This is a genomic window from Pseudomonas fluorescens (assembly GCF_002022275.1).
GTDB classification, from domain to species: Bacteria; Pseudomonadota; Gammaproteobacteria; order Pseudomonadales; family Pseudomonadaceae; genus Aquipseudomonas; species Aquipseudomonas fluorescens_AJ.
The window spans coordinates 1-53,711 of the sequence record NZ_MSDF01000002.1 but is presented as its reverse complement, the minus strand read 5'-3'; the positions used below and the strand labels follow the sequence as shown (position 1 = coordinate 53,711).

General features: G+C 60.0%; 55 protein-coding genes. 38 read left to right on the top strand and 17 right to left on the bottom strand.

Going from position 1 to position 53,711, the window contains the following annotated elements; all coding sequences use genetic code 11:
• Nucleotides 1–136: 136 nt before the first annotated feature.
• The 8 genes from BFW87_RS01560 to BFW87_RS01525 all read left to right on the top strand — a co-directional run bounded on the left by BFW87_RS01560 (nt 137) and on the right by BFW87_RS01525 (nt 7,755).
• Entirely contained in the window at nt 137–1,339 is a 1,203-nt protein-coding gene (locus BFW87_RS01560; RefSeq protein WP_078738244.1) for a YeeE/YedE family protein, read from the top strand.
• A gap of 31 nt (nt 1,340–1,370) precedes the next feature.
• The gene (locus tag BFW87_RS01555) at nt 1,371–2,246 is read left to right on the top strand and encodes a LysR family transcriptional regulator (protein WP_078738243.1); all 876 of its coding nucleotides are present in this window, start codon (nt 1,371–1,373) and stop codon (nt 2,244–2,246) included.
• A 110-nt stretch (nt 2,247–2,356) separates the two neighbouring features.
• The gene (locus BFW87_RS01550) at nt 2,357–2,782 is read left to right on the top strand and encodes a VOC family protein (RefSeq protein ID WP_078738242.1); all 426 of its coding nucleotides are present in this window, start codon (nt 2,357–2,359) and stop codon (nt 2,780–2,782) included.
• A 101-nt stretch (nt 2,783–2,883) separates the two neighbouring features.
• Entirely contained in the window at nt 2,884–3,660 is a 777-nt protein-coding gene (locus BFW87_RS01545; RefSeq protein WP_078738241.1) for a 5-oxoprolinase subunit B family protein, read from the top strand.
• Nucleotides 3,657–4,595 carry a biotin-dependent carboxyltransferase family protein gene (locus BFW87_RS01540; protein ID WP_078738240.1) on the top strand — a complete coding sequence of 313 codons (939 nt, stop codon included), beginning with the start codon at nt 3,657–3,659 and terminating at the stop codon, nt 4,593–4,595. Before BFW87_RS01545 ends, BFW87_RS01540 begins: the two co-directional genes overlap by 4 nt.
• Before the next feature lie 174 nt (nt 4,596–4,769).
• Nucleotides 4,770–6,110 (top strand): MFS transporter, encoded by a 1,341-nt coding sequence (locus tag BFW87_RS01535; RefSeq protein ID WP_078738239.1) that lies wholly within the window; start codon nt 4,770–4,772, stop codon nt 6,108–6,110.
• Between the two features lie 114 nt (nt 6,111–6,224).
• A complete protein-coding gene (locus tag BFW87_RS01530; protein WP_078738238.1) occupies nt 6,225–6,767 on the top strand; it encodes a cysteine hydrolase family protein in 543 nt (180 codons plus the stop codon).
• Nucleotides 6,768–6,771: 4 nt separating this feature from the next.
• Nucleotides 6,772–7,755 (top strand): GlxA family transcriptional regulator, encoded by a 984-nt coding sequence (locus tag BFW87_RS01525; RefSeq protein ID WP_078738237.1) that lies wholly within the window; start codon nt 6,772–6,774, stop codon nt 7,753–7,755.
• On the opposite strand, the gene BFW87_RS01520 is transcribed toward BFW87_RS01525, so the two are convergent.
• Nucleotides 7,726–7,893, bottom strand: a complete 168-nt coding sequence (locus BFW87_RS01520) for a DUF2986 domain-containing protein (RefSeq protein ID WP_078738236.1) — start codon at nt 7,891–7,893, stop codon at nt 7,726–7,728. The two genes, BFW87_RS01525 and BFW87_RS01520, sit on opposite strands and share 30 nt — an antisense overlap.
• 303 nt (nt 7,894–8,196) lie before the next feature.
• Between BFW87_RS01520 and BFW87_RS01515 the strand changes: the two genes are divergently transcribed.
• Together BFW87_RS01515 and BFW87_RS01510 are read left to right on the top strand one after the other, a co-directional pair.
• Nucleotides 8,197–8,589 carry a YciI family protein gene (locus BFW87_RS01515; RefSeq protein WP_078738235.1) on the top strand — a complete coding sequence of 131 codons (393 nt, stop codon included), beginning with the start codon at nt 8,197–8,199 and terminating at the stop codon, nt 8,587–8,589.
• A 66-nt stretch (nt 8,590–8,655) separates the two neighbouring features.
• Nucleotides 8,656–9,312 (top strand): peroxiredoxin-like family protein, encoded by a 657-nt coding sequence (locus BFW87_RS01510; protein ID WP_078738234.1) that lies wholly within the window; start codon nt 8,656–8,658, stop codon nt 9,310–9,312.
• Nucleotides 9,313–9,537: 225 nt separating this feature from the next.
• On the opposite strand, the gene BFW87_RS01505 is transcribed toward BFW87_RS01510, so the two are convergent.
• Nucleotides 9,538–10,431, bottom strand: a complete 894-nt coding sequence (locus tag BFW87_RS01505; RefSeq protein WP_078738233.1) for a LysR family transcriptional regulator — start codon at nt 10,429–10,431, stop codon at nt 9,538–9,540.
• 118 nt (nt 10,432–10,549) lie between these two features.
• On the bottom strand, nt 10,550–11,458 hold the full coding sequence (locus tag BFW87_RS01500; protein WP_078738232.1) for a LysR family transcriptional regulator: 909 nt from the start codon (nt 11,456–11,458) through the stop codon (nt 10,550–10,552).
• A 101-nt stretch (nt 11,459–11,559) separates the two neighbouring features.
• Here BFW87_RS01500 and BFW87_RS01495 point away from each other — a divergent pair, with 101 nt between their 5' ends.
• Genes BFW87_RS01495 through BFW87_RS01475 form a run of 5 tightly spaced genes read left to right on the top strand, consistent with a single transcriptional unit; the run spans nt 11,560 to nt 18,009 of the window.
• Nucleotides 11,560–13,083, top strand: coding sequence for an MFS transporter (locus BFW87_RS01495; RefSeq protein ID WP_078738231.1), 1,524 nt, complete (start codon nt 11,560–11,562; stop codon nt 13,081–13,083).
• 41 nt (nt 13,084–13,124) lie between these two features.
• Entirely contained in the window at nt 13,125–13,814 is a 690-nt protein-coding gene (locus tag BFW87_RS01490; protein ID WP_078738230.1) for a DUF6875 domain-containing protein, read from the top strand.
• Between the two features lie 44 nt (nt 13,815–13,858).
• Nucleotides 13,859–15,256 (top strand): tryptophanase, encoded by a 1,398-nt coding sequence (locus BFW87_RS01485; protein ID WP_078738229.1) that lies wholly within the window; start codon nt 13,859–13,861, stop codon nt 15,254–15,256.
• Between the two features lie 27 nt (nt 15,257–15,283).
• Nucleotides 15,284–16,534 carry a hypothetical protein gene (locus BFW87_RS01480; protein WP_078738228.1) on the top strand — a complete coding sequence of 417 codons (1,251 nt, stop codon included), beginning with the start codon at nt 15,284–15,286 and terminating at the stop codon, nt 16,532–16,534.
• Nucleotides 16,531–18,009 carry a 4-hydroxyphenylacetate 3-hydroxylase family protein gene (locus BFW87_RS01475; protein ID WP_217699409.1) on the top strand — a complete coding sequence of 493 codons (1,479 nt, stop codon included), beginning with the start codon at nt 16,531–16,533 and terminating at the stop codon, nt 18,007–18,009. The genes BFW87_RS01480 and BFW87_RS01475 overlap by 4 nt, the downstream gene beginning before the upstream one ends.
• 825 nt (nt 18,010–18,834) lie before the next feature.
• Here BFW87_RS01475 and BFW87_RS01470 read toward each other — a convergent pair.
• Together BFW87_RS01470 and BFW87_RS01465 are read right to left on the bottom strand one after the other, a co-directional pair.
• On the bottom strand, nt 18,835–19,869 hold the full coding sequence (locus BFW87_RS01470) for an alpha/beta hydrolase family protein (RefSeq protein WP_078738226.1): 1,035 nt from the start codon (nt 19,867–19,869) through the stop codon (nt 18,835–18,837).
• Nucleotides 19,870–19,958: 89 nt separating this feature from the next.
• Nucleotides 19,959–20,618 carry a TetR/AcrR family transcriptional regulator gene (locus BFW87_RS01465; protein WP_078738225.1) on the bottom strand — a complete coding sequence of 220 codons (660 nt, stop codon included), beginning with the start codon at nt 20,616–20,618 and terminating at the stop codon, nt 19,959–19,961.
• A gap of 395 nt (nt 20,619–21,013) precedes the next feature.
• Between BFW87_RS01465 and lldD the strand changes: the two genes are divergently transcribed.
• The 4 genes from lldD to BFW87_RS01445 all read left to right on the top strand — a co-directional run bounded on the left by lldD (nt 21,014) and on the right by BFW87_RS01445 (nt 25,535).
• A complete protein-coding gene (gene lldD, locus BFW87_RS01460) occupies nt 21,014–22,156 on the top strand; it encodes an FMN-dependent L-lactate dehydrogenase LldD (protein WP_078738224.1) in 1,143 nt (380 codons plus the stop codon).
• Nucleotides 22,157–22,166: 10 nt separating this feature from the next.
• The gene (locus tag BFW87_RS01455) at nt 22,167–23,231 is read left to right on the top strand and encodes an FUSC family protein (RefSeq protein WP_078738223.1); all 1,065 of its coding nucleotides are present in this window, start codon (nt 22,167–22,169) and stop codon (nt 23,229–23,231) included.
• Nucleotides 23,232–23,302: 71 nt separating this feature from the next.
• Nucleotides 23,303–25,024, top strand: coding sequence for a ubiquinone-dependent pyruvate dehydrogenase (poxB, locus tag BFW87_RS01450; protein ID WP_078738222.1), 1,722 nt, complete (start codon nt 23,303–23,305; stop codon nt 25,022–25,024).
• 97 nt (nt 25,025–25,121) lie between these two features.
• The gene (locus BFW87_RS01445) at nt 25,122–25,535 is read left to right on the top strand and encodes a DoxX family protein (protein ID WP_078738221.1); all 414 of its coding nucleotides are present in this window, start codon (nt 25,122–25,124) and stop codon (nt 25,533–25,535) included.
• An 82-nt stretch (nt 25,536–25,617) separates the two neighbouring features.
• Here the strand turns inward: BFW87_RS01445 and BFW87_RS01440 are convergent, their stop codons facing one another.
• Nucleotides 25,618–26,001, bottom strand: a complete 384-nt coding sequence (locus BFW87_RS01440; RefSeq protein WP_078738220.1) for a RidA family protein — start codon at nt 25,999–26,001, stop codon at nt 25,618–25,620.
• A gap of 230 nt (nt 26,002–26,231) precedes the next feature.
• On the opposite strand from BFW87_RS01440, the gene BFW87_RS01435 reads away from it, so the two are divergent.
• Nucleotides 26,232–27,143: an AraC family transcriptional regulator gene (locus BFW87_RS01435; protein WP_217699408.1), complete on the top strand. Its 912-nt coding sequence runs from the start codon at nt 26,232–26,234 to the stop codon at nt 27,141–27,143.
• Nucleotides 27,144–27,158: 15 nt separating this feature from the next.
• Here the strand turns inward: BFW87_RS01435 and BFW87_RS01430 are convergent, their stop codons facing one another.
• Nucleotides 27,159–27,497, bottom strand: coding sequence for a hypothetical protein (locus BFW87_RS01430; protein ID WP_078738218.1), 339 nt, complete (start codon nt 27,495–27,497; stop codon nt 27,159–27,161).
• Nucleotides 27,498–27,638: 141 nt separating this feature from the next.
• Here BFW87_RS01430 and msrA point away from each other — a divergent pair, with 141 nt between their 5' ends.
• The 4 genes from msrA to BFW87_RS01410 all read left to right on the top strand — a co-directional run bounded on the left by msrA (nt 27,639) and on the right by BFW87_RS01410 (nt 31,327).
• Complete coding sequence (gene msrA, locus BFW87_RS01425) at nt 27,639–28,145, top strand: peptide-methionine (S)-S-oxide reductase MsrA (protein WP_078738217.1); 507 nt, start codon at nt 27,639–27,641, stop codon at nt 28,143–28,145.
• A gap of 230 nt (nt 28,146–28,375) precedes the next feature.
• Complete coding sequence (locus tag BFW87_RS01420; protein ID WP_078738216.1) at nt 28,376–28,909, top strand: GNAT family N-acetyltransferase; 534 nt, start codon at nt 28,376–28,378, stop codon at nt 28,907–28,909.
• Nucleotides 28,910–29,251: 342 nt separating this feature from the next.
• The gene (locus BFW87_RS01415; protein WP_078738215.1) at nt 29,252–30,145 is read left to right on the top strand and encodes a LysR family transcriptional regulator; all 894 of its coding nucleotides are present in this window, start codon (nt 29,252–29,254) and stop codon (nt 30,143–30,145) included.
• Between the two features lie 300 nt (nt 30,146–30,445).
• The gene (locus tag BFW87_RS01410) at nt 30,446–31,327 is read left to right on the top strand and encodes an alpha/beta fold hydrolase (RefSeq protein WP_439848371.1); all 882 of its coding nucleotides are present in this window, start codon (nt 30,446–30,448) and stop codon (nt 31,325–31,327) included.
• 89 nt (nt 31,328–31,416) lie between these two features.
• Here BFW87_RS01410 and BFW87_RS01405 read toward each other — a convergent pair whose 3' ends face one another.
• Both BFW87_RS01405 and BFW87_RS01400 read right to left on the bottom strand, forming a co-directional pair.
• Nucleotides 31,417–32,328, bottom strand: a complete 912-nt coding sequence (locus BFW87_RS01405; protein WP_078738213.1) for an enoyl-CoA hydratase-related protein — start codon at nt 32,326–32,328, stop codon at nt 31,417–31,419.
• A 307-nt stretch (nt 32,329–32,635) separates the two neighbouring features.
• Complete coding sequence (locus BFW87_RS01400; RefSeq protein ID WP_078738212.1) at nt 32,636–32,944, bottom strand: hypothetical protein; 309 nt, start codon at nt 32,942–32,944, stop codon at nt 32,636–32,638.
• A 202-nt stretch (nt 32,945–33,146) separates the two neighbouring features.
• Here BFW87_RS01400 and BFW87_RS01395 point away from each other — a divergent pair, with 202 nt between their 5' ends.
• On the top strand, nt 33,147–33,617 hold the full coding sequence (locus BFW87_RS01395; RefSeq protein WP_078738211.1) for a hypothetical protein: 471 nt from the start codon (nt 33,147–33,149) through the stop codon (nt 33,615–33,617).
• Nucleotides 33,618–33,700: 83 nt separating this feature from the next.
• Here BFW87_RS01395 and BFW87_RS01390 read toward each other — a convergent pair whose 3' ends face one another.
• From BFW87_RS01390 to BFW87_RS01375, 4 genes are all read right to left on the bottom strand, one after another.
• Entirely contained in the window at nt 33,701–33,952 is a 252-nt protein-coding gene (locus BFW87_RS01390) for a DUF6124 family protein (RefSeq protein WP_078738210.1), read from the bottom strand.
• A 321-nt stretch (nt 33,953–34,273) separates the two neighbouring features.
• Complete coding sequence (locus BFW87_RS01385) at nt 34,274–35,524, bottom strand: flavin-containing monooxygenase (RefSeq protein WP_078738209.1); 1,251 nt, start codon at nt 35,522–35,524, stop codon at nt 34,274–34,276.
• A 155-nt stretch (nt 35,525–35,679) separates the two neighbouring features.
• Nucleotides 35,680–36,120, bottom strand: a complete 441-nt coding sequence (locus BFW87_RS01380) for a type II 3-dehydroquinate dehydratase (protein ID WP_078738208.1) — start codon at nt 36,118–36,120, stop codon at nt 35,680–35,682.
• Between the two features lie 17 nt (nt 36,121–36,137).
• The gene (locus BFW87_RS01375; protein WP_078738207.1) at nt 36,138–36,560 is read right to left on the bottom strand and encodes a RidA family protein; all 423 of its coding nucleotides are present in this window, start codon (nt 36,558–36,560) and stop codon (nt 36,138–36,140) included.
• Between the two features lie 189 nt (nt 36,561–36,749).
• On the opposite strand from BFW87_RS01375, the gene BFW87_RS01370 reads away from it, so the two are divergent.
• The 7 genes from BFW87_RS01370 (at nt 36,750) to argE (ending at nt 43,918) form a co-directional block, all read left to right on the top strand.
• Complete coding sequence (locus tag BFW87_RS01370) at nt 36,750–37,724, top strand: LysR family transcriptional regulator (RefSeq protein WP_078738206.1); 975 nt, start codon at nt 36,750–36,752, stop codon at nt 37,722–37,724.
• Between the two features lie 299 nt (nt 37,725–38,023).
• The gene (locus tag BFW87_RS01365; protein ID WP_078738205.1) at nt 38,024–39,541 is read left to right on the top strand and encodes an amino acid ABC transporter permease/ATP-binding protein; all 1,518 of its coding nucleotides are present in this window, start codon (nt 38,024–38,026) and stop codon (nt 39,539–39,541) included.
• Between the two features lie 26 nt (nt 39,542–39,567).
• Nucleotides 39,568–40,440 carry a phytanoyl-CoA dioxygenase family protein gene (locus tag BFW87_RS01360; RefSeq protein WP_078738204.1) on the top strand — a complete coding sequence of 291 codons (873 nt, stop codon included), beginning with the start codon at nt 39,568–39,570 and terminating at the stop codon, nt 40,438–40,440.
• Between the two features lie 26 nt (nt 40,441–40,466).
• Complete coding sequence (locus BFW87_RS01355; RefSeq protein ID WP_078738203.1) at nt 40,467–41,297, top strand: ABC transporter substrate-binding protein; 831 nt, start codon at nt 40,467–40,469, stop codon at nt 41,295–41,297.
• A 54-nt stretch (nt 41,298–41,351) separates the two neighbouring features.
• Nucleotides 41,352–42,083, top strand: coding sequence for a class II aldolase and adducin N-terminal domain-containing protein (locus tag BFW87_RS01350; protein WP_078738202.1), 732 nt, complete (start codon nt 41,352–41,354; stop codon nt 42,081–42,083).
• 9 nt (nt 42,084–42,092) lie between these two features.
• A complete protein-coding gene (locus BFW87_RS01345; protein ID WP_078738201.1) occupies nt 42,093–42,770 on the top strand; it encodes a DUF1028 domain-containing protein in 678 nt (225 codons plus the stop codon).
• Nucleotides 42,767–43,918, top strand: coding sequence for an acetylornithine deacetylase (gene argE / locus BFW87_RS01340; protein ID WP_078738200.1), 1,152 nt, complete (start codon nt 42,767–42,769; stop codon nt 43,916–43,918). Before BFW87_RS01345 ends, argE begins: the two co-directional genes overlap by 4 nt.
• Before the next feature lie 176 nt (nt 43,919–44,094).
• Here the strand turns inward: argE and BFW87_RS01335 are convergent, their stop codons facing one another.
• Nucleotides 44,095–45,009, bottom strand: coding sequence for a LysR family transcriptional regulator (locus BFW87_RS01335; RefSeq protein ID WP_078738199.1), 915 nt, complete (start codon nt 45,007–45,009; stop codon nt 44,095–44,097).
• A gap of 145 nt (nt 45,010–45,154) precedes the next feature.
• On the opposite strand from BFW87_RS01335, the gene BFW87_RS01330 reads away from it, so the two are divergent.
• Nucleotides 45,155–46,165 (top strand): zinc-dependent alcohol dehydrogenase family protein, encoded by a 1,011-nt coding sequence (locus BFW87_RS01330; protein ID WP_078738198.1) that lies wholly within the window; start codon nt 45,155–45,157, stop codon nt 46,163–46,165.
• 22 nt (nt 46,166–46,187) lie between these two features.
• On the opposite strand, the gene BFW87_RS01325 is transcribed toward BFW87_RS01330, so the two are convergent.
• Complete coding sequence (locus tag BFW87_RS01325) at nt 46,188–47,426, bottom strand: acyl-CoA dehydrogenase family protein (RefSeq protein WP_078738197.1); 1,239 nt, start codon at nt 47,424–47,426, stop codon at nt 46,188–46,190.
• A gap of 300 nt (nt 47,427–47,726) precedes the next feature.
• On the opposite strand from BFW87_RS01325, the gene BFW87_RS01320 reads away from it, so the two are divergent.
• The 3 genes from BFW87_RS01320 (at nt 47,727) to BFW87_RS01310 (ending at nt 49,475) form a co-directional block, all read left to right on the top strand.
• Nucleotides 47,727–48,650, top strand: coding sequence for an ABC transporter substrate-binding protein (locus BFW87_RS01320; RefSeq protein WP_078738245.1), 924 nt, complete (start codon nt 47,727–47,729; stop codon nt 48,648–48,650).
• A 140-nt stretch (nt 48,651–48,790) separates the two neighbouring features.
• Entirely contained in the window at nt 48,791–49,093 is a 303-nt protein-coding gene (locus BFW87_RS01315; protein ID WP_078738196.1) for a type II toxin-antitoxin system RelE/ParE family toxin, read from the top strand.
• 1 nt (nt 49,094) lies between these two features.
• Nucleotides 49,095–49,475 carry an addiction module antidote protein gene (locus tag BFW87_RS01310; RefSeq protein WP_078738195.1) on the top strand — a complete coding sequence of 127 codons (381 nt, stop codon included), beginning with the start codon at nt 49,095–49,097 and terminating at the stop codon, nt 49,473–49,475.
• 213 nt (nt 49,476–49,688) lie between these two features.
• Here the strand turns inward: BFW87_RS01310 and gudD are convergent, their stop codons facing one another.
• Together gudD and BFW87_RS01300 are read right to left on the bottom strand one after the other, a co-directional pair.
• Nucleotides 49,689–51,014: a glucarate dehydratase gene (gene gudD / locus BFW87_RS01305; RefSeq protein ID WP_078738194.1), complete on the bottom strand. Its 1,326-nt coding sequence runs from the start codon at nt 51,012–51,014 to the stop codon at nt 49,689–49,691.
• A 19-nt stretch (nt 51,015–51,033) separates the two neighbouring features.
• A complete protein-coding gene (locus BFW87_RS01300; protein WP_078738193.1) occupies nt 51,034–52,395 on the bottom strand; it encodes an MFS transporter in 1,362 nt (453 codons plus the stop codon).
• A gap of 338 nt (nt 52,396–52,733) precedes the next feature.
• On the opposite strand from BFW87_RS01300, the gene BFW87_RS01295 reads away from it, so the two are divergent.
• Nucleotides 52,734–53,444, top strand: a complete 711-nt coding sequence (locus BFW87_RS01295; RefSeq protein ID WP_078738192.1) for a FadR/GntR family transcriptional regulator — start codon at nt 52,734–52,736, stop codon at nt 53,442–53,444.
• 24 nt (nt 53,445–53,468) lie between these two features.
• Nucleotides 53,469–53,711: tRNA (adenine(22)-N(1))-methyltransferase TrmK (locus tag BFW87_RS01290; RefSeq protein ID WP_139372379.1), on the top strand; the 243-nt coding region annotated here is incomplete at its 3' end.

The following is a 53,711-nucleotide window of genomic DNA, read 5'->3' as shown; positions in this document are numbered from 1 at the left end:
AGGGCGGAACCCATATCAGCCATGACCCAAATAACGGATATGTACTCAACAAAGACATGCATACACACCGATGGTTTACCGCACGCTTATACTCCCCCCCTGGCGATCAACCTATCCAAACCAACCGGAATCCCCCATGAGCACCACTCTCCCCATCCCCCCCACGCGCAAGCCCGTCGCGCCGTTGCTCGCTTTCATCATCCTGGTACTCGGCGCCCTGTTCCTGCAAAACACTGTCGACTCACGCCAGGTACTGTTGCTGGTAGTCGGCGCCGCGCTGGGCCTGACCCTCTACCACGCCGCGTTCGGCTTCACCTCCGCCTGGCGCGTATTCATCAACGACCGTCGTGGCGCCGGCCTGCGCGCGCAGATGGTGATGCTGGCAGTGGCGGTATTACTGTTCTTCCCGGCTCTGGGCGCCGGCACATTATTCGGCCAGCCAGTGGTCGGGCTCGTGGCGCCGGCCGGGATCTCAGTGGTATTCGGTGCATTCATCTTCGGCATCGGCATGCAATTGGGTGGAGGCTGTGCATCAGGCACCCTGTTCACCGTCGGCGGCGGCAATGCGCGGATGCTGGTGACGCTGTTGTTCTTTATCTGCGGTTCATTGATCGCCACCCACCATGTGGATTGGTGGTTCGCGCTGCCGGCGTTTCCGGCGGTGTCCATCGTCAAGAGCTTCGGCGTGATGCCGGCGCTGGGACTGAGCCTGGTGGTGTTCGCGCTGATTGCCTGGGTCACGGTTCGCCTGGAAAAGCGCCGTCATGGCCAACTGGAAGAGGGCGTGAGCAGCGAACACACCGGCCTGCGCCGTTTCCTGCGCGGGCCTTGGCCGCTGGTGTGGGGTGCCATCGGCTTGGCGCTGCTCAACTACGCGACGTTGGCCCTGGCCGGGCGGCCGTGGGGCATTACGTCGGCGTTCGCGCTGTGGGGCGCCAAAGTGGCGAGCGGTTTGGGGGTGGACGTGGCCAGCTGGGCGTTCTGGCAAATGCCTGGCAATGCCAAGGCCCTTGCCGCGCCGGTGTGGGAAGACATCACCAGCGTGATGGACGTGGGCATCATCCTCGGCGCCTTGTTGGCCGCAGGCCTAGCCGGGCGTTTTGCGCCGAGCCTGAAAATTCCGGCGCGCTCGCTGGCGGCGGCGGTGATCGGCGGCCTGCTGCTGGGCTATGGCTCGCGCCTGGCCTATGGTTGCAACAATTTCAGCGGCATTGCCTCGGGCAGCCTGCATGGCTGGGTATGGCTGGTGGCGGCGTTTATCGGCAACAGCGTGGGCGTGCGCTTGCGACCCTTCTTCTTTGCGGGCGAACGGCAGCAGGTGGCGTTGAGCGGTTGCTGAGCGGTTAAACCTCTAGCAGTAGGGTACCAGGATGATTCGAGAGTTAAGAACCTTTGTATCCGCCGCCCGGCGCGGCACCTTTGCCGCTGCCGGGCAGCAGGTCGGGCTGACGCAGTCGGCGGTGAGCGCGCAGATCAAGCACCTTGAGGACGCGCTGGGGGTCAAGCTGTTCGACCGCACCGGCCGCTCGGCCACGCTCAATGCCGCCGGGCAGCGAGCGGTGCCGCTGGCGGAGGAGATCCTCGATATTTTCTCGCGCATGGGCACCCCCGACAGCGCCAACAACTTTCACGGCTCATTGCGTATCGGCGCTATTGGCAGCGTGCAGACCGGCATCCTGCCAGAGGCGCTGGTGGCCCTCAAACAACGCGCGCCTTTTATCGAAGTCAGCCTGGTGCCCGGCGTGTCGCTGAACCTGCTTAGCCAGGTAGATGCCGGCGAGCTGGACCTGGCGATCATGATCCACCCGCCGTTCAGCCTGCCCAAAGACCTGAATATCGAAGTCATCGCGCGTGAGCCCTTTGTGCTGATCACCGCAAAGGACGTGGAGGGCGATGACCCCCTGCAGATCCTGCGTGAGCAACCCTTTGTGCGGTACGACCGCGGCTCCTTTGGCGGTCGCCAGGTCACGCAGTTTCTAAAGGAGCAAAAGATCCAGACCCGGCAAACCCTTGAACTCGACGAGCTGGACGCCATCGTCAAGATGGTGCGCAGCGGCCTCGGGGTTTCACTGGTGCCCCTGGCAGGTTTGTGGCTGGAACACGGCAGCGACGTGCGGGTTTTGCGATTGGATAAACTCACTTTCTATCGCGAAATCGTCTTGCTGACCAAGTACACCCAGCGCCAACTGCCGCTCTTCGCGTTGTTCAGGTCGTGCGTCATGGAAGTGCTGGGTGCGCCGAAATAGCGCGCGAGCATCGAAATTATTGAGGCTCAGGGCGAAAGATATGCGCTTTATCCGCAAGGGTTTCTGGTGAAGAATCGAGTTCTAACCAACAGAACTTGCAGGTAACCGCCGTGAGCCTTTCACCCTTTCATTTAGCGATCCCCGTGTACGACCTCGCCGCCGCTCGCCACTTTTACGGCGACGTGTTTGGCCTCTCGGAAGGCCGCTCCAGCGCGCAATGGGTGGACTTCGATTTTTACGGCCACCAACTGGTGATCCACGAACACCCCAAGACCGAATCCCAGGAGTCGGTGCACTCCAACCCCGTGGACGGGCACAACGTGCCGGTCCCGCATTTCGGCATCATCTTGCAGTGGGATCAGTGGGAAGCCCTGGCTGACCGGCTGCGTGCCCGCGAGACTCAATTCGTGATCGAACCCTACATCCGCTTCCAGGGCCAGGTCGGCGAGCAAGCCACCATGTTCCTGTTTGACCCCTGCGGCAACGCTCTGGAATTCAAGGCGTTCAAGGACATGAGCCTGCTGTTCGCCAAGTAACGGTTACCCGCGCGACCGTCGCCAACAGAGCGACGGCGTTAACAATACGTGAAGCCTGACCGGGCGGATCTTCATGCCTGCCGCCTGCGAGAAACGACGTTATGTCCGACGTTCACTGTGAAGTGCGTGAGCCGGTACGGCCGGTGCGTGCCGAGCCGTATTGGCGGTTTGAGCCGTGCGGTGACTGCTGCATCGTGGTGGTGTTTGCCACGGTGTTCAGTGCCCAGGCAAATCGCCGGGCGGTAGCGTTCAGTGCCACCCTGCATGACCGGTTGGCGCGTGGCTCTCTCGCGGGTATCACGGATATCATCCCGGCGATGGTGTCGGTGGGCATTCACTATTCCCCGACCCTCTTCGCCGCACGTTATCCCGAATTGATGCCGTATGACGCGGTTGTCGAGCTGCTCGACAGCGCCCTGACACGCCTGCAAAACACGCCGCCCACAACGCCCAAGCGCTTGGATATTCCGGTGTGTTATGAGGGCGACTGCGCGCCGGACCTGCTGGAAATTGCCAGCGCATGTGCCATGAGCCCGAGCGAAGTGATTGCCGCGCACAGCGCACAGTGGGTGGATGTGCTGATGGTGGGCTTTGCGCCGGGCCATCCGTATATCGGCATGCACGACCCCGCGCTGAAACTGTCGCGCCGGGCCGTGCCGCGTACGCGGGTGCTGCAGGGCAGTGTGGGCTTGGCCAACTGCCAGAGCGTGATTTACCCCGCGGACTTACCGGGCGGCTGGAACATTGTCGGGCGCACACCGTTAACGATGTTCAGCCCCGCCAACGAGCCGCCGTGCCTGCTGACGGGCGGCGATCAAGTGCGCTTTGTGCCGATCACCGCCCGTGAGTTTGAGCTTATGACGGGAGAGCAGTCATGAGCATCCACGTGATTCGGCCCGGGTTGTTCTCCGCCTTTCAAGACACCGGTCGCGTCGGCTTCCAGCATTGGGGCGTGCCGGTCAATGGCGCCATGGACCCTGACGCCCATGCGCTGGCGAACCTGCTGGTGGGCAACCCGACCACGGCGGCAACCCTGGAAATGACGATTCAAGGCCCGATGCTGTGCTTTCAAGCCAAGGCATTGATCGCCCTGGCCGGCGCCGATCTGGGTGCAAGCCTGGACGGTATTGCGCTGAAACCGGGGCATGCCGCCCATGTAAAGCCGGGTGCCACGTTGCGTTTTGAAAAGCGCGAATACGGCGCGCGCGCCTACCTGGCTGTCAGCGGTGGTTACGTGCTCGAACCTGTGATGAACAGCTGCAGCACCTATAGCCGGGGCGGCTTTGGCGGGCTGTGCGGGCGGGCGCTGAAAGCGGGGGATGTGCTCCCGATCAGTTCGTCATTTGCCAACCCGCCGCGTTTGACTGTTCCTGCCGCGCTGCGGTTTGCCGCAGCCACCCAGCCCGTGACCGTCCGGGTGCTTCAGGGGCGCGAATGGGCCGACTTCAGCGAAACGGCCCGGCATGACTTTCTGCATGAGCCCTACCAGATGACGGCCGCCTCGGACCGCATGGGTTACCGCTTGGACGGCGCTGCTCTGGACCTGACGCAGCCCAGGCAGTTGCTGTCGGAAAGTGTCACGTTCGGCACCGTGCAGGTGCCGGCTGGCGGCCAGCCCATCGTGCTGATGGCGGACCGGCAAACCACCGGCGGCTACCCCCGGATCGCCCAGGTGGCGAGTGTGGATTTGCCCAGGCTGGCGCAATTGATGCCCGGCGATGAAGTTCGATTTTCAATGATTGATATGCGCACGGCGCAGGCGCTGTTCATTGCGCGTGCACGCCTGCTGAAACGGCTGGAGGCCGCCCACTAGCCACACACATCGCTACCCAATAATAAAAACAGGAGCGCTTCAACATGAGTCAGACCCCTTTCAGAATTCCTACTGTCGAGCATTAAAACCTTTCGGTTACCGATGGGTTTACTTCTGGGTGGAGCAATCCACCTCAACAACTCAAATGACCAACGGTCAGAGTGGAAGGTGTTTATGTCTCGCGTGTTCACTACTTCAGCCCCGTCAGTGCGTGTCGAACCAGCCGCTACAACGGTTGAAAGCAGCTCCGCCAAAATTGCCAGACGTGCAGCCATTGCTGCCGCTACAGGCACGGCGGTGGAGTATTACGAGTTCGGTGTGTACGGCTTCATGGCGACGATCATCGCGCCGTTATTCTTTCCCAGTGACAACGCCGCCGCGGCCTTGCTGGCGACGCTGGCGGTGTTTGGCAGCGCGTTTTTGATCCGGCCTCTGGGCGGGATTTTGCTCGGTCGCCTGGCGGACCGTATTGGCCGACGCAAAGTCTTGTTAAGCACGGTGATCGGAATGGGCACTGCGACGGCAGCGATCGGGCTGTTACCGACGTCGGCCCAGGTGGGCATTGTTGCACCGATTCTGCTGGTGCTCATCCGCCTGGCCCAGGGCTTTTTTGCAGGCGGTGAAGTGATCGGTGCGGCGGCGTTTCTGGCCGAGTCATCGCCCAAAGGTCGGCGCGGTTTTTACGGCGCGTTCACCCCGGTCGGCGTGGCGATTGGCGGGTCGATGGCCGCGATTATCTGCGGCATCACCACCGGCCTGGTCGATGCAGAGCAACTGCAAGCCTGGGCGTGGCGCATTCCGTTTTTCCTCGCCATCCCCTTGGTGATCTTCTCTTGCATCATGCGTCACAACGTTGAAGAAACGCCTGAGTTCAAAGCCTTTCTTGCCGTGGAGAAACCGCCCACGGCGCCGGTCAGGGAAGTACTCACGCAGAACCTTCCGGCGGTGCTGCGCGTGGTGGTGTTCGCCTTCGCGCAGAATGCCGGGTACTACATCGGCCTGGTGTTCATGAACATCTACCTGACCACCTACCTGCACTTTGAAAAGGCAAAAATCTATTGGGTTATCGCCGGCATCAGCCTGTGCATGGCAGCAATGATGCCGTTCTGGGGCGGTTTGTCCGATCGCATCGGGCGCAAGAAGGCATTGACCATCGGCTTTGTCGGCTACGCCGTGCTGGTGATCCCGATGATGGTGCTGATGAACAACAGCAGCCTGTTGATTGCGGTCATCGCGTTTTTTGTGGCGACGCTGCCGATGCCGGTTATCCAGTCCGTGGGCTATCCCACCTATGCCGAACAGTTCCCGACCCGCGTTCGTTACACGGGCATGGCGATCAGCATCAACCTGGGCGCGATCCTGGGCGGCGGCATTACGCCTTACATCGTCACCTCGTTGATCGGCTCGACCGGCAATCTGCTGGTGCCGGGGTTCTTCATGGCAGGGGCGGCAGTGTGTGCACTGCTGGCGTTGACCACATTGCGGGAAACCTCGCAGGGCGAACTTAGACGTTGATACCGAATGTCCGAATCGGTCCTGAAGTGGTCCGGCTTGCGTGTGTCAGCCGGCAGGTAACGTCCCTACCATGGCGTGCATCAGCCTTTCAAATGCACGCCAAGAGGACTCACCATGAGCCGCAAAGCCCTGATCGTTATCGATGCCCAGCATTCCTTTCGTCATTCCACCTACTGGTCCGAAAACGACCTGCCGGGTTACCTGGAAAAACAACAGGCCCTGATCGATGGTTGTGTTCAACAAGGCATCCCGGTGGTACAAGTTTTCCATGTTGAAGAACGGGGGCATTTTTCCATGGCATCGGGCAACGTCAGGACCTTGAGCGAGTTGTCGATCAACCCTGAGCTGATCATTCACAAGCATTTCCATAGCGCCTTTGCCGGCACGCCCCTGGCCGCTCGCCTGACGGAGATGGGCGTCACGTCGCTGATCATCAGCGGCATTCGTACAGAGCAATGTTGCGAAACCACCACGCGCCAGGCTTCGGACAGCGGTTTCAGCGTGGATTTTGTCAGCGAAGCCACGCTGACGTTCCCCATGACCCACGCACGCACTGGCCGGGTGTATACGCCAGCGGAGATCCGCGAGCGCACGGAGTTGGTCCTGGAACAGCGTTTTGCGCGTATCGTCACCGTCGCCCAGGCCCTGGAGAGTTGACCCCGTGAGCGTGCCGGTGCTGTTCGTATTGTTGCCGAACGTGCTGATGCTGGACCTTGCCGGCCCGGCCGAAGTGCTGCGCCTGGCCGCGCAAATTGAAGACCCGGCGGCTGTCGATTTCGACTTGCAATACGTCAGCCCGGTGGAGGCGCTGCACACCTCCATTGGCTTGCCGCTGGGCGGTCTGGCGCCACTGCCGCAACGCCTCGCGCCCGGTACGCTGGTGGTGCTGGTCGGCTCCACCTCGAAGGTGACGAAAGCCCGTCAGCGCGCGTTTGAATCGGCCAGCAATCAGCTGGTGCAGTGGCTGCAAAACGTCTTCGCGCCCTCGGGGGAGCGGCTGGTGTGCGTGTGCGCGGCGGCGTTGACTGCCGCCCGCGCCGGTTTGCTTGACGGTCGCCAGTGCACCACGCACCACGCGTTGTGCGAAACATTGCAGGCCATGGCGCCCGCCGCGCGGGTGCTGGAAAACCGGCTGTATGTGACTGACGGCCCCGTCAGTTGCAGCGCCGGGGTCACGGCGGGGATCGATCTGATGCTGCACCTGGTCGCCGAACTCGCCGGGCCTAGGCTGGCCAGCGCGGTGGCGCGGGACATGGTGGTGTACATGCGTCGCAGCGGTGCTGATCCACAGTTGTCGCCGTGGACCTGGGGGCGCAATCACCTGCACCCGGCGGTGCATCGTGTGCAGGACGCCGTCGCCGCCGCGCCCTGCGAGGCCTGGACGGTCACGCGCCTGGCCGACCTGGCCTGCACCAGCAGCCGCCATCTGGCGCGGTTATTCCACGAGCACGTGGGTGTCAGCCCCCTTGATTACCTGCACCGGCTGCGCTTGGCCGTGGCCCGTGAGTTACTGGCCGAGTCAAGCCTGGACATGGAATCGGTGGCTGAACGCGCAGGTTTTGGTTCGGCGCGTCACTTGCGGCGTATCTGGGGAAAATTTGAAACGGGCACGCCTTCAGCTGGGCGTGTCGCCGGTGTCGGCTGAGTCTAGAGCGGGCTCGGCGGCCAGTTTCAGACGGTCGGCTTTGCTGATGTAGATGTCCTTGTTTTTCGGCGCCAGTTTGGCGCTGGCCTTTTTGGCTTTGGCCTTGAAGAGCTGCTGCAGTTTCTTTTGGCGATTCATGGGTGGCTACTCAACGGGTAATGGTTTGAATGATATCAGCGTCAGTCCCTGCGTTGTGGAGTCGATACAGGCTTAAGCTCACCGGCAGTGTTGTGCGCTTATCGATGCAATCGGCTCCCCGATGGCGCCAGCCTGGCGTGAGGGGCGGGCGCATTCCCGAAAAGAATAAATACTATTCCCCCAGCTCCTCTACTGTGCAAATCCCGGATGGACAATGCTTGTTCAACGGTTCGCAGGTCCGCCCCGGCGGCGGCTCTGGGGTCCCTTGAATCATCCCGTTGGCATTGTTCTACAGGTAGCGTTATGCACAGCAAACGAGTGACACGAGAGCAGGTACTTGAAGCCAGCAAGGGCATGTTGCAGAAGCAGTTTTATGCGGTCTTTTCAACGCCGGCCAACGGTATTGAAGCCGTCATGGACAACCTGCATGAACACCTTGAACACCAATGCAAGATAGAGCGCGACGGCATTCTGGTCGCCGCCGGCCCGCATTGGAGCGACGACGAGCAGTACTGGGATGGCGACGGCCTATTCATCATTCGTGCGACCTCAATTGAACAGGCCAACAGCATTGCCGCGCAGGACCCGATGCATCAATGCGGCGCCCGCACGTTTTCCATTCGCCCCTGGCTGGTCAATGAAGGGCGACTGAACCTGAGCATTGAATTTTCGACCGGGAAATTCACATTGAGCTAATCCTCGCCTGGCGATTCACGTCAAGTCGATACACCTCCCATTACCCCGTCACTTCAGGAATTGATCATGACCCTTCAAGCAAAACTTGATGCCTTCAACGCTGACTTCGTGGCCGGCAAACCGCCCTACAATGCGCCGCCTCAGGTTCACGGGGTGATGAAACGCGCCACCGCCGAACTGATTGCCAGCGGCCAGGCCGAACGCGCATTGAAAGTCGGCGACAAAGCGCCTGAGTTCACCCTTAACGACCCCGATGGCAACCTCGTTTCCTCGGTAGCCCTGTTGGCCAAAGGCCCGCTGGTTATCACCTTCTACCGCGGCGTGTGGTGCCCGTACTGCAACATGGAACTGCAAGCGCTCGAAAGCGCCTTGCCGGGGTTCCGTGAGCTGGGCGCAAACCTGGTGGCGATCTCGCCGCAAAACAACGTCAACAGCCGTAAATCGGTGCGCGAGAATCACCTGAGCTTCCCGATCCTGTCCGACACCTTGAGCGATGTCGCCGCGGCATTCGGCTTGCGTTTCACGCTGCCGGACTACCTGGTGGACCTGTACAAATCATTCGGCAATGACTTGCCCGCCTTCAACAACAACCCGTCCTGGGAGTTGCCGATGCCGGCCCGTTACGTTGTCGGGCAGGACGGCGTGATCACTTACGCGGAGGTCAACCCGGACTACACCCAGCGCCCGGACCCTTCCGAGTTGCTGCCTGCGTTGCGCGGTTAAGCAAAGCACCGTTGTGGCGAGCGGGCCTGTTGTGGCAAGTGAGTTTGTTGTGGCAGTCGGTCTTGTTGTGGCGAGCGGGCTTGCCCCGCGTTGGGCTGCGAAGCGGCCCTGAAACCTGACCGCGCGGTGTATCAGTTGCACCGTGTTGTGTTGATTGGGAGCGCTTCGCACTCCAACGCGGGCAAGCCCGCTCGCCACAACAAGCCCGCTCGCCACAGGGGTGATTCACACCCGGATGTTTGCCACCAGTTGCTCCACATAGTCGGCAAATGCGCGGGCTTTGGCGCTTGCCATGCGCCCGGTCGGGAAGATCGCCCACAGGTGCATTTCCGGCAAGTCCCAGTCTTGCAGCACCGCCACTACTTCGCCGCTCACCAGTTCGGGCCCGAACACCCATTCCGACGAGACCGTGAGGCTGTAGTCCGACAATACCGCCGTGCGTATGCCCTCGGCGGCGCTCATCCGTAGGCGGCCGCTCAACGTGACCGCCTGCTCAACGTCGCCTTTCTTGAATACCCATGAAGCGCCCCCGGCGCCGATCATGTAGATCACTGCCTCGTAACCGGTCAGCTCTGCGGGCGACTGCGGTACGCCGTACCGTTGAAGATAAGCCGGCGTGGCGATCACCCGTCGCCGGCACTGGCCGATCTTTCTCGCGGTGAAGTTCGAGTCGCTGAGGTTGCCCATGCGCAGGGCCACATCGGTGCCTTCCTCAATCAGGTTCATTGAGCGGTCATCCAGGCGCACATCCACGTCGAGCAAGGGGTGCCTGTCGAGGAAACCGCTCAGGTAGGGAAGGATGTAGAGTCGCGCGAACGTCACGGTGGTGGACACCCGCAAGGTCCCCGCCAGCCCGGTGGCCGCCCCGCGCGCAAGCAGTTCGGCTTCGTTGGCGTTTTCGATGACCTTCTTGGCCTGCTCAAAATACAGCAGGCCGGCTTCGGTAGGCGACAAGCCGCGCGTTGACCGGCTGAGCAGACGAACACCCAAGTGCTCCTCAAGCTGAGCGATGTTTTTTGAAACAGCAGGCTGGCCGACGTGCAGACGCCGGGCCGCTGCCGAAAAAGAACCGGTCTCTACCACGTAGACAAAGGTTTCCATCGCCGCCAGCCGATCCATTTTATTCCCCGTTGGAATGACTCATCTCACGGCCAGCAGTCTGCCGGTAATGCTGCGCGGCGTGCAAAATTTTTCTGTCGGTTCCGACGCTTGAGCCAGCGGCTACGTGTTGCCCCTCTCAGCGCATGGTCTCGGCCTCGGCCCAGCATTTCTCTATCCAGTCGCCCAGGGCTTTGACGCGCTTGGCTTCGTATCGATTGCTCAGCCGCACCAGGTGAACCGGCAGGCCGGACATTCCCCATTCCGGCAACAGCTCCACCAGTTCCCCCGAGCTGATGCCTTGCTGGAACAACCAGCGGGGGCCTGAATGAATCCCCGCGCCTTGCCTGACGGCTTCGAGGATGGCACCGACATTATTAAGGTAGAAGACGCCGTGCAGCTCCACGCTTATTTCCTTGCCGTCCTTGCTCAGCCTGAGCCGGGTTCTGTGCCTGTCCTGCCCCAGGGAATACAAGATCGCACGATGCGTGGTCAGGTCCTCGGGTTTTTGCGGCTTACCGTATGCCTGGACGTAGGCACGGCTTGCGCACAAGACATTGGGCATGCTGCCTATCTTTCGGGCGACCAGGTCTGACACCGACAGCTCGCCGACCCTGAGGGCCAAATCGATCGCTTCGCTTCTCAGGTCGAGCCTTGAATCCGACAGCACCAGGTCGATCAAAATTTGCGGGTGCAGTTTCTGAAAGGACGTGAGCCACGACACCAAATGCCTTTCACCGAAGTTGACGGGCGCCGTGATCCGGATCGTGCCGGCGATCAGCGGCGAGGCGCCATCGAGGTCCGCGATGACGCCTTCCATCTCGGCAATCAATGGCCTCATCTGCTCGTAGGCCCTGGATCCCGCCTCCGTCAATGTGACCTGGCGCGTCGTTCGGTTGAGCAACCTGACGTTGAGGCGTTTCTCCAGCGAGGAAATCCTTCGGCTGGCCGACGATGGCTCCAGATCCTGGTCGTCAGCCGCTTTTGTGATGCTACCTCTTTCGACTATTCGGAAGAAAAGGTGCCATAGCGAAATGTCATCATTCATGCAGAAACCGCAATTCTCTTTTGATTTTTGTAGCCTTCCTGTGCACTTATCCCTCAAATACTATCCCCCGTCTACAGCATAGGGATGGTGAGGAAGTACGCATGGAAGCGCAGCAAGACTCCACACGGCGCGCATTGGTCTTACTTGCGGTGTGTACCGCAGGCTTGATTTTGCCGCTCGAGTACACGGGGCCTGCGATGGCTTTAGCCGCCATTGGCGCTGATCTTGGGGGCAGCCCTGTCGCACTTTCCTGGGTTGTGAACGCCTTTGCACTGAGCTTTGGCAGCGCCATCATGGCCGCCGGTACCCTCGCGGACCTGTATGGCCGCAAGAAAATGTTTTGCTGGGGGATTGGCAGCTTCACCATCCTGTCCGTCATTGTGAGCTGCGCGCAGGACGTCGTGTTTCTGGACCTGATGAGAGGGCTGCAGGGGGTCTCGGCCGCGCTGACCATGGCCGGAGGTTCCTCCACCCTCGCACAGGAATACGAGGGGCACGCGAGAACCAAGGCGTTCGGTTTACTGGGGACGGCGTTCGGCCTCGGCCTGGCATTTGGCCCCGTCATTTCCGGTGTGATGGTGGAGTTCTTCAACTGGCGAGCCGTGTTCCTGCTGGGCGCGGTCTTCGGTGGTCTGGCTTGGCTATTGGCTGCCCCCCGGATGCGCGAGACCTCTGACCCGGATGCGCGTCACCTGGATTGGGCAGGCGTCCTGACCTTCAGTGCGATGCTGGTGACGCTGACATTCGCGATCATGCAAATTCCCGAGCATGGCTTGAAAAGCTTCACGGTCCTCGCCCTGCTGGCGGCGGCCGTCTTTTTACTGGCGCTGTTCATCCGGGTAGAGCGGCGCCAATTGCGCCCCATGCTCGACCTCTCGCTGTTCGCAGACAGCCGGTTTGTGGGGGTGCAGTTACTGCCGATCGCGACCGCGCTCAGTTTCATCGTCCTGCTGATTCTCCTGCCACTGCGCTTTGTCAGCGTAGAGGAACTGAGCACCGGGCGTGCCGGGCTGCTGATGATGGCGCTCTCCGTGCCCATGCTCATTGTGCCGTTCCTCTCCTCACTGATGGCTCGCTACATCGCCGCAGCCAACCTGTGCTTTGTCGGCCTGATGATGGCCGGCATCGGTCTCATCTGGCTGGCGGGTGTTGACGTCGGCGCCAGCTGGGTCGCCCTTGGCTTGCCGATGTTGCTGATTGGTGTGGGCTCTGCGATCCCGTGGGGCCTGATGGACGACCTCTCGATCAAGGTCGTCTCGGTGGAACGCGCAGGCATGGCTACCGGCATTTTCACCACCATGCGTGCCTGCGGGGAAGCCATCTGCGTCGCTGCAGCCCTGGCCGTGCTGAACAGCTTGCTTCAGGGCCAGCTTCAAGGCGACCTGGCCGGTCACGCCGCTGCCGCTGTGGCCGCCGAGCTTGCGACCGGGACGCTGGATGCCGCGCAGGCGGGTGCCCATCCGATGACCCGCGAAGCGCTTATGGACACGTATAGCGAGGCGTTCAAAACCCTGACCTACGGCCTGGCGGCGCTGACACTGGCAGCCGCATTGATCAGTCGCTGGGCGCTCCGCGAGCTCTCTATCACGCGCGCCACAACTGCCGAGCCTCGCACGGGTCGGTAGAGCGCCCTTCGCCAGATCAATCGCCCTATAAGGAAGTCATGATGGAACGTGACACACACTCTGCTGGCCAGCTCAAACTGGTCCCGATCTCCCGTGCCCTGGAGGGAGCCTCAGAAGGCTGCTCGGAGCAAATGGTTGAAATCGCCCGATGGTGCCAGTCCTATCTGTGCAACCCCCATCCGGAGCTGGGTCGAACAGGGGTCGTGTGCCCCTGGACACCACCCTCGATCAAGCGCGAGACGTTTTGGCTGGTCGACATCCACTTCGCCGGCCGGGACGAAGAGGCCGTTTGCCAAGACATTCTGACGCTGATAGATGCCTTCAAGGGCAACGCCCCCCAGGACGGCAACGCCAGTCAGTTCAAGGCCATCGTGGGTGTCCTGCATGGGCTGGATGATCCGGAGCAAGTCAATCACTACCACGCTCTGCTCAAGCTGCGATTCCTGTCTGCGGGCCTGATGCTCGGCGAGTTTTACTCGTTGTGCCCCAAGCCCGGCCTGCGAAGCGACGCCTTCAACCCGCTTTGCTCTCCGGTTCCGCTGCTGGTGGTGCGTGAGATGGTTGAGCTGGACATCGCCTTCCTCGCAGACCAACCCCAATTTGTCGAAGCCTACCTGCGTACCCACGGTGCCCGGGCCAAGGTCGGTATCAACTCCGTTTTGCACCAGGAAGACCGCCTCAGCCTCAGCAATGAGCACATGGCCGTCCTTCGCCAAATCGTCGCCAGCTGATTGCAGCCCTACACCATTCGCCCAAGCCATTGGAGGCCACAGAAATGCCAGTCCGTATGCCAGAACCCTTCCGTATAAAAATGGTAGAGCCCCTGAAGACCACCACGCGCGAATACCGGGAACAGGCGTTGCGTGAGGCAGGCCTGAACCCGTTTCTGCTGCGTGCGGAAGATGTCTTCATCGACCTGCTGACCGACAGCGGTACCGGCGCCATGAGTGACCGACAATGGGCCGCCATGATGAGTGCCGATGAATCCTATGCCGGCAGCAAAAGCTTTTTTCGGTTGAGAGATACGGTTGAGCGGCTGTTCGGCTACCCCTACACGATTCCTGTTCACCAGGGGCGGGGCGCCGAGCAGATTCTGTTCCCTTGCCTGGTCGAACGCGCCAAAAAACGCGGCGCGACGGCGCCCATCTTCATCTCCAACCATCACTTCGATACCACCAAGGCTCACGTCGAAATCGCCGGGGCAAGCGTTAAAAACCTGATTTGCCCGGCGGCCCTGAATACCGCCGTGCACGACGACTGGAAGGGCAATTTCGACCTCGAGGCACTGGCCTCAGAGATCGAATTGACCGGCGCGCAGCAGATCGCGGCGGTTGTCATCACCATTACCTGCAACAGCGTGGGTGGCCAGCCGGTGGCGATGGACAATATCCGCGATGCCGCATCCATGGCGCGCCAGCACGGTATTCCGGTGGTGATCGACGCGGCCCGCTTTTCGGAAAATGCCTACTTCATCAAACAACGGGATGCGAAGTACCGCGACAAGAGCATTTCGGCGATTGTTCGCGAGATGTTTGATTACGCCGACATTTTCACAATGAGCGCGAAAAAGGACGCGATGGTCAACATCGGTGGCTTGTGCTGCTTCCGAAGCGATCAGGCGTTGTTCCAGGCCGCTCAACTGCGTTGCGTGCCGATGGAAGGGTTTATCACCTACGGCGGCCTGGCGGGCCGGGACCTCGAAGCCATGGCCGTCGGGCTTGATGAAGCCTGTGATGAACACCACCTGGCCAGCCGGATCAGCCAGGTCACGTACCTGGCAGATCGCCTGGCGGCAGCCGGTATTCCGATCCAGACACCGGTCGGTGGCCACGCGGTATTTGTCGACGCCGGCAAAATTCGTCCGGACATTGCAGGCCACCACTTTCCTGCACAGGTGCTGGTCAATGCGCTCTACCTGGAGAGCGGTGTGCGCGCCACGGAAATTGGGTCGCTGATGATGGGTCGCCACCCCGTGACGCGCGAACAGGAACCCGCACTGTTTGAATTGATGCGCCTGACCATCCCGCGCCGAACCTACACCGACAACCACATGGATTTTGTCGCCGACTCGCTGATTGAAGTCGTGAACCGCGCGTCCACGCTGCGACCGCTCGATTTCGAGTACGAGCCGCCTGTTTTGCGTCAGTTCACGGCGCGATTCAAAGAAATTTGACCCCCCCTAACGTCAGGAAGATTTCCCATGGGCCAATTGAACACCCACATGACGGCTGTGCAGGACGCAGAACGTACGGTCGATGAGTATCTCGAACTGGCGCGAGACGTTCGCCACAAGCTGCGCGCTGAACAAGAGCTGAGCGACGCACTCGGTACTTACAGCCCGGCCATGCACGCCTGGTTCAAGGACCATGGTTTCTATCGTCTGCTGCAGCCCAAACGGTACGCAGGGCATGAGATGTCCCTGGCTGACTTTTACCGAGTCATGATTGAAATCTCCCGTGGTCATCCTGCACTGGGGTGGAACCTCACCCTGGGCGCCGCTCACAGCCTGACCTTCGCGGCCCACTGGCCCAAGGATGTGCAGGATGAAGTGTTCGGTGCCGACGGCCATTTCGTGGCCCCGCACCGGGCGTTTCCCGGAGGACGGTGCCAGCGGGTAGAGGGGGGTTACCGCGTCAGCGGCACGTTCAATTACTGCACCGGGGTCACTTACTCCACGCATGTCATCGTGACCGTACGCGACGCCGACGCCGGGCCCGACGCGCCGCCTTTGAACTGCCTGATTCCGCGCGCCGACTACACCCTGCTCGATGACTGGGGCGGCGATAAAGTGCTGGGGATGCGCGCCAGTGGTTCCAACAGCATTTGTGTCGATGAGGCCTTCGTTCCGGAACGCTGGGTGACGCCCTTTTCAGCCTTCTTTGCCAATCAGGATGTCTCGCAGGGCACCCACGGTACGAGGCTCCACGGTAACCCGCTGTACCTGGGCTACCTCATGCTGCCTTACCACGCCAACCTGTTGGCGCCGATCATCGGGGCGGCCCGGGCGGCGCTGGACGAGTACCGCGAACTGATCCTGAAACTCCCTCTGCCGTTTGCGCCGAACCGCAAACGGGCTGAAGACCCCAACTACCAGCGCGCTTACGGTCAGGCGCTGACGTTGACCGATGCGGCAGAAGCGACCCTGCTTCAAATCTGCGACAACCATAGCCGCCTCGCGCGTCGCTGGAGCCACACCCGTGAGCCGATTTCGGTCGAGCAGAACGTCAGGGCCTGGGGCGCCTTGCAGCAGGCCGGCAGGCAAGCCTGTGAAGCCATCGAACTGCTGTTCCGCACCGCCGGCACCTCCCAGGCACGCAGTGATGCCAGGCTGTTGCGTTACTTCAGCGACGCGGCCATGTACCGCGGTCACGTCGGCGCGCAGTGGGAGACCTTTTCAACCTATGTGGCCAGAGCCGAGCTAGGGCTCCCCCTGGACTTTCTTCAGCTATGAACCCTACCCGCACGCAAGGAGCGGCAATGTCCCGAACCGCACAGCAGTATTTGAATGCAATCAACGATGGTCGTGAAGTGTTCATCAATGGCGAATGCATCACCCGTCACAGCGAGCATCCAGCGTTCTCTGGGGCTGTCGCTTCAGTGGCGAAACTCTATGACTACCAGGCGAGCCATCTGGAGGAGATGACCTTCGAGACCGACAGCGGGCTGCGGGTCAGCAAGGCATGGGAGCTTCCACAGCGTCCTGACCAGCTGATAAGCCGTGCCCACGCGTCCTTGTCCTGGGCGCGTCAGAGCATGGGGTGGCTGGGCCGCAGCCCCGATCACGTGTCGTCCGCGCTGACCGGAATGATGACGCACCTGCCCGTTTTCGCGGACCACTCACCCGACCGTGCAGCCGCACTCCAGTCGTACTTCAACTATGCCCGGGATCGCGACCTTTACCTCACCTACACGATTGTGAACCCACAAGGGGACCGGTCGCGCAGCCCGGGCGAGCATGATCGCAACCTGTACCACACCCTGGGCGTGGTCAAGGAGACGGACGCCGGTGTCATCGTCAAGGGTGCCAAGATGCTGGGGACTGCCGCGGTGCTTGCCGACGAGATTCTGGTCGGGGTTCAAAACCCTCTCAAGCCTGGAGTTGATGACCGCTATGCGCTGTCGTTTGCGCTGCCTTTGAATACACCCGGGATCAAGATTCTCTCCCGTGCTTCCTATGCAGAAGGCAAGAACACCTTTGATCACCCGCTCAGCAGCCGCTTCGATGAAAACGACGCGCTGATCTACTTCGACAATGTCCTGGTGCCGTGGGAAAGGCTGTTTGTCTACGGCGACACAGGCATGTGCCGCCGGCAGTTTCACAGCACGGGCGCGGAAGTGCTCATGGACACCCAAAGCCTGGCCAGGCTGACTGCAAAACTGCATTTTCTGACTGGCCTGGCGCAACGGATGACAGAGATTACGGGCGTCAGCGACATCCCCGCAGTGCGTGAGATTCTGGGCGAGATGGCCTGCAACACACTGATGATTGAGGGGCTGTTCAAAGGGCTGATTCATTGCCCGGTGACCCACGGTGACTACGTGCTCCCCGACAAAGCCCACCTCTACATGTGCCAGGCGGTGGCGCAAACGGTCTACCCCAAATTCATTGAGTCCATTCGCAAGCTCGCCGGCGGCGGGGTGATCATGCTGCCTTCCAGCGTCGACGACCTGTACAACCCGCAAACGCGCGCGCTGATCGAACAAACGCAGTACTCGACCGTCGCCTCGCCAATCGAACGGGTGCAGATCATGAAGTTGGCGTGGGATGCCATCGGCTCGGAATTTGGCTCGCGTCACCTGCAATACGAAATGTTCTATTCCGGGCCGCATTTTGTCGCGCTCTCACGCGTGCACAGTGAGTTCGACTGGACCGCTGCCAAACAGCTCGCCACGTCTGCCTTGGCTGATAGCGCAGAGTATCAATGATACGGATGAGTCAGCAGGGCTGTTGAGCTTTAGCGAGGTTGTGAAGGCGGTGGGTCAGGCGACATCTGTTTTGGCAGTGCCGCCGCCTTCGCAGGCAAGCCAGCTCCCACATTTGATCTTCGTCGTTGGCGGGGGAATGGTCCTGCTGGCAAATTTTTTTCAAAGCCCGCAAATCCCCTGTGGAAGCTGTCGAGCTTTAGCGAGGCTGCGAAGGCGGTGGGGCAGGCGACATCTGTTTTGGCAGTGCCGCCGTCTTCGCAGGCAAGCCAGCTCCCACATTTGATCTTCATCTTTGGCGGGGAAATGGCCCTGCGGGCTGATTTTTTCCAAAGCCCGCAAGTCCCCTGTGGGAGCTGTCGAGCTTTAGCGAGGCTGCGAAGGCGGTGGGGCAGGCGACATCTGTCTCGGCAGTGCCGCCGCCTTCGCAGGCAAGCCAGCTCCCACATTTGATCTTCATTGCTGGTGGGGGGAGTGATTGGCGCGATGGCCCTGCTGGCTGATGTTTTCCAAAGCCCGCAAATCCCCTGTGGGAGCTGTCGAGCTTTAGCGAGGCTGCGAAGGCGGTGTGTCAGGCGACATCTGTTTCAGCAGTGCCGCCTCCTTCGCAGGCAAGCCAGCTCCCACATTTGATCTTCATTGCTGGCGAGGGAGTGTTTGGCGCGATGGCCCTGCTGGCAAATTTTTTTCAAAGCCCGCAAATCCCCTGTGGGAGCTGTCGAGCTTTAGCGAGGCTGCGAAGGCGGTGGGGCAGGCGGCATCTGTTTTGGCAGTGCCGCCGCTTTCGCAGGCAAGCCAGCTCCCACATTTGATCCTAAGAGAGACCGGTCACTTGGCCTGCGCCAAAAACGCTGTGATCAGCCCGATCACCTGTTGCTGAATCTCCGCCCGTGGCCGAGCGCCTTCGCCATCGCGGCAAATCATGCCGTCCCCCGGCGAGCCCTCTTCAATCAACGCAATCGCCCCCGGCTTGCATATCGACATAAAGCTGAAGTGGTTGGCGTCGCCGATAGCCACGTAGCTCGTCGAGGCTTTGGGCAGCCGTTTGGCCAGGTCGGCGGATTCCAGTTCGGCAGGCATATCCTCCGAGGGCGCGCCGCCGGCAATGATCAGCGCCGGCACCGGCAGTTTGGCCAGGCTGGCGTCGGTGAAACCACGTGACAGGCCCAGGTCCAGTGACACAATGGCGGTGACGCGTTTGTCGCTCAAGTCCGCAGCCAGATGGGCCTTCAGCGCAGGCGTAGCAGCAGGTTTCATCTCATGGTAGGCGATGCAACCGCCCAACTTCGGATGCACGTTGCAGTCCTGGCTGAACAGGTCGGGGTCGAAGCGGGCGCCGGCGATTTCCAGCGCGGTCCAGCCGCCGAGGGAATGGCCGATGACGGCAATCCGGTCTTTCGCGACCGCGCCAAACTGCTTCGGCTGCGCCAGCACGGCGTCGATCGCGCGGCTCAAATCAGCAGGGCGTTTCCATACTTGGGCGGCGGCTTGCGGGTTGCGGTCTTTGGTGGTGGTGCCCGGGTGGTTGACCGCCGCCACGATATAGCCCTTGTGCGCCAGGGCACTGGCGAGCCACACCTGTTTACCCCAATTGCCGCCGTAACCGTGAGAGAGCACGACCAACGGGTGCGCGCCCGCAACGGGCGGTGCGTCGGGCACGCCGAGAGCACCGACGAAGACCACGGTGTCAGCGATCAGCTCAGGTTTGGCGGCGGTTGTGGCGGGGTACCAAACCACCAGTTCGAGTGGGTTGTTGTTTTGTGCATCGTGAAGGGTGGCGGTGCGAAAACCGACGGGGCTATCTTCCGCGAGTGAAGGGCTAGCCAGGCACAGCAGAAGCAGGGCGGTGAGGGCGTTTTTCACTGTTGTTATCGTCCTTGATTTTTTGTCGGCGCATCATGCCCTGAAATTCAGGGCGAGCGCATCCCCCCACGTCTACAAAAAACAGGCGGCTACACGCTCGGCTTGAGCCTTTCGCCAGCCGGTAACTTTGCCGCCTCCATATAAGCCCGGCTCATACAAATAAGCTGCTGTTGAACTCCCGCCGCCCAAGTGCCGGTAATGCTTCGGTCAAACAAGGCCCTGACACTTCCAAACAGCGAAGTCAGTAACGTGAAGTTGACCGCTGTTAAATCAGCATAGTCAGCATCAACGGCCGTCGAAAACATTGCCGTGGTCATACTTTCCACGTGCTGATAAAAGTGCTCAATCAGTGCGCCGGTCTTAACATCTTCGGCAACCAAATATACGGCGCGGGTCAAGTAACACTGTGCCGTTTTTGCTTGCCAATAAGCCACCACCAAGGCTTCAGCCATGTTTCCGACGGTTGCTCCGTGTTGTTCGGCGCACGCGAAGCGCAAGCGTTCGGCCATGGCATTCAGGTGACGTTCCGTGACCGTATACAGCAGCGCTTCCTTGTTTGGAAAGTACTGATACATGGTGCCGATAGACACACCAGCCCGTTCCGCGACGGCCGTAGTGGTCAAACGGATAGGCCCCAAAACCAGAAGAACCTGAGTGGTCGCTTCGAGAATGGCCTCCACTGTGACCGTCGCACGGGCTTGAAGCGGCGTTTTACGCGGGGTCAGGCGAATCTGAGAATATGAAGCCATAAGCGAATACCCCAATTGAGGGGTGAATCATATGATGGCCCGGTGCAGTGGAGTCAACACGAAAGTCGATCTGAACGAGGCCTGCTTTCTTGCGCGTCCGGCCCGTGTCAGGGCTGTCTCCTTGCCCTGTGGCGCATGGCTGCGCGCACCGGCGCAATAACATTGTTGAACAGGAATATCAGGGTTCAAGTTTGTTGTTAGCCGTACAAGGTTCGTTGTTTAACCCAACCATGATGGATGCGTAGTTGACGACTGTGCGCGCCTTAGTGTGCGCGATAACTTAATAAGTACTGCACCCTCTTTCGATCGGTAAACGATTTAAATAACCCCCACTCCTGACGAAATAATTTCGTCATGCAAAGACTTGCGCTCATTTATTCAAAGGTAGACAACTTATGATTATTTCATCCGCGTCTGATTATCGCGAAGCCGCCAAACGCAAACTGCCGCGCTTTCTGTTTGATTACATTGACGGCGGCGCCTATGCAGAAAGTACGCTGCGGGCCAACAGTGCGGACTTGGCTGCGGTGCGTTTGCGTCAGCGCATTCTGAAAAACGTCGACAACATCAGCTTGAAAACCACGTTGTTTGGCACCGAACAAGCACTGCCGATCATCCTCAGCCCGGTGGGGCTGACCGGCATGTATGCGCGTCGCGGCGAGGTGCAGGTGGCCAAGGCTGCGCTCAACAAGGGCATCCCTTATTGTCTGTCGACCGTGTCGGTGTGTTCCATTGAAGAGGTGACGGCACGCACCGCGCAGCCACTCTGGTTCCAGCTGTACGTGCTCAAGGACCGCGGCTTCATGAAAAATGTTCTGGAGCGTGCCCAGGCCGCTGGCGTCACCACCCTCGTGTTTACCGCCGACATGCCCACCCCGGGTGCCCGCTACCGCGATGCGCATTCAGGCATGTCCGGCCCGTTCGCTGCTTCGCGACGGATTCTGCAAGCCACCACCAAGCCTGACTGGGCCTTCAATGTGGGGATCCTTGGTCGGCCTCACGACCTCGGCAACGTCTCCCGCTACCTGGGCAAAACCACGAGCCTTGAAGACTACGTGGGCTGGCTGGGCAAGAATTTCGACCCTTCCATCAGTTGGAAAGACCTGGAGTGGGTCCGTGAGTTCTGGAAGGGCCCGATGATCATCAAGGGCATTCTTGACCCCCAGGATGCCAGGGAGGCCTTGAGTTTCGGCGCCGATGGCATCGTGGTCTCCAACCACGGTGGCCGCCAGCTCGACGGGGTACCGTCCACCGCCAAGGCCCTGCCGCCGATTGCCGATGCGGTGGGGAATAACCTGACGGTATTGGTCGATTCGGGTATCCGCTCGGGGTTGGACGTGGTGCGCATGCTCGCCCTCGGCGCCAAAGCGGTGTTGCTTGGCCGCTCCACGGTGTTCGCCCTGGCTGCCGAGGGCCAGCGCGGGGTGGAAAACATGCTGGATATTTTCACTCAGGAAATGCGCGTTGCCATGACGCTGACCGGCGTGACCTCAATCGACAAGATTGACCACACCACGCTGGTCCAGGCTGAGGCGTGAGGACTGGACCATGCTCGCCTTGTTGACCCGTAAATCGTCTGCACACTTGCGCTGGCTGGAAGCGCGCGCCGCCTTGCGCCCGTTCGTCTTGAGCGATGCCGTACATGGCGGCATTGTTTGCACAGTACCGGCATTGGCCGCGGCGTATCTGCACAACCCGTTGTTGAGTTGGTCTGCGATTGCCGCGTTCTGGAGTTACCTGTCGATTCCCGGCGGCCCGTCGGCAAACCGCTGGCTGTTCGCGCTGGCCTTTGGCCTGGCCGGTGCGTTTGCAACGTGGCTGGGTGTCTGGGCGATTGCCTGGCCACCGCTGGCAATCGGGTTGGCTGCTGTGCTGGGCTTTGCGGGGGCATACGCCCAGCACAGCGACGCGCGGGTGGGTTTTCCGGCGTTACTGCTCGCAACGATCTTCGCGGTGTCCACCGCCTTTGTCGAAACAGGTGTGTTCACTGCTGCGGCCCATGCCCGCTATTTTCTGTGCGGAAGCCTGTGGGCAACCGGCTATGCATTGCTGTTACAGCGGCCCAAAACCCGTGCCCCCTTTGTTGCCGTGCGCCCATCGGTGTGGGCGATGCTGAGGGCCAACTTCACGCCCAGGTCTGAACCTTTCCTCCATGGCTTACGCGTGGCAGTGGCGGGCGCAATCGTGGTCGGGCTGGTTCAGACATGTGCCCTTAACCACGGCTACTGGATGATCCTGAGCGTGTTTTTGATCCTGCAACCCCAGGCTGCCAGCACGTTGAGAACCTGCCTCGAACGCCTGCTCGGCACGCTGTTCGGCGCAGCCATCACCGCGCTGTTGGGGTACTTCATTCATAGCCCGATGCTGCTTGCCGTGATGATTTTGCCCCTGGCCATCGGCGCCTTGATAGGCCGCGCCATCGGCTTGGTTACCTACATGGCGTTCCTGACGCCTTACATCATCGTGGTCACCCAGGTTGGCCAGTTCCATGGCTCCGAATTGGGCCTGGCGTTATTGCGCATATTCAACAGCCTGGGCGGTGCGCTGTTGGCAGTCACCATTTCGTTGCTGGTCTGCCCACGCTGGCAGGCGAGCCCGGCGGGCAAGGAGTAAACACTGGGCGCGGATGCCCGAATACGTCCCTGACTTACTCAACCACCCTTACCTCTATAAAGGAGCCAACCATGGCTGCCAATGCTGCGGATTTTTTGGTCAACACGCTTAAACACGCCGGCGTTAAACGAATATATGGCGTGGTGGGCGACTCGCTCAATGGCCTGACTGACGCGATGCGTCGCTTGGGAGAGCTGGAGTGGGTGCACATGCGCAACGAAGAGGCCGGCGCCTTTGCCGCCGGGGCAGAGGCGCATCTGACCGGCAAACTGGCTGTGTGCGCCGGCAGTTGCGGTCCCGGCAACCTGCACTTGATCAACGGCCTGTTTGACTGCCATCGCAGCGGCGTGCCCGTGCTGGCAATTGCCGCCCACATACCCAGCTCGGAAATCGGGATCGATTACTTCCAGGCCACGCACCCGGAGTCGCTGTTCAAGGACTGCAGTCATTACGTGGAATTGGTTTCGCGGGTAGAACAGCTGCCGCAAATTCTGCAACGCGCCATGCGTGTCGCTATCGCCCGGCGTGGTGTGGCCGTGGTCGTCATTCCCGGCGATATCGCCCTGGAGGCGCTGGATGCCCACGTCGCCGCCTGGCTGGTTCCCGAGCCGCCGGACGTAGTGCCCGGTGAAAACCAGCTGCGGCAGTTGGTCGAATTTCTAGAGGCTGGCCGCCGCATCACCCTGTTCTGCGGCGCGGGTTGCGCCGCAGCCCATGACGAGGTGGTGGCCTTGGCCGCGCTGCTCAAGGCGCCAATCGTGCACGCACTGCGCGGGAAGGAATACCTGGAATATGACAACCCCTACGATGTCGGCATGACCGGCCTGATCGGTTTTGCTTCCGGTTATAAAGCCATGCAAGCGTGCGACACACTCTTGCTGCTGGGCACCAATTTCCCCTATCGGCAGTTCTATCCTCAGCACGCGAGGATTGCCCAGGTTGATATCAGCCCCGAAGCGCTGGGTAACCGCTGCTCACTGGAAGTGGGCGTGTTGGGCGACATTCAGCGCACGCTGCAGCATGTGTTACTGCGCTTGAATCAGCGCACGGATACCGCGCACCTCGATGCCGCCAGGGTCGACTACGCCAAATCCCGCAAAAACTTCGATGCCCTGGCGATCCTGCGTCCCGACAGCGAAGTGATTCATCCGCAATACCTCAGCCGGCTGGTCAGCGACATGGCCAATGACGACACGGTGTTCACCTGCGACGTCGGCACGCCGACGGCCTGGGCCGCACGCTACCTGAAAATGAACGGTAAACGCCGGCTGATCGGGTCGTTCAACCATGGCTCAATGGCCAACGCCATGCTCCAATCCATCGGCGCCCAAGCAACGTATCCCGGGCGTCAGGTGATTTCATTGTCCGGCGATGGTGGCTTTGCCATGATGATGGGCGACTTCCTCACACTCACTCAACTCAACCTGCCTGTGAAGGTCATCGTGCTCAACAACGGCACCTTGGGTTTTGTCGAACTGGAGATGAAAGCCGTGGGAATTCTGGACACCGGCTGTGAGTTGAAAAATCCGGATTTTGCCGCCATGGCCGAAGCGGTCGGGATCAAGGGCATCCGTGTCGAGCGCGCCAGTGAACTGGCGACAGCGCTGGCGGCGGCCTTTGCCCACGACGGCCCGGTGCTGTTGGACGTTGTCACTCCGCGTGAGGAACTGGTCATGCCGCCGACCATCACTGCGGCCAACGTCAAAGGGTTCGGTCTGTTCATGTTGCGCGCAGTATTGGACGGACGCGCGCGCGAGTTGGTGGATTTGACTAAAGTCAATCTACTGCGCTGAGCAAAGCGGTGGGGCAAGACGCTCAAGATACCGAGCCGACGCGCCGCTACAGAGCATTTAATAACAAACACACAGACAACCCAAAGAGAGTGAAACCATGCGATACACCCTGTTCGAGCGTCAACGCGACCTGATCATCCTCCTTGCCCGCATCCTGCTGATGCTGCTGTTCGTGACCTCCGGCTGGGGCAAACTCACCGGGTTCAGCGGCACCGTCGACTACTTCACCGCCATTGGCACACCGCTGCCGTCCATCGCCGCGTCGGTGGCTGTGGTCATGGAGTTTGGGGTCGGGATTTTGCTGCTGATCGGTTTTTATACGCGGCCGCTGGCGTTGTTGATGAGCCTGTTCGTGCTGGGCACGGCGATTATCGGTCACCATTTCTGGGACATGGTCGAACCGGCCAAGTCGGCCAACACCATCCAGTTCTTCAAGAACATGAGCATTATCGGCGGGCTTTTGCTGTTGAGCGTGACCGGAGCTGGGCGCTACTCGCTTGACCGGCGATAAACAGGGCAGGGTGACGCTCGGCTGAGCGCCTGATGGGCGTCCGATGCGCAGGCATCGGGCGCCACGCCAGCCAACAGGCGGATTACAGCCCGAAAATGGCTTCGATTTCGATATTCAGTTGCGGGGAAAACAATTTGGACACTTCCACCAGGGAGCTGGCCGGCAGGTTCTCGGCATAGTGATGCACCAGCACTTGGCGCAACTCGCCCACCTGGCTGAAATCGGTGATGAATACGGTGACTTTCAGCAGTGAGGACATGTCGGTGCCTTCTTCGGCGGCGACCGCTTTTATCTGCTCCAGAATGGCATTGGCCTGTTTGTCCATGCTCTGGCCTTGGGCTTCAGTGCCAAAGGCCGTGAAGCCTGACAGGTAGAGCGTGTTGCCGTGTTTTACCGCGTGGGAATAAGGGCCGACGGCGGGAGGAAGCACGGCGTAAGTTTTGCGTTCGATAGAAGTGCTCGGCATGGTGTCTTCCAAAACAGGGAGTGAGTGATGAGTCAGGATCGACTCGAGTTATCCATGTTCTCAAAGGTCACTGACTCACAGTAGTCACGTTTCTCTACGGTTACTGCCTGATCCTCTATAGCGTAAACAGGCGCATATTCCCGGCCATCTTCTGTGTGCCATAATTTTCTCGGGCGCCGTGGCAATACGCTTTCTGGCCCCCCGTAATACCGCGCCGGAGGTCATTGTTGGTGAAGCACTATCGAGTTGCATTTGAAGACGGCTGTGTGGCGCTCAGGGAACTCTTGCTCGGGCTGCTTCCCGAGGCGGGCCGCTTCGCCACGCCAATCGAAGGGTTTGCGCTGCACCGTTATGACCATTGCGACACGGCAAAACCGCACTTCTACAGCCCGATACTGATCATCGCCGTGCAGGGGAAAAAGTGGGTTCGTATGGGTATCCGGGACATTTCATTTGGTGAGCGCACGTGCTTTATCGCCGGGGTGAACATGCCTGTGACCAGTTGCCTGGTGGAGGCAACGCCGCAAATGCCCTACCTGTCGATGTCCCTGGACCTGGACAGAAATCTGATGGCCGCATTGGCCGCTAAAATCCCTCAGCCCGTTGAATACAGCGAGCAGGCGGCCATCGGCGCCGCCGTGCAAGAGCTCAGCCCGGAACTGCTCGACGCTTTTTTGCGAATGCTGGAACTGCTGGACAAGCCCGACGAGGCGAAGGCATTGGGCGCGCTGATTTATCAGGAAATTCACTACCGGTTACTGGCGACACCGTTTGGGCAACAACTTCGCCTGCTGAATACGGCAGGCTCTCAAAGTCATAAAATTGATCAGGCGATTATCTGGTTGCGCGAGAATTACCGCGAAACCTTGCACGTCGATAAGCTTGCTGCGCGGCTGAATATGGCCTCTTCAACCTTATACAAACACTTCAAGGACGTGACGACGCTGAGTCCTCTGCAATATCAAAAACGTCTGCGCCTGGATGAAGCCCAGCGCCTGATGTTGGTTGGAAACTGTGATGTTGTTCAAGCGGCCTTAAATGTCGGGTATGAAAGTGCCAACCAGTTTGGCCGCGAATATAAGCGCTTGTTTGGCGAGCCGCCGCGAAAGAATGTGGTGAGTATCAAAGCGGGCAGGCAGTAATGCAGTCCTTTTTTTTTACCACAACAAGGCTTCAACCTGATCGTACTTGTCCGCCACTTTAATGAACGCGTCCGCCCAACCACTGCTGAGGCTGAGCTCTTGCAGCGGCCCGGTGACGGCAAACAGCACGCTGACTTTTATCGGGTCTGGTAATCCCCCCGACTTGAGCGTGTCGATCAAGCCAAGCAACTCTGCTTTGGCCGCCGCCTCGTCCTCCCACCCCGACCAGCAGAAATCATTGTCGGGCAGTGAAACCAGTTCGATAGCCGCTTCCAGCACCTGGATAAGGCTGCCGACCGGGTCCTCTCGATTGATTTGCCCGTGAATCAACTGCTTTGTGCGATCCAGGTTCATAGCGTTTCAAGCGCCTCACTCTAAGCAATGTGAACTAGCGTAACGAAGAACGGCGGCTGGCGGCTCTTTACTTAACGTTCAACCTTGGTATTGACCGACACGGCCCCATAACTACACCTGTATCCACTGAGGTGACCGACCATGACCAACCCAACCGAAACCGCCATCCTCGCCGGCGGCTGCTTCTGGGGCATGCAAGACCTGTTGCGCCGCTACCCCGGCGTGCTGCACACACGCGTCGGCTACACCGGCGGCGACGTGCCGAATGCCACCTACCGCAACCACGGCAACCATGCCGAAGCGATTGAAATCCAGTTTGATCCGGCCGTGATCACGTACCGGCAGATTCTCGAGTTCTTCTTCCAGATACACGACCCAAGCACGCCAAATCGTCAAGGCAATGACCTTGGGCCAAGCTACCGTTCTGCGATTTATTACCTGAGCGAACAGCAGCGCGACGTTGCCGAAGACACCGCCGCCGACGTCGATGCCTCGAAGCTGTGGCCGGGCCACGTGGTCACTGAAATCGAACCGGCAGGGCCGTTTTGGGAAGCCGAGCCGGAGCATCAGGATTATCTGGAGCGCATTCCCAACGGGTATACGTGCCACTTCATCCGGCCGAACTGGAAGCTGCCCAAGCGCGCTTGAGAGTGAGGTCGCCGGTGAACCCGGCGCCTCGGAAATAAGTCTCGGAAGAAGCCCAACCTTGCGTTGGGCTTTTTTGCGAGTGCACGGAGCTGCTGCAAGATCATGTCATGTCGAAAAACATTAAGTTCGACGAGGATCTGGCGTTGACCCATTTCATCGATACATCATATTTGGATGCTATGACGATACCTCTCCAGTGAGCACTCAGTGTTCGAAGAAGGATGACTTCGATGATTCGCAACGCATTACCTACCGACGCCAAGGCCATTGCCCAGGTGCATGTCAGCAGCTGGCAAGAGGCCTATCGCGATTTGATACCGGCCGACTATTTGAACTCGCTGGGGGCGATGCTGGCCAAGCGGGAAGCTCACTGGGTTCGTGCGATTGAAGCGGGGGAATCGTGCGTATTGGTTGCTGAAGTGAATGATCAGGTTGTGGGTTGGATATCGGTTGGCGCCAGCCGTGATGAGGATGTTGCCGGGGGGAATGTGGGTGAGGTACTGGCCATCTACGTGTTAGCGGGTTATTGGCAGACGGGTGTGGGGCTGGCGTTGTGGAAGGCGGGTTTGCAGTGGTTGGAGCAGCAGGGTTATGAATGCTTGACGCTTTGGGTTTTGAGCCGTAATGAAAGGGCTATCCGGTTTTATCGCAGGGCAGGATGCACCGAGGAACCAGGCAGTGAGCGCACGCTTGAGAGGGGCGGTGCGTTGCTGCTGGAGGTGAGGTACCACTTGTCTTTAGCCCCGTTAAGTAAGGAAACATGATGCAAGACCCAACCTTTGCCATTGTCCGGATAGGCCAGATCCACGAGATCGTTAGATTTTTTGCATCAAACAGTGAAAGGGTGGTGCGTTGGCGCTGTCGCTGGATTTCGCTCCTAACGTTTGCGGCAATCACATCAAATGGCACAGACAAAGAAACACACCTGTAATTTGTTTTATGAATCAGCCGGGAAAGAGGTGGTAAAAACGCAGGTGAAAGTCGTGGGATCAGAGACCCGCGCAGTAGAGCAGTCTCTTTCACAGGGCATGGGTGTGCCGAGCGACCTGCCGTAAAGGTGATAGGTCACGCGGTACTAAGTCAGCACAGTGGGAGACTTCGCTCCAATGGAACTTCCTTGGCTTTATTCCTTTGTGAAGTTGGCCGAATACCTGCATTTTGGCCGGGCCGCGTCAGCACTTTGCCTCAGTCAATCGGCACTGAGCGTGCAGATTCGCAACCTCGAATCTGCCCTCGGTGTTTCACTGTTTGAGCGCGATAGGCGGTCAGTGTCATTGACCCGGGCAGGCGAGGGTTTCCGCCAAAATGTGCAGCGAATCCTTAAAGAACTCGAAGCCGCCAAACGAAATGCCAAGCAGTCTGCGACCGGGGAAGTCGGCACGATTCGGATTGGATTCGTTCAGTCCGCCGCGCTTGGAATTGTTCCAAAAATTGTTCGCTACTACCGGGAACACCTGCCGGGCGTGCAGTTGAACATGGTTAATCTGCCCTCCGCGCAACAAGTTGCCGCATTGCTCTGCAAGGACATCGACGTTGGCTTTATTCGCTTGCCGTTTGAAGCCAAGGAGCTGGCTGTGCAGCCGTTGGAGGAGGAGCCTTTCATGTGCTTTCTTCCAAGGAACCACCCCCTGACCAAGTGCAGGAAAATCGATCCCAAGGACCTCGGTTCGGAGTCTTTCATTCTGTATGAGCGCCGCCAGGCGCCTGGTTTTTTTGACCGCATGCTGAGCATTTGCCTCGCGTCGGGCTTCAGCCCCAACGCGATTCAGGAAGCCTGCGAGATGCAAACCATTCTGAGCATGGTCGCATCGCAAATGGGCGTTGCCCTGTTGCCGAAGTCCTCGGGTGCTCTGGGTCTTACCGAAGTCGTGATGCGCCCGCTCGCCGGCACATGGCCTCCGTCCGAGACGGGTACAGCCGTGCTGAGTCAGCACGTGGATGACTCATTGATCGGGCGGTTCCTGCAGGTCGCCAAGGCTCAGAGCGGAACCCGGTTGTAATGTGTTTTTTCGATCACAGGCTGTCGATCATTTCAAGAAGGGCATTGCGCCGAAGGTGATCTAATTCAAGGGGGTTCCAACACGATGTAAGCGAGGATCACGATGAACAGACGACACTTCACGACTCTTACGATCAGTGCTGCAGCGGCAGCGCTGATCAGAAACGCATCTGCCCAGGCATCGACGGCGGTGTCCCCTGACCGTCTGCTGGAGGCACTTCCGAGTCCGATTGAGGGGCCGGGCAGTTGTCCTGTCCTGCCAGAGCTTCCGCCGCCTTTGTCCGATGCGATCACGCAAAAGCTGTTTCCTGGTTTCAAGTCACAGTTCATCAAGACATCGGGAGCGACGATCCGCGTATTGACCAAAGGCGACGGGCCGCCCTTGCTGTTGCTGCACGGTCACCCGGAAACGCATGTCACCTGGCACAAGGTCGCTCCGGCGCTTGCCAAAGAATACAGCGTTGTCATACCGGACTTGCGTGGCTACGGCGACTCCAGCAAGCCGGCTTACAGTGAAAATAACAGTAACTACTCTTTCCGGGCCATGGCGCTGGATCAGATCGAAGTGATGAAACAGCTGGGTCATGCGACGTTTCTTGTTGCAAGCCACGACCGAGGCTCGCGCGTTGCACATCGACTCTGCCTGGACCATCCCGACGCCGTGAAGAAAGTCGTCTTCATGGACATTGCGCCGACGCTGACGATGTATGACGGCACCAACAAAGAGTTTGCGACCCGCTACCTGTGGTGGTTCCTTCAGATTCAGCCCAGTCCAATGCCCGAACATCTGATAAGCCTGGACCCTGCGTATTACCTGCGCGAACACCTCCTCGTGCAAAGCAAGACGCCCGGTGCTGTGACGCCGGAAGCCATGGCGGAGTACATCCGCTGCTACTGCTGCAAAGGAACTATTCGTGCCGTTTGCGAGGACTACCGCGCGGCCGCAGGGATCGATCTAGATATGGACCGCGCCGACGATACGGCGGGCCGCAAGGTTCAGGCCCCCGTGCACGCCTTGTGGGGCGCAAAGGGCACGGTGGGTGAACTCTGGGATGTGCTGGCTACCTGGAAACCCAAGGTCGCAGGCCCTTTGACCGGCAAAGCGTTGCCTTGCGGCCATCTGCTGCCTGAGGAACGACCTGAGCTGGTGCTTGCAGAGTTGCGGGCCTTCTTCAATGCCTGAGATGCCGCCTGGATTCAGCACTTGCGAAAGCGTGCACCAACCCCGTCGGAGGCTGCTTGGCGCAGCCTCCTTGGGATGTGCAATGGGCCTCAGTTACCCTGGTAGACAGGTTTTCTCCCTTCGGCTTCCGCCTTGCGTCCTTCCTGAAAATCGTTCGATTTATACAGCGCTGCACGTTGCACATCCAAACCGGACAGCGCATCGGCTTGCACCGGGTCGATCACCCGATGTGCAGAGGCCAGCGATGCTTTGATCCCCAACGGGCCATTGGCAGCGATTTTGTTTGCGATCTTGATGGCTTGGTCCAGGGAAGATTTGGGACCGGCGATCTCCTGGATCTCTCCCATGCGGTAGGCCTCACCTGCGGTCCAATGATCGCCCGTCAGGATGTAGCGCATCGCGTTGCCCCAGCCGGCTTCGCGCACGAAGCGTACGGTCGAACCACCGCCCGGGTAACGACCGTGGGTATTTTCGTCCTGCCCGAAGTCGGTGTTGTTCGCCGCGACCCGTATATCGCCAACCAGAAACAGCTCGTGCGCCATATTCCACGTGTCACCGTGCACCGCCACAATCAACGGTTTGGTGAGGAAGGGCATTTTCTTGCCGAGCGGGTCAATCGCGCCGTCACCGAGCGTCACCCCGCCCGAAGTAGCAGCAGCCTTGAAGCCTTCAACGTCCAGGCCCTGCGAGAAGTTTTCGCCGTGCCCGAACAACACTGCGGCACGCAGCGACGGATCATGGTCGTAGTCGTAATAGGCCTTGGCGAGGGCCAGATACGCTTCCGGATCCAGCCGGTTCTGAATGGAAGGCCGGTTGATACCGATCAAGACGACCTGACCGCGACGCTCGACAGTGATCTTGTGGGCTGCACTGGTGGGAATATCGACCATGGTGACGTTGGCAGCGGGGGCTTTGGCGTCGTCGACCGATTGCGCAAAGGCAGACGCCGTGGACAGGGAAAGTGCTGAGAATATGAAGATCGTCTGGAATAACCTTTGCATCGAGAGTTCCCTTTGTGGAATGGGTCGCAGCGACTCGGCGGGGCGCCAGATTGGCGTCGACGCAGGGAGGTTAAAGGAGGGAATGAATCGGCTATAGGCGGCAAGCGGGACTAACTTTTATTCCTGGTTGGAATGCTCGTTTGCGGTTGATCTCGTTCTAGCCAAGCTTAAAAACGGGCTCGCAAAAAACGGGGTCAGACCACTCTTGTCTGAATGTGGTCTGACCCCGTTTCCCCCATGATATTTCGCAGATTTATTCAGGAGCTGCTTGCGGCTCGGATCAAGGCCTGCGCAAAAAGCGGATGCCTTAATTAGTGACCAGGTTGGTATCTACAAATCGGTAGGTGAACTCCATGGGGTCGGCAGTCAATCCATTCTGCTGCATATAGTTGGAATAGGAATCCCATTGGGCGTTGATAAGGCTGGAAAAGTTATCTGGAAGATCCATCTGCTTGGCGACTATTTCAAACCACGTTCCCTGGAGGGCATAGGTCTCGCGTAGTTTGGGTTCAATTTGAGCCAGAGCATTCAACTGCCCGGGCTCAAGTTTGCCGATGGATTTTAAAATGTAGAAATCCACTAGCTTTAGAAATGGTTTGCCTTCGTAGCGGCTCATGGCTGCCTCCTTGCGCATGGGTTGATGGATGCATTGAACCACACACCCAAACGCCCCGCACTTCAACCAAAGGCGGGCGTTTTCTCTATCGGTATCAGTGGTGATCATGTTCACGGAGGGAAGGAGTCATTTGAAATTGCCTATAACCCGCAAGCGCTTTAGCATCGCGTGCAAATAACCGATGGTCGACAGGCGCAACGCTATGACGAGCTCTGCACACATTTTTTACAACTCAAAACGCGTTGGTTTGACGTTGTCAGACGTTGCCAGACACCTGCGAGAAAACGCCCCGTGGCACGTCTCGGTAACGGAGTGGAGTGGCTATGGGATAGTCATCCCACAATTGCTGGTCCATACCCCTATCCCTTTTCTGATTCAAATTGAGGACGACCCTGACTGGGTACCTGGGGAAATTCAGGAAATTATCGGATGGGAAAACCTCGACCCGAACGGCGAGACCGCACAAAAAATAGCTCAATATGATGCAAGGCTGGCCATCCAGTCGACCACGCCGGACCAAGTGATTAATGACGGTTCGTCGATAACGGTGTCCACACTGGGGGCGGCGATAGACCCTTGCGATGCAGACATTTCGGATGTGCTGATGCTGTTGTGTCGCAAGATCGACGGCGCCATTCACGACTGTGTAAACGGTGGTGTCACCGTTGGCTGACTGAAAAAAAGGTCAGATCAGCATAGTTTTAAATGTTGTCTGACCCCAATTTGCTTGATCTGCCAGCTTATTGATTTGAAATCTTAGCTACCCGCTACCGAGACCTCCCGCTCCATCAATCTGTCCAGCAACAAAACCCCCAACTCACTCAATTGGTGAATCGCCAGCGCCACATCGCGCTGCTTGCCGGTTAGATCCTCCGACAGGTCGAGCAACAAGGCGGTCACCGAGGAAAAGGTTTCATAGCTGTTGGTGATCAGGGTTTCGCTGCTGGCGTCGGCGGCGATACTGAACAAGCTGGGTGTTGGAGGCGGGTTGGGCGTTACTTTATGCATGTGTGTTGTACCTGATTAGGGCCAACACCTCTTCGCTACTAAACGAAGGGGTGGCAGCTGTGCACAGGTTAGTAGACCGGGGAAACACACAAAGCCGGCGCGCCCGCGGGCGCCCTGCGCACAGCCACCATCAAGCACAGACAAAAACATCTGAGAGATGAGCTCATGCACTTTATGTTGTCACGCGGGCTACTAAACCCGATCACTGAGTATTCAGCGACCGGGCAACCTTAGAGACGCCCACTCCAGCGCACAAGCCGGCGGATTCTGACGCACGCGTAGGCAAAGGAGCAAGGCGCTGTCGCCTAGGACTTTGCTGTTTCAGGGCTTGCTGTAGGACATGTACTCATTCTGCAAAACAATATGGTCGGCCACGTACTTCGCGTCGTGCCACACGCCATAGATAAACGACGACGCACGGTTGACCAGGTTGGGCAGGCCGAGGAAGTAAATCCCGCTCTGCGCCGAGATGCCGCGCTTGTGGAAGGGCTCGCCTTTTTCGTCGAAGGCATCCACTTGCAGCCAGCTGAAATCGAATTTAAACCCGGTTGCCCACAGAATGGTGGTCACGCCAACCTCGGCCAGGTTCAGGCTGAGCGTGGGGTTAACCAGGCATTCGGGGTCGGGCAGCAGTTCCCAGGCGTCGGGTTCCTGGGGGAAGGGCAGGCCGTTGGCTTCGATGTAGGCGTCGGCGTCGCGCAGCACGTCGAAGTAGGCGCGGTCGCCTTCGGCCACGTTGGCGGCCAGGCCGGGTTCGAAGGTCATGACGCCGTCGTCCCAGTTGCGGGTGACGCCGACGAGGTGGATGCCTTGGTGGGCGAGCCGGCGGAAGTCCACGGTCTTACCGCCTTCGTAGCCACTGACGGCAAAGGCCACGTGCTTTTTCTTCGGCTGGATTTTGACTTCGTCCCACAAGCCCAGCGCCCCCAGCCACCAGCAATAGTCGCGGCCACGGTAGGCGCGGGGCGGGCGGTAGTGTTCGCCGACGGACAGGTAGACGGTTTTGCCGGCCTTTTGCAGTTCTTCGGCGATCTGCGAGCCGGAGGCGCCGGCGCCGATGACGAGTACGGCGCCCTCGGGCAGTTGGCCCGGGTTTTTGTAGGTGGAAGAGTGCAGTTGGTGCAATGGCGCCGAGGCTGGGACGATGTCCGGGATGGACGGGCGCTGGAACGGGCCGGTCGCGGCCACCACATTGGCGGCTTCGATCACGCCGGCCGAGGTGGTGACCTTGAAGCCGGGGCGGCCCACGTGGCGTTCCACTTGCTGCACTTCCACGCCGGTGCGCACGGGCGCCTGCAGTTTATCGACGTAGGCTTCGAAGTAGTCGGCCATGCGCTCTTTCGGCGGGAAGGCTTCGGGGGAAATGCCCTCAAATTTCAGCCCTGGAAAACGGTCATGCCAGGCCGGGCCGTTGGCGACCAGCGAGTCCCAGCGTTCGGAACGCCAGCGTTCAGCGATGCGGTGGCGCTCCAGCACGATGTGCGGCACGCCCATCAGGGACAGGTGTTCGCTCATGGCAACCCCGGCCTGGCCTGCGCCGACGACCAGGGTGTTGATGGTTTCTACTGACATAAGGCGTTTCCTGGAAATAAGAAATTTATCTGCGCAACACCGAGGCCCAACTGTGGGAGCTGGCTTGCCTGCGATGCGGGCGGCCCGGTGTGTCAGGCAGACCGGGTTGATGGCATCGCAGGCAAGCCAGCTCCCACAGTTGAGCGGTGGTGTACTTACGGTTTCAGCAAGGTGGCTACCGCTGTGAGGGCCAGCTCGTAACCCAACGCGCCCAACCCGGCGATCACGCCCGTGGCGGCCTTGGACAAGTACGACTGATGCCGAAAGCTTTCGCGCTTCCAGATATTGCTCATGTGCGCTTCGATGATCGGGCCGTCGAAGGCCAGTAGCGCATCCAGGATCGGCACCGAGCTGTAGCTCAACCCGGCGGCGTTGATCACGATGGCGTCACCGTTCAGCCGGCCCTCTTGAATCCAGTCCACCAGCACGCCCTCGTGGTTGCTCTGGCGAAACACCAGGCTCAGGCCCAGTTCGCTGGCGTGGCGGTGGCAGCGCGCTTCAATGCTGGCAAAGCTCTCACTGCCGTAGGCGCCGTTTTTGTCCAGCCCGTAGAGGTTGGCGTTGGGCCCATTGAGAAAAAACACGCGGTGGCTCATGGCGTACTCCAGGTTATTCAGGGCTGCCAGTCATCTGGCACCACGGCGATCACGTCGATTTCCATCAGCCATTCCGGCTGGCCCAGGCCGGAGATCACCAGCCCGGTGGAGATCGGGAACACGCCTTTGAGCCACTTGCCGACCTCCTGGTACACCGGTTCGCGGTAGCGCGGGTCGATCAGGTAGGTGGTGGTTTTGACGATGTGCGACAGGTCGGAACCGGCCTCTTCAAGCAGTTGCTTGACGTTTTTCATCGCCTGTTCCGCTTGCGCACGCGGGTCGCCGAGGCCGACGAGGTTGCCGTCGAAGTCGGTGCCTATCTGCCCGCGTACATAGATGGTGTTGCCGGCGCGCACGGCCTGGCACAGGTCGTTGTCCAGCGCTTGGTTGGGGTACGTCTGCTTGGTGTTGAACATGCGGATACGGGTGTGGGTGGGCATGGCGCAAACTCGTCGGAAGCGGGATGACAGCAGCTTCACACCGCGCCGGTTCTGGCGAAACCAGCATTTGCGCGGGGTAGTGCTTAGGAAAAACCGAAGCCTGTGCGCCTCGTCGGCTGGGGCAGTGACCCGGCACGAACTCTGCAATACCGACTGCGGATACCTACTTGTTGTTGCTGTGGAGGCGTGATGCTCAGTCGAATTACTCAACGCCAGCTGGAATATTTCGTCGCGTCCGGCGAGGCGGGCAGCATCAGTGCTGCGGCGGAACGCATCCATGTGTCGTCGCCGTCGATCTCGGCGGCGATCACGCATATGGAAGCGGAACTGGGGATTCAGCTGTTTGTGCGGCATCACGCCCAGGGCATTTCCCTCACGGCCGTGGGGCGCCAGGTGATGCAGGAGGCCAAGCTGATTCTGGAGCAGATGACCAACCTCTACACCATCGCCTCCGAATCGTTGAACACCGTGCGCGGGCCGTTGCGGGTGGGTTGCCTGGAGTCGCTGGCGCCGATGATCACGCCGGAACTGGTGTTTGGTTTTGGCCGCGCCTTTCCCGGTGTTCGCCTGACCCAGGCCGAAGGCAACCATGAGGAATTGCTCGAGAAATTGCGCAGCGGTGAATTGGATATCGCCCTGACGTATGACCTGGTGACCAGCCCGGACATCGACTTCCAGCCATTGGCGCACCTGCCGCCGTACGTGATGGTGGGCGAGTACCACCCGTTGGCGACCGCAGCGGCAGTGAGCATGCAGGACCTCGAAACCTACCCGGTGGTGCTGCTCGACACGCCTTGGAGCCGTGACTATTTCCTCAGCCTGTTTATCCAGGCGGGCACCACACCGAACATCATCATGCGCTCCACCAACCTCGAAACGGTGCGCGCGATGGTCGGCAATGGCATTGGCTATTCATTTGCGAATGCGCGGCCCAAATCGAATATGTCCCAGGACGGCAAACGCGTGATTCGCCTGCGCCTGGCGGGCTCGCACCGGCCGATGCGCCTGGGCTACGCCACGGCCAGCAACACGCAGCTGTCGCGGGTGGTGTCGGCATTTGCCGAGCGCTGCCGCATGTTTGTGTCCGACCAGTACATCCCCGGCATGGCGCCGCCGAGCTTTTTTGACCCGCACGCGGTGCGGGTGTTGAGTGGTGTGAGCTGAGATTGCACCAATAAGTGGCGTGCGCGGTCGTGCGCGTTTTGCCCGTGCACCATTTTGGATAACACAGATCCACTGTGGGAGCTGGCTTGCCTGCGATAGCGGTCTGCCTGTGGATGAGATGCCAACTGAGCCACCGCCATCGCAGGCAAGCCAGCTCCCACATTAGCTATCAGTGCCTTCAGATGGCTGCATAGGTTCTGCCTACCCAGTGCCCCGGCTTTTACGAATTGACCCTGAACACCTCCCGCCACGACTCTGAACCCATCGATGTAGATCAACTTATTCAAGGCACCACGACGATGACTTTCGACTGGCACTACATGTTTGGTTTACTCGGCGATGCCGAGTTCTGGCGCGCGACGTGGACGGTCATCAAGCTCAGTACCCTGACCTGGCTCTTGAGCATCGCTCTGGGCTTTCTGCTGGCCCTGGCCAAACAATCGAAAAGCCCGCTGCTCAGCTTGCCGGCGCGTGGCTATATCTGGCTGTTTCGCAGCCTGCCGTTGTTGGTGCTGCTGATCTTTATCTACAACTTGCCCCAGGCGCTGCCGGGCACCTCGGCGATTCTGGCCGACCCGTTCTGGTCCGGCCTGCTGGCCTTGGTGATTTGCGAAACAGCCTATGTGGCCGAGATTCATCGCGGCGGTTTGCTCTCGATTCCAAAGGGCCAGGGCGAGGCGGCGCGGGCGTTGGGCTTGCGCTTCTTTGGCACCCAGATCCGTGTGGTGATTCCTCAGGCCTTGCGTGTGGCGCTCCCGTCACTGGCCAACGAATACATCTCCATCGTCAAGCTCACCTCGCTGGTGTCGGTGATCTCCCTCACCGAAATCCTGATGGTCGGCCAGCGCCTGTATTCGCAGAACTTCCTGGTGATTGAAACCATGGCGGCGGTAGCGTTCTTCTACGTGTTTATCGTCACCGTGTTCGACTTTCTGCTCAAACGCCTGGAGCGCTTCCTCGACGTCAATCAGCGCAACGTTTCTCGTGTGCCGGACGCCGCGGTGCTGGCTTTGGCCACTCAACAACGCCCGGCCATGGCGCGCCCGGCCAGCACCGGCGTCGCCGCGCTGCAAGCCTCGCGGTTGCACAAGGCCTACAACGATATCGAGGTGCTGGGCTCGGTCAATTTGCAGGTGCAGCCAGGTGAAGTGGTGTCGGTGATCGGGCCATCGGGTTCGGGTAAAACCACACTGATCCGCCTGCTCAACGGCCTGGAGCAACTGGACAACGGCGAGATCCACATCAACGGTTTGCCGTTCATTCATTTGAACAAAACCGGCGCGCTCAAACCTCAGTTCATCGAGCACGCCGAGCATCGCCTGAACATCGGCATGGTGTTCCAGAGCTTCAACCTGTTCCCGCATTTGAGTGTGCTCGACAACCTGCTGATGGCGCCCAAATACCACCGCCTCGGCGCCACTTCCGAGCTGAAGCAACAGGCCTACGCGCTGCTGCACAAGGTCGGCATGCTCGACCACGCCTGGAAGTACCCGCACCAGTTGTCCGGCGGCCAACAGCAGCGCGTGGCGATTGCCCGCGCCTTGATGATGCGCCCGCAAATCATGCTGTTCGACGAGCCGACCTCGGCCCTCGACCCGGAAAAAGTCAACGAAGTGCTCCAGGTCATCGAAGCGCTGGCCGGGGAGGGCATCACCATGGTGATCGTCACCCACGAGATGAATTTCGCCTTCAAGGTATCCGACCGCATCGTCTTCATGGAGAAGGGCCGCGTGGTCTGCGACGACACGCCGGTTGCCCTGCGCAGCGGCCACAACCCACGCGTCGAGGCGTTCCTCAAGGACGTATCGCTGGCGTGAACCCTTTAACGTTGAGGAACCAGAAAATGATCGGGCAAGCGCAAATCGAACAATTCCAGCGTGACGGATTTTTGGTGGTGCAAGACGTGCTGTCACCTGACGAAGTGGCCGCGTTGCAACATGACTTCGACCAGTGGGTGGAAGACAGCCGCAGCCACGCTGAAGGCTGGGGCGCCACCGTGGATGGCCGCGCACGGTTTGATCTGGAGGGCGATCACCGCCCGGATCACCCGTCGCTGCGCCGGGTGAGTTCGCCCACCGAGATTTCCCCGGTCTATGAGCGCGTGGCGTTGCACTCGCGCATGGCGGCGATTTCCGCCCAGCTGATCGGCGCTGGCGGCGCGCGTTTTCATCACAGCAAGATCAACTCGAAATTGCCGCACACCGCGACCCAAGTGAAGTGGCACCAGGACTTTCTGTTCACGCCCCACAGCAACGACGACATCGTCACTGCCTTGCTGATGGTCAGCGAAGTCACCCCGCAAAACGGCCCGCTGAATGTGATCCCCGGCAGCCACAAAGGCCCGCTGTGGTCGCACTGGCAGGACCAGCGTTTCACCGGTTCGGTGGACGATGCAGTGGTTGAAGAACACTGCCAGCAACCGGTGGCCTGTTACGGCCCGGCCGGTTCCGTGTGCTTCATGCACACGCGCCTTTTACATGCTTCCAGCCCTAACGAGACCGAACTGCCGCGCACCCTGTTCATCAGCGTCTACGCCGCTGAAGACGCGCTGCCATTCGGCGAAAACCCTTTGCCCAGCGCACACGCCGGCCTGCTGGTGGCCGGTGAAGAAAGCGGTTTGGTGCGCTCCACGGACAACCACATGCGCTTACCGCAGAAACCCCGTGGCGCGTCCTTTTTCGTGCAACAGGCCGGTCAAGACTCCGCCACTGCCTAACCTCCTAACCCTTGCAGGTAATGACCATGACAGCATTTCGTAAAAGTGTTCGCCCCCTTGCCGTGTGCCTGCTGGGCGCTGCGGTTGCACTGACCTCGTTGGCCGCTTCGGCGTTCCAGCAGGAAGGCAAGATCATTGCCGGTTCCGACGTGACCTTCTTCCCGTATGAGTACATGGACAACAACAAACCGGCGGGCTTTGATATCGAGTTCATGGAAGGCCTGGGCAAAGTCATGGGCCGCAAGGTCGAGACCCTCGACACGCGCTTCCCCAACCTGATCACCGGCCTGCAAGCCGGGCGTTTTGACGTGACCAACTCGTCGATGTACATCACCGCCGAGCGGGTCAAAGTCATCGACATGATCCCCTACCTGAAAAGCGGCGAGTCGATCCTCACCCTCAAGGACAGCGCGTACCAGCCCAAGACCCCGGAAGACTTCTGTGGTCACAAGCTTGGCTCCATGGGCGCCACTTCCTGGCTGGCGCAGATGCACAAGCTGTCGGATGAATACTGCGTGGCCAAGGGCTTGAAGCCGATTGCAATCAGCGAATACAGCACCGACCCGCAAACCACCCAGGCCTTGCTCGCCCACGCGGTTGAAGCGCAAATCACCGACGCCGCCGTGGCCCGTGGCGTGATCGACAAACTCGGCAGCCGTGTGGTGATTTCGTCCGACACCCTGATCTACCCGGTGCTCAACGGCTTTGGCGTGAAGAAGGGCAATGACGACGTGAAGAAAGCCCTGGTCGACGGCCTGGCGAAATACCGCGCTACCCCGGAATACGCCGCCTTGCTCAAGAAGTACAACTTCCAGGCACCGACCGACGCCGACATCGCCGAGCTGATGCCCAAGTAAGCCTATCGCGCGCGCCGCAGCTCTTTGCGGCGCGCGCCTTGCGGAGACCGATTCATGGCGTTATCCCTTGAAGAACAGGCACGCATTGATCTGGCGGCGACCTTTCGCATCATTGCCCACGTGGGCATGCACGAAGCGGTGGCCAACCACCTCAGCGCTGCCGTGTCGGCCGATGGCAAACAGTTTTTGCTCAACCCGAAGTGGAAGCACTTCTCGCGCATTCGCGCCAGTGACTTGCTGCTGCTGAACGCCGACGACCCGGCCAGTGCCGATCACCCGGAAGTGGACTCCACCGCCTGGGCCATCCACGGGCAGATTCACGGCCTGTTGCCACAGACCCGCGCCGTGCTGCACTTGCACCCTATCTACACCACCGCAGTGGCGTGCCTGGCCAAGCCGCATATCCCGCCGATCGACCAGAACACCGCGCGCTACTTCAACCGCGTGGCGGTGGATGAACTCTACGGCGGCATGGCCGACACCGAAGCCGAAGGCGCGCGCCTGGCCGGGTTGCTCGACGGCAAGAGCCGGCTGTTGATGGGTAACCACGGCGTGATGGTCACCGGGGTTTCCATCGGCGAAGCCTTTGACGATATCTGGAACCTGGAGCGTGCCTGCCAGATTCTGGTCACGGCGTGGTCCACCGGGCAGCCGTTGCGCGTGCTGTCGGATGAAGTGGCGGAGAAAACCGCGCGGGGCTGGGAAGGCATTGCGGACTTCTCGCGCCAGCACTTTGAAGAGATGAAGCAATTGATGATCGAGGCCGATCCATCGGTGCTCGACTGAGGGCTTTTTATGACGTTTTCCGTTGTCGCTCGCTGCGCTGAAACAGGCCAGTTGGGTATCGCGATCAGCTCCTCAAGTATCGCCGTGGGCGCGCGTTGCCCGTGGCTGCGGCCCGGCGTGGGGGCGGTGGCGTCGCAGAACATCACCTTGCCGAGCCTGGGGCCGTCGGTGCTGGACCGGCTGGAGCAGGGCATGGCGCCGATTGAGGCGTTGGCCAGGGCGCTTGAAAACGAAGAACACCACGAATACCGCCAGGTGACGGTGATTGATCATGAAGGCCGCACCGCGCATTTCAGCGGCGCGCAGACCCTGGGCATTCATGCCGCGCTGAGCGGTGAGCAGTGCGTGGCCGCCGGCAATATGCTCGCCAACCCCGGTGTGATCGACGCCATGGTGCGCGCCTTTGAAAACGCGCCCGGGCACCTCGCCGATCGCCTGCTCGCCGCGATGCACACCGGTCAGGCCAAAGGCGGCGAAGCCGGGCCGGTGCATTCGGCTGCGCTGATTGTTGTCGACGACTTATTGTGGCCTATCGTGAACCTGCGGGTGGACTGGGCCGATGAAGACCCGATTGGCGCACTCGACCAGCTCTGGCAAGCCTATCGCGGGCAGTTGCAGGCCTACATCGACCGTGCGCTTGACCCGCAACAGGCGTCGGGCTATGCCGTGCCGGGAGATGACCGATGAACAGCAGCCGCGACCTGCTCGCGCAGCTGGTGCGCTTCGACACCACCAGCCGTGAATCCAACCTGGCCTTGATCGATTTTGTACGCACCTATTTGCAAGGCTATGGCGTGGCCTGTGAGCTGGTGTTCAACGAACATAAAAGCAAGGCCAACCTGCTGGCGACGATCGGCCCGGTCGATGTGCCCGGTATCGTGTTGTCTGGCCACACCGACGTGGTGCCGGTGGACGGCCAGCGCTGGAACGTGGCGCCGTTCGACCTGACGGAAAAGGACGGCAAGCTGTATGGCCGTGGCACCGCCGACATGAAGGGCTACATCGCCTGCGTGTTGGCCTGCGTTCCAGCATTGGTCGCGGCGCCGTTGCGCATGCCGGTGCATATCGCGCTGTCTTACGATGAAGAAGTCGGCTGCCTCGGCGTGCGCTCGCTGATCGAAAGGTTTCACGCGCAGCCGGTCAAACCGCTGCTGTGCGTGATCGGCGAGCCCACCGAGCTCAAACCGGTGTTGGGCCACAAAGGCAAGTTGGCGATGCGCTGTGAAGTGCACGGTGCGGCGTGCCATTCGGCGTATGCGCCGTCGGGCGTCAATGCCATCGAATACGCCGCGCGGATGATCGGCGAGCTGGTAAGGCTGGGGGAAACACTCAAGGCGCCGCAGCATTTGAATGCGCGATTTGATCCGCCGTTTTCCACCGTGCAAACCGGTGTGATCTCCGGTGGCAAGGCGCTGAATATCGTGCCGCAGAATTGCAGCTTCGATTTTGAAGTGCGCTCCTTGCCGGCCCAAAATCCCTGGGAAGTGGCCGACCAATTGCGCGATTACGCCGAGCAAAGCTTGCTGCCTGCGATGCAAGCCGTGAGCGCACACAGCGCGATCAACTTCAGCGAGTTATCCAGCTATCCGGGCCTGGCGACGTCGGTAGAAAGCCAGGCGGCCGAATGGGTTGCGCAGTTCTGTGGTTCCCGGGATTACGGCACCGTGGCTTTCGGCAGCGAAGGCGGGCTGTTTGATCAGGCGGGCATTCCCACCGTGGTCTGCGGGCCGGGCAGCATGGAGCAGGGGCACAAGCCGGATGAGTTCATCAGCCTTGCACAACTGCAAGCCTGTGATCAGATGCTGGCGCGGGTGCTTGCGTTTGTGAGCCAGTAATACCAACGCCTATTCCCAGCCATGCACCGGGTAAAAATGTGGGAGCTGGCTTGCCTGCGATAGCGGTGGGTCAGCTGGCCCATGTTTGACTGATGGATTGCTATCGCAGGCAAGCCAGCTCCCACACTGGATGTGTGGGCTTCATCAGGCGATACCCCTCCCGGATCGTGTGAGAGCTAAGCCTCCAGCCACTGCGCATGAATCTGTGGGAAACGCTCCAGCAGCCACTGCGTAAAGGCCTGCACCTGCGGCGCGATGTGCGTGCGGCTCGGGTAGAGCAACGTCACCGGTCTGGGGGCGGGGCGGTAGGGCGCCAGGATTTCTACAAGGTCGCCACTGTCGAGGTGGTGGCTGACTGAAATGCCCAGCGCTTGAATGATGCCGAAACCCGCCACGCCACATTGAACATAGGTGTGCGATTCGGTCACCGTGATGGCGGCCTGACTGACATGCACGTGGTCCGCGCCGTCCACCCGAAAATGCCAGGGCAGGATCCGGTTGTTGTGGCCAGACAGAAAGCTGACGCCCTGATGCGCCGCCAGCGCCTCAATTCGCTCGGGTGCACCGTGGGCCCTCAGGTAGCTGGGCGCGGCGCAAGTGATCAAGGTCGCCATGCCCACGGGTCGCCCGACCAACGTGGAGTCCGGTAAATCGCCGATGCGCAGTGCGCAGTCCACCCCTTCGCCCACCAGGTCCACGGTCCTGTCGGTAACGCCGAGTATCAGGTTGATGCCTGGAAAAGCACTGGCGAATTCTTTCAGGCTGTCGATGAATTCGACTTGCGCAAAGGCCGTCGGGATGTCGACGCGCAACCTGCCACTGAGGGTCGCCCCGGTGGGGTCAAACATGGAGGTCGCGTCAGCAATGTTGCCGAGAATTTCCTGCACCCTCCCATAGAATTGCTCACCTTCAGCCGTGAGCGTGACTTTGCGCGTGGTGCGCTGGAACAGACGCACGCCCAGCGACGACTCCAATTCCTGAATGGCGCGCGTAACGTGCGGGCGGCCGATCGCCAGGGACTCGGCCGCCTTGGTAAAGCTGCCGAGTTCAGCGAGGCGGGCGAATAAGCGCATCGATTGGAGCAGTTCCATGGGGGGCCCTGATCACGGTTTTGGTTATGACTGTTGCATCAGAATAGAACAATCATGTGCATTTCTGCGTATTTATTGCCTCAGGCAAACGGCGAATGATGTGTTCAAGGCAATGCCGCCTCTCACGTCACGCGGGGAATACGTTATGAAGGCTTGGTTACTCAAAGAATTCGGGCTCGACAATCTGCACAGGGCTGAAGTGCCTACACCAACACCAAAGCCCGGCGAGCTGCTGGTCAAGGTGGGTGCCGTCTCGCTGAATTTTCGCGACAAGGCCATCGTGGATGGCATCTACGAACCGCACACAGTGCCAAAGGATCTGATTCCGGTAAGCGATGCCGCCGGTACCGTGGTCGCGGTGGGTGAGGGTGTTTCGCGCTTCAACGTAGGCGATCGCGTGAACTCGCACCTGTATTCACGCTGGCTGGACGGCGAACCCGGTCCGGATGAGCCGGACTACTGCTTTGGTTCTCCGTTGCCTGGCGGGCTGGCCGAGTACATGATCATCCACGAGGACAGTGCGGTGCGCGCCCCCGATAACATGAGCGACGAGGAGGCTGCCACGTTGCCGATCGCTGCGTTAACGGCCTGGTACTCGCTGGTGGATTTTGGGCAGATCCAGCCCGGTCAGACCGTCTTGGTCCAGGGCACCGGTGGGGTGTCCATCTTCGCTGTGCAAATCGCAACTGCGTTGGGGGCCAGAGTGATCGCCACGTCCAGCAGTGATAAAAACCTGCAAACCGTCATCGGCTTGGGCGCCGCGGCAGGTATCAACTATCGGAGCACGCCTGCCTGGCAAACGCAGGTGCTGAAGTTGACCGAGGGCAAGGGCGTTGACCTGCTGCTCGATGTTGCCGGAGGCAGTGGCATCAACCAGTCGGTGGCGGCCACCAAGGCTGCCGGGCGTATCGCGCAGATTGGTTTTCTGACGGGGCAGACCGTGCAATTGAACCTGATGCCGCTGATATTTCGTCAGACCACGATCCGCGGTATCGCTGTCGCACCGCGCTCATCCTTTGATCGGATGAACGCGTTTTTGAACGAGCACAAGATTCGCCCCGTGATCGAGCGGGTGTATTCGTTCGAACAGGCGCGCGAGGCTTATGAGCATCTTGCAAGAGGGGCATTTGGCAAGGTGGTCATCAAGATCGCTTAAATAATGCTCGCCACAGTGACCGTCAGCCTTTTGCCACACCCACTCGCCACTGCGCCGGCGGCAGCAACCCATTCACCAGGTAATTGCCCACAATTCGCGACTTGTACACCCGCGGATTGTGGTTCGCCAAGGTGCGCGCATTGCGCCACAACCGGTCCAGCGCCTTGTTACTGGCCGTGGCACTGGCGCCCAGTGCATCGAACAGCGCTGTAGTCGCAGCAAGCGTCGCATCAATCACCGGGTTTACCGCCAGGCATACTTCCAGCTCTGCCAGTGCCACCTGCGGGTCATCATCGTGCAGTGGCTGATCATGGGCGATCACGTAGTGCGCGGTCTGATCCAAGCGCCGCGCCGCCTGCTGTGTGATGGCCTGCGCGGCGTAGGCTTGGCTGGCGACTTCGCCGATCACTTGCAGCAATTGCACGTCTTGGGCAGCGGTGTCGGCGTTACCGGTGGTGAAGGTTCTGGCGCGTGCGCTGAGTTCTTCGGCGCCACTTAAAGCGGCACGGCGCGCGATGCCGGCGAGGGTAGCAAGGTGGTAGATCTGGAAGAACGATTGCCCGTAGCCAAACCGTTGCGTGGTGGGGCGCCCTTCGTCTTCCAGCGGGGCGTTGTCGAAGATGCAGGTGCCACTGGCGGTCAGGCGTTGGCCGAAGCCGTTCCAGTCATCGATGATCTGCACGCCGGGGGCCTTGAGGTTGACGACCACGCTGCGGGTTTCGCCGTCTTCGCCCGTGGCGATGGTGTTGATCAGGTCGCTGTAGAGCGCGCCGGTGGTGTAGAACTTTCTGCCGCTGATGCGCAGCGTGCCGCTTGCATCGCGGTGCAGGCGGGTTTCGAATTCACCACGGGTCTGGTTGCCGACTTCGGTGCTGCCCGGGGAGAGCAGGGCGCCTGTGCCGAGCCGGTCGAGCCAGGTGGCGCGCCACTCAAGGTCCTTGGCGCAGAGCACGTCTTCGCAAAAACCAAAATGCCCGCGCAGAGACTGAGTGATGTTGGAGTCGGCGGCGGACAGTTCGGTGAGCAAGGCGAGCAGTTCGGCGAAGGTTGCATCCTGGCCGCCGTAACGCGCGGGTAGACGCCAGCGCGGTAAACCCAGTGAGTTCAGTTGCTGGATAACCTCGGCCAGACTGGCGCGCGTCTGATCAGCCTCGGCGGCCTTGGCGAGAATCTGTGCAAACAGCGGGCGAAACGGTGCAGCCAGTTGTTCATAGCGGGCAGACGGCGGTGCGCCCCAGATGTTCAAAGCAGGATTGGACATGATTGACCTTGCCGGGCCGGCACGCGTGGTCGCGGCGGCGCTGTAAAAAAGGGTTCAGAAGCAGGGCCCAGTGGTCTGGTGACGTAACCCTAACCCACGGTTGGCGAAGTTTTTAATACGAAAAATAGCTATGGAGCTGTGCGCCAGTTCTATCGATAGTGCGCAACAGTATTAAACCTCGCGGTTTTATTGCGTTAGCTTCTACGGGCGCCACGCTCGGCGACCGCCAAACCTTCCTCTCATCACCAGACTGCACGCCCACAGATGGTTGAGTCAGCCATCAACCTGTGGATTGCGTTCATGATCAATCGTCGAAACCTGCTCGCCCTGTTGGGCCTGGCCTCTCTCACGCTGCACGGCTCATCGGTATGGGCGGCAGAGCCACTGACCCTGACTGTGGGCGACCAATTCTTTTCCAACCGCATCGTTCTGGAGCTGTCCGGCGAGCTGAAAGACTTGCCGTATAAAATCGATTTCAAACGCTTCAATACCGGCTCGCCAGTAGCCTCGGCCGTTGCCAGCGGTGCCCTGGATGTCGGCATCGTCGGTGACACGCCGGTGATCAGCCTCGCCGCCAATGGTGCGCCCGTGAAGGTGGTTGCCAGCACCCAAACCAGCCTCGACGGCGTCGGCATTGTGGCGCGCAAGGGCATTCAGTCGGTGGCCGACCTCAAGGGCAAGACAGTCGCGATCTGGAACGGTTCATGGAGCCAGCAATTGGCCTACAAAGCCCTGGATGAGGCCGGCGTGCCGCGCAGCAGCGTGACCTTCAAATACCTGCTTCCCGCCGAAGCCAGCCTGGCGCTGACTCAGGGTGATATCGACGCCTTCGGCACCTGGGAACCCTACGTGTCGCTGCAGGAAAAAGAGGGCAGCACGCTGATTCGCAATGCCAAGGGCCTGATGAGCGCGCCCACCTATATCGTCGCGTATGAACCGGCGCTCGCGCAAAAAGGCGCGATCATCAAAGATTTTATCGCCCGCCTGACCCGCGCCCGGGTGTGGAGCAACAGCCATATTGACGCGTACGCCGAAGCCTGGTCGAAGGCCAACCAATCAGCACCGGATATTGCCAAGGTGTGGTTCAAACGTGATGCGATCAAGGTGCTGCCGATCTCGCCGACAATTGTCAGCGAGGCCCAGGCCACGGCGGATTTCCTGGTGGATGCGCAAATGCTCAAGCAGCGGTATGACGTGACGCCGTTGTTTGATCGGGCGCTTTAAACGGCAGGAGAAACAAGCGCTAATAGATTCGATCGGCTGCTCCTGCGGGGGTTGGACTAGTGTTTTTTAACCCGGAGCTCACCGGTTTTGAAAATTCACTAGCATCAGAGGGGAGTAGCCAGTAGGCTACAAGTGACGTCGTGACTAATTTGATCGGCAGGACGCCGGAGTTCGATACATGGCTCGACGGTATGAGGGATATTTGCGGCAAAACGGCTGTTCTGACTCGGTTGGACCGCGCCGAAGAAAACAACTTTGGCGATTGCGAGCCGGTAGGCGAAGGCTTGAGTGAAATGCGTGTTTTTGTCGGGCCCGGCTACCGGATTTATTTTGTGCGCACGGGCATCGCTGCGTATCTGATGCTGTGGGGCAGTGACAAGACCGACCAGAACAGAGGAATCAAGCGGGCAAAAGAGATACTCGATGCCCTGAGAGGTAGATGAAATGAGCGAATCAAAATTCAAACCTGAGGACATGCCGATCCTCGATCTTGATACCTCCGGTACCAGCGTTTACGAAGCCTCGCGCTTCCTCGACAGCCCGGAGGTTATCAGCGCGTATCTGGCGCAAAGCATGAAGTCGCAAGACCCGCAGATACTGATGAAGGCGCTTGCCGAGGTTGCCAAAGCCCAGGGCGTGAACAAAGTCGCCGAGGCGGCGGGGGTCAATCGGGAGAGTCTTTATAAAACCCTGAAAGGCGGTTCGAAAACCCGCTATGAGACGATTCAGAAGCTGATGCTGGCCCTGGGTGTGGAGCTGACGGTGCAGCCAATTGCACCCAGGAAAACGGCCAGGGCAAAATCGACAGCGGCCAGTAAACCCTGATCTCCTGTGGCGAGCGGGCTTGTTGTGGCGAGCGGGCTTGCCCGCGTTGGAGTGCGAAGCGCTGCCAATTCAAACGACGCGGTGCAACTGATAGACCGCGCTGTCAGGTTTCAGGGCTGCTTCGCAGCCCAACGCGGGCAAGCCCGCTCGCCACAGAAAGCCCATTCCCAACAACAAGCCCGCTCGCCACAGGTGCTGTGTTCGCAGGGAGCCCTAACGCACCAGGCAAGGCTGCTTGTTGTTAAAGCTCCACCCCGGGATCAAAAACTGCATCGCCACGCTGTCATCCCGCGCGCCAAGGCCCATGCCTTTGTACACCTCGTGGGCCTTCGCCACGGCGTCCATATCAATATCCACCCCCAGGCCGGGCTTGCTCGGCACTTTCACATAACCGCCTTCGATTTTCAGCGGTTCCTTGGTCAGGCGCTGGCCGTCCTGCCAGATCCAGTGGGTATCGATGGCCGTGATATCGCCCGGTGCCGCGGCGGCGACCTGAGTGAACATCGCCAGGGAAATATCGAAGTGGTTGTTGGAGTGCGAGCCCCAGGTCAGGCCCCACTCATTGCACATTTGTGCCACGCGGACCGAACCCTGCATCGTCCAGAAGTGCGGGTCGGCAAGGGGGATGTCGACCGATTGCAACTGGATCGCGTGGCCCATTTCACGCCAGTCGGTGGCGATCATGTTGGTGGCGGTTTTCAGGCCCGTGGCACGGCGGAACTCGGCCATGACTTCGCGGCCCGAGTAGCCGTTTTCGGCACCGCACGGGTCTTCGGCGTAGGCGAGTACGTGGTGTTGATCGCGGCACAGGCGGATGGCTTCCTTGAGTGACCAGGCGCCATTCGGGTCGAGGGTGATGCGCGCGTCCGGGAAGCGTTCGGCCAGCGCGGTGACGGCTTCGATTTCGGCATCGCCGCTTAATACGCCGCCTTTGAGTTTGAAGTCGTTGAAGCCGTATTTGGCTTTGGCGGCTTCGGCCAGTCGTACCACGGCGTCGCTGGTGAGCGCTTTCTCGTGGCGCAGGCGGAACCAGTCATCGTCGGCGTCGGCCTCGTTGCGATAGGCCAAGGTTGTCGCGCTGCGATCACCGATATAGAACAGATAGCCGAGCATTTTTACGGCATCGCGCTGTTGCCCTTCGCCGAGCAAGGCGGCCACGGGCACTTCAAGGAATTGCCCCAGCAGGTCGAGCAGGGCGGCTTCCATGGCGGTGACGGCGTGGATGGTGATGCGCAGGTCAAAGGTTTGCAGGCCGCGCCCGGCCGCGTCCCGTGAGGCAAAGGTGCTGCGCATCTGGTTGAGGATGCGCTGGTAGTGGCCGATGGGTTGGCCGATCACCAGGCTGCGCGCGTCTTCCAGGGTTTCACGGATGCGCTCGCCGCCGGGCACTTCACCCACGCCGGTGTTGCCGCTGCTGTCCTTGAGAATCACGATATTGCGGGTGAAGTAGGGCCCATGTGCGCCGCTGAGGTTCAGCAGCATGCTGTCGTGGCCGGCGACGGGGATAACCTGGAAGTGGGTGACGACGGGAGTACTCATGGCAATTTCCTGAATAAGCTTAAAGAGGTTTACTGATGGCGGCGCCCGCTGGCACGGCGCTCGGCGTGGTCAATACGGCAGAGGGCGCAGTCTTGGCGAAGAACACCAGGATTGCCGCGAGCACCGAGGTACCCGCCAGGCCGTAGAGGCCGCCCTGGATTGAGCCGGTGGTCTGTTCCAAAAAGCCGAAGGTAGTGGGGGCTACAAAACCGCCCAGGTTGCCGATGGAGTTGATCAGCGCGATCACGGCTGCGGCGATGCGAACGTCCAGATAACCCTGTGGAATCGGCCAGAACAGCGAGGACGCCGACTTGAAACCGATGGCCGCAAAACAGATCGCGACAAAGGCGAAGATTGGCCCGCCGGTGGTGGACATGAACATCCCGGCGGCCGCGATCAACAGCGCTGCCGCGACCCAGGCCTGCTGGAATTTGAATTTGCCTGACAGCGAAGCGAAGGCGTACATGGCGATAATCGAGATCAGCCACGGAATGGAGTTGAAGAACCCCACCTGTACATCACTCAGGTCACCCATCTTCTTGATGATGCTCGGCAGCCAGAACGTCGCGGCGTAAATCGTCAGCTGGATGCAGAAATACAGGGCGCAGAACAGCAGGATCTGGCGGTCCTTGAGCAATTTGCCAATCGTCGGTTTGACCGTGGTCAGTGCCTCACGCTCACGCTGTTCCTGATCAATCGCGCCGACCAGTGCGTCCTGTTCTTCGCGAGTCATCCATTTGGCGTCATGGGGGTTGGAGTCGAGCCAGAACCACACGAAAAAGCCCAGCGCCACCGAGGCCAGACCTTCTATGGCGAACATCCATTGCCAGCCGTGAAAGCCAAACCCTTCGATTTGCAACAGCGCGCCTGACAACGGGCCGGAAATCAGCGAGGCCACCGCCGAACCGCTGAGGAAGATCGCAATGGCTTTGCCGCGCTCGACTCCGGGCAGCCAGCGGGTGAAGTAGTAGATCACCCCGGGGAAGAACCCTGCTTCAGCCACGCCCAGCAGGAAACGCAGAATGTAGAACTGGGTTTCGTTCTGAATGAAGGCCATCAGCGTGGCGACGATGCCCCAGGTGAACATGATGCGGGTCAGCCAGATACGCGCGCCAACCTTTTGCAGCAGCATGTTGGAGGGCACTTCGAATAACGCGTAGCCGATGAAGAACAGCCCGGCACCCAGGCCGTAGGCGGCGGCGCCGATGCCCAGATCATGCTCCATGTGCGTGCGCACGAAGCCGATATTGACCCGGTCGATGTAGTTGAGGATGAACATGATCACGAACAGTGGGAGCACATGGCCCTTCACTTTGCTCACGGCGCGCGCGAGCACTGAATCACTTTCTGGTGCGGCAGATGCATGGCTTGAATTGTTCACAATTCAAAACTCCCCCTGATTATTTTTATGCGGGTTTGCGTGTTTTGTTGACAGACATCATACAAGTTGTTTTTCAGGAATCGCAATGCAGTGCTGGGTGATTTTGTTCTTATAAGCCGGGTGAGTGAGTAGGTGTTTTGGTTATTTGTGCAGTGTTTACTGGGTTTTTATGAGGTTCGCTGTCAGTAAAGATGACGTCTGAAGCGTTCGGTGATTAGCCTGTGGGTTACTAGGCATTCAAACGATTAGATTGGTTGTCATACAAGTTGATTGATTTTCGAATCAAACCGGCAGGGGTGTTAAGCTCCCCCGCAGCCCAACCCCGTGGACCCGTAGCGATGCCGATTGACAGCGGAACCCTTGTCCGTAAACGTTCCAATAACCTCGCTCAGGGCGTGGTGGAGGCGCTGACCCAGCGCATCCTGCTCGGGCAGCTCAAGCCCGGTGAAAAACTGCCATCGGAATCCACCATCGTGCTTGAACACGGTGTGAGCCGAACCGTGGTGCGTGAGGCCATTTCCAAGTTGCAGGCATCAGGCCTGGTAGAGACGCGCCACGGCATCGGCACCTTTGTGCTGGAGCCGCACGCCCAACAAGGTTTGCGGCTGCACGTGGACACGGTCGCCAGCGTGCGCAACATGCTTGAGTTGCGCCTGGGCCTGGAGGTGCAGGCCGTGGCGCTGGCAGCGTTGCGCCGAAGCGACGAGCAACTGGCCCACATGCGCCAGGCGCTGGATGACTACCAGGCCTCGCTGGCCAACAACGACAGTTGCGTGGAAGAAGACAAACGCTTTCACCAACTGATCGCCGAAGCCACCGGCAATACGTTTTTCACCGAGATCATGCTGCACCTGGGCAATGCGATGATCCCGCGCACCCAGGTCAAGGGCGCCGAGCGCGGCGGTGCAGACTTTGCCAAACTGGGCCAATTGGCGAACCTGGAACACGAGGCAATCTTCAACGCAATCAAGCGCCAGGACCCCGACGCAGCGCGGGCGGCGATGGTGCTGCACCTGACCAACAGCCGCGACCGGTTTTCAGGTGAGTAATTTTCTGGTGACAAGGAACAACCGTTGAACGAACACACTTTATCCATGCGCCTGGAACGCGTGGCGGCGAACGTGCCCTTTGGTGCACGCCTGGCCGATATCGGCTCCGACCACGGCTACCTGCCGGTGGCCATGCTGCGTCGCGGTCTGATTACGGCGGCGTTGGCGGGGGAGGTGGCGGCTCCGCCGTTTCACGCGGCCCAGCGCACCCTGCGCGATAACGGCCTGGAAAAAAACATCACCGTGCGTCTGGCAGATGGCATGGCG

Coding starts and splice junctions, on each gene's coding strand:
- BFW87_RS01560 (WP_078738244.1), top strand. CDS start 137: ATGAGCACCACTCTCCCCATCCCCCCCACGCGCAAGCCCGTCGCGCCG.
- BFW87_RS01555 (WP_078738243.1), top strand. CDS start 1,371: ATGATTCGAGAGTTAAGAACCTTTGTATCCGCCGCCCGGCGCGGCACC.
- BFW87_RS01545 (WP_078738241.1), top strand. CDS start 2,884: ATGTCCGACGTTCACTGTGAAGTGCGTGAGCCGGTACGGCCGGTGCGT.
- BFW87_RS01540 (WP_078738240.1), top strand. CDS start 3,657: ATGAGCATCCACGTGATTCGGCCCGGGTTGTTCTCCGCCTTTCAAGAC.
- BFW87_RS01535 (WP_078738239.1), top strand. CDS start 4,770: ATGTCTCGCGTGTTCACTACTTCAGCCCCGTCAGTGCGTGTCGAACCA.
- BFW87_RS01530 (WP_078738238.1), top strand. CDS start 6,225: ATGAGCCGCAAAGCCCTGATCGTTATCGATGCCCAGCATTCCTTTCGT.
- BFW87_RS01520 (WP_078738236.1), bottom strand. CDS start 7,893: ATGAATCGCCAAAAGAAACTGCAGCAGCTCTTCAAGGCCAAAGCCAAA.
- BFW87_RS01515 (WP_078738235.1), top strand. CDS start 8,197: ATGCACAGCAAACGAGTGACACGAGAGCAGGTACTTGAAGCCAGCAAG.
- BFW87_RS01510 (WP_078738234.1), top strand. CDS start 8,656: ATGACCCTTCAAGCAAAACTTGATGCCTTCAACGCTGACTTCGTGGCC.
- BFW87_RS01505 (WP_078738233.1), bottom strand. CDS start 10,431: ATGGATCGGCTGGCGGCGATGGAAACCTTTGTCTACGTGGTAGAGACC.
- BFW87_RS01500 (WP_078738232.1), bottom strand. CDS start 11,458: ATGAATGATGACATTTCGCTATGGCACCTTTTCTTCCGAATAGTCGAA.
- BFW87_RS01495 (WP_078738231.1), top strand. CDS start 11,560: ATGGAAGCGCAGCAAGACTCCACACGGCGCGCATTGGTCTTACTTGCG.
- BFW87_RS01490 (WP_078738230.1), top strand. CDS start 13,125: ATGGAACGTGACACACACTCTGCTGGCCAGCTCAAACTGGTCCCGATC.
- BFW87_RS01485 (WP_078738229.1), top strand. CDS start 13,859: ATGCCAGTCCGTATGCCAGAACCCTTCCGTATAAAAATGGTAGAGCCC.
- BFW87_RS01480 (WP_078738228.1), top strand. CDS start 15,284: ATGGGCCAATTGAACACCCACATGACGGCTGTGCAGGACGCAGAACGT.
- BFW87_RS01475 (WP_217699409.1), top strand. CDS start 16,531: ATGAACCCTACCCGCACGCAAGGAGCGGCAATGTCCCGAACCGCACAG.
- BFW87_RS01465 (WP_078738225.1), bottom strand. CDS start 20,618: ATGGCTTCATATTCTCAGATTCGCCTGACCCCGCGTAAAACGCCGCTT.
- lldD (WP_078738224.1), top strand. CDS start 21,014: ATGATTATTTCATCCGCGTCTGATTATCGCGAAGCCGCCAAACGCAAA.
- BFW87_RS01455 (WP_078738223.1), top strand. CDS start 22,167: ATGCTCGCCTTGTTGACCCGTAAATCGTCTGCACACTTGCGCTGGCTG.
- poxB (WP_078738222.1), top strand. CDS start 23,303: ATGGCTGCCAATGCTGCGGATTTTTTGGTCAACACGCTTAAACACGCC.
- BFW87_RS01445 (WP_078738221.1), top strand. CDS start 25,122: ATGCGATACACCCTGTTCGAGCGTCAACGCGACCTGATCATCCTCCTT.
- BFW87_RS01440 (WP_078738220.1), bottom strand. CDS start 26,001: ATGCCGAGCACTTCTATCGAACGCAAAACTTACGCCGTGCTTCCTCCC.
- BFW87_RS01430 (WP_078738218.1), bottom strand. CDS start 27,497: ATGAACCTGGATCGCACAAAGCAGTTGATTCACGGGCAAATCAATCGA.
- msrA (WP_078738217.1), top strand. CDS start 27,639: ATGACCAACCCAACCGAAACCGCCATCCTCGCCGGCGGCTGCTTCTGG.
- BFW87_RS01420 (WP_078738216.1), top strand. CDS start 28,376: ATGATTCGCAACGCATTACCTACCGACGCCAAGGCCATTGCCCAGGTG.
- BFW87_RS01415 (WP_078738215.1), top strand. CDS start 29,252: ATGGAACTTCCTTGGCTTTATTCCTTTGTGAAGTTGGCCGAATACCTG.
- BFW87_RS01405 (WP_078738213.1), bottom strand. CDS start 32,328: ATGCAAAGGTTATTCCAGACGATCTTCATATTCTCAGCACTTTCCCTG.
- BFW87_RS01400 (WP_078738212.1), bottom strand. CDS start 32,944: ATGAGCCGCTACGAAGGCAAACCATTTCTAAAGCTAGTGGATTTCTAC.
- BFW87_RS01395 (WP_078738211.1), top strand. CDS start 33,147: ATGACGAGCTCTGCACACATTTTTTACAACTCAAAACGCGTTGGTTTG.
- BFW87_RS01390 (WP_078738210.1), bottom strand. CDS start 33,952: ATGCATAAAGTAACGCCCAACCCGCCTCCAACACCCAGCTTGTTCAGT.
- BFW87_RS01385 (WP_078738209.1), bottom strand. CDS start 35,524: ATGTCAGTAGAAACCATCAACACCCTGGTCGTCGGCGCAGGCCAGGCC.
- BFW87_RS01380 (WP_078738208.1), bottom strand. CDS start 36,120: ATGAGCCACCGCGTGTTTTTTCTCAATGGGCCCAACGCCAACCTCTAC.
- BFW87_RS01375 (WP_078738207.1), bottom strand. CDS start 36,560: ATGCCCACCCACACCCGTATCCGCATGTTCAACACCAAGCAGACGTAC.
- BFW87_RS01370 (WP_078738206.1), top strand. CDS start 36,750: ATGCTCAGTCGAATTACTCAACGCCAGCTGGAATATTTCGTCGCGTCC.
- BFW87_RS01365 (WP_078738205.1), top strand. CDS start 38,024: ATGACTTTCGACTGGCACTACATGTTTGGTTTACTCGGCGATGCCGAG.
- BFW87_RS01360 (WP_078738204.1), top strand. CDS start 39,568: ATGATCGGGCAAGCGCAAATCGAACAATTCCAGCGTGACGGATTTTTG.
- BFW87_RS01355 (WP_078738203.1), top strand. CDS start 40,467: ATGACAGCATTTCGTAAAAGTGTTCGCCCCCTTGCCGTGTGCCTGCTG.
- BFW87_RS01350 (WP_078738202.1), top strand. CDS start 41,352: ATGGCGTTATCCCTTGAAGAACAGGCACGCATTGATCTGGCGGCGACC.
- BFW87_RS01345 (WP_078738201.1), top strand. CDS start 42,093: ATGACGTTTTCCGTTGTCGCTCGCTGCGCTGAAACAGGCCAGTTGGGT.
- argE (WP_078738200.1), top strand. CDS start 42,767: ATGAACAGCAGCCGCGACCTGCTCGCGCAGCTGGTGCGCTTCGACACC.
- BFW87_RS01335 (WP_078738199.1), bottom strand. CDS start 45,009: ATGGAACTGCTCCAATCGATGCGCTTATTCGCCCGCCTCGCTGAACTC.
- BFW87_RS01330 (WP_078738198.1), top strand. CDS start 45,155: ATGAAGGCTTGGTTACTCAAAGAATTCGGGCTCGACAATCTGCACAGG.
- BFW87_RS01325 (WP_078738197.1), bottom strand. CDS start 47,426: ATGTCCAATCCTGCTTTGAACATCTGGGGCGCACCGCCGTCTGCCCGC.
- BFW87_RS01320 (WP_078738245.1), top strand. CDS start 47,727: ATGATCAATCGTCGAAACCTGCTCGCCCTGTTGGGCCTGGCCTCTCTC.
- BFW87_RS01310 (WP_078738195.1), top strand. CDS start 49,095: ATGAGCGAATCAAAATTCAAACCTGAGGACATGCCGATCCTCGATCTT.
- gudD (WP_078738194.1), bottom strand. CDS start 51,014: ATGAGTACTCCCGTCGTCACCCACTTCCAGGTTATCCCCGTCGCCGGC.
- BFW87_RS01295 (WP_078738192.1), top strand. CDS start 52,734: ATGCCGATTGACAGCGGAACCCTTGTCCGTAAACGTTCCAATAACCTC.